Source organism: Phycisphaerales bacterium (genome assembly GCA_020852515.1).
Lineage (GTDB): Bacteria > Planctomycetota > Phycisphaerae > Phycisphaerales > UBA5793 > UBA5793.
The window spans coordinates 230687-280695 of the sequence record JADZAS010000011.1; the positions used below are offsets into that span (position 1 = coordinate 230687).

The 50009-nt window shown below is 66.0% G+C and carries 45 protein-coding genes (1 of these 45 cut by a window edge); 10 read left to right on the forward strand and 35 right to left on the reverse strand.

The window, feature by feature from the left end; genetic code table 11:
* From IT430_05780 to IT430_05825, 10 genes are all read right to left on the reverse strand, one after another.
* Positions 1–652: the 5' portion of a hypothetical protein gene (locus IT430_05780; protein ID MCC6907432.1), read on the reverse strand. The gene continues 185 nt to the left of window position 1, outside the view; only the first 652 of its 837 coding nucleotides appear in the window; it begins with the start codon at positions 650–652; the stop codon falls past the left edge of the window.
* Positions 649–2478 (reverse strand): protein BatD, encoded by a 1830-nt coding sequence (locus IT430_05785; protein ID MCC6907433.1) that lies wholly within the window; start codon positions 2476–2478, stop codon positions 649–651. Before IT430_05785 ends, IT430_05780 begins: the two co-directional genes overlap by 4 nt.
* Positions 2479–2485: 7 nt before the next feature.
* On the reverse strand, positions 2486–3958 hold the full coding sequence (locus IT430_05790) for a hypothetical protein (GenBank protein MCC6907434.1): 1473 nt from the start codon (positions 3956–3958) through the stop codon (positions 2486–2488).
* Positions 3933–4949 (reverse strand): VWA domain-containing protein, encoded by a 1017-nt coding sequence (locus tag IT430_05795; GenBank protein ID MCC6907435.1) that lies wholly within the window; start codon positions 4947–4949, stop codon positions 3933–3935. Before IT430_05795 ends, IT430_05790 begins: the two co-directional genes overlap by 26 nt.
* A complete protein-coding gene (locus tag IT430_05800; protein MCC6907436.1) occupies positions 4946–6016 on the reverse strand; it encodes a VWA domain-containing protein in 1071 nt (356 codons plus the stop codon). Before IT430_05800 ends, IT430_05795 begins: the two co-directional genes overlap by 4 nt.
* Entirely contained in the window at positions 6013–6948 is a 936-nt protein-coding gene (locus IT430_05805) for a hypothetical protein (GenBank protein ID MCC6907437.1), read from the reverse strand. Before IT430_05805 ends, IT430_05800 begins: the two co-directional genes overlap by 4 nt.
* 128 nt (positions 6949–7076) lie before the next feature.
* Positions 7077–7994, reverse strand: coding sequence for a DUF58 domain-containing protein (locus tag IT430_05810; GenBank protein MCC6907438.1), 918 nt, complete (start codon positions 7992–7994; stop codon positions 7077–7079).
* A gap of 212 nt (positions 7995–8206) precedes the next feature.
* Positions 8207–9196 (reverse strand): MoxR family ATPase, encoded by a 990-nt coding sequence (locus IT430_05815; GenBank protein MCC6907439.1) that lies wholly within the window; start codon positions 9194–9196, stop codon positions 8207–8209.
* A 183-nt stretch (positions 9197–9379) separates the two neighbouring features.
* Positions 9380–9961, reverse strand: a complete 582-nt coding sequence (locus IT430_05820) for a molybdenum cofactor guanylyltransferase (GenBank protein MCC6907440.1) — start codon at positions 9959–9961, stop codon at positions 9380–9382.
* A 194-nt stretch (positions 9962–10155) separates the two neighbouring features.
* Positions 10156–10509, reverse strand: coding sequence for a carboxymuconolactone decarboxylase family protein (locus IT430_05825; GenBank protein ID MCC6907441.1), 354 nt, complete (start codon positions 10507–10509; stop codon positions 10156–10158).
* Positions 10510–10658: 149 nt separating this feature from the next.
* Here IT430_05825 and nrfD point away from each other — a divergent pair, with 149 nt between their 5' ends.
* The 4 genes from nrfD to cadA all read left to right on the forward strand — a co-directional run bounded on the left by nrfD (position 10659) and on the right by cadA (position 18834).
* Complete coding sequence (nrfD, locus tag IT430_05830) at positions 10659–12161, forward strand: polysulfide reductase NrfD (protein ID MCC6907442.1); 1503 nt, start codon at positions 10659–10661, stop codon at positions 12159–12161.
* A 529-nt stretch (positions 12162–12690) separates the two neighbouring features.
* Positions 12691–15450, forward strand: coding sequence for a molybdopterin-dependent oxidoreductase (locus IT430_05835; GenBank protein MCC6907443.1), 2760 nt, complete (start codon positions 12691–12693; stop codon positions 15448–15450).
* Between the two features lie 270 nt (positions 15451–15720).
* Positions 15721–16509, forward strand: a complete 789-nt coding sequence (locus IT430_05840; GenBank protein ID MCC6907444.1) for a hypothetical protein — start codon at positions 15721–15723, stop codon at positions 16507–16509.
* Between the two features lie 63 nt (positions 16510–16572).
* Positions 16573–18834, forward strand: coding sequence for a cadmium-translocating P-type ATPase (cadA, locus tag IT430_05845; GenBank protein MCC6907445.1), 2262 nt, complete (start codon positions 16573–16575; stop codon positions 18832–18834).
* Positions 18835–19271: 437 nt separating this feature from the next.
* On the opposite strand, the gene murQ is transcribed toward cadA, so the two are convergent.
* The 5 genes from murQ to IT430_05870 all read right to left on the reverse strand — a co-directional run bounded on the left by murQ (position 19272) and on the right by IT430_05870 (position 26070).
* Positions 19272–20168, reverse strand: coding sequence for an N-acetylmuramic acid 6-phosphate etherase (gene murQ, locus IT430_05850; protein ID MCC6907446.1), 897 nt, complete (start codon positions 20166–20168; stop codon positions 19272–19274).
* 41 nt (positions 20169–20209) lie between these two features.
* Positions 20210–21337 (reverse strand): anhydro-N-acetylmuramic acid kinase, encoded by a 1128-nt coding sequence (locus IT430_05855; protein ID MCC6907447.1) that lies wholly within the window; start codon positions 21335–21337, stop codon positions 20210–20212.
* 26 nt (positions 21338–21363) lie between these two features.
* Positions 21364–23244, reverse strand: a complete 1881-nt coding sequence (locus IT430_05860) for a family 20 glycosylhydrolase (protein MCC6907448.1) — start codon at positions 23242–23244, stop codon at positions 21364–21366.
* Complete coding sequence (locus IT430_05865; GenBank protein ID MCC6907449.1) at positions 23241–24857, reverse strand: sodium/solute symporter; 1617 nt, start codon at positions 24855–24857, stop codon at positions 23241–23243. Before IT430_05865 ends, IT430_05860 begins: the two co-directional genes overlap by 4 nt.
* 151 nt (positions 24858–25008) lie before the next feature.
* On the reverse strand, positions 25009–26070 hold the full coding sequence (locus IT430_05870; protein ID MCC6907450.1) for a sigma-70 family RNA polymerase sigma factor: 1062 nt from the start codon (positions 26068–26070) through the stop codon (positions 25009–25011).
* A gap of 236 nt (positions 26071–26306) precedes the next feature.
* Between IT430_05870 and obgE the strand changes: the two genes are divergently transcribed.
* The gene (obgE, locus tag IT430_05875) at positions 26307–27332 is read left to right on the forward strand and encodes a GTPase ObgE (protein MCC6907451.1); all 1026 of its coding nucleotides are present in this window, start codon (positions 26307–26309) and stop codon (positions 27330–27332) included.
* 3 nt (positions 27333–27335) lie between these two features.
* On the opposite strand, the gene IT430_05880 is transcribed toward obgE, so the two are convergent.
* Positions 27336–28922: an FG-GAP repeat protein gene (locus IT430_05880; protein ID MCC6907452.1), complete on the reverse strand. Its 1587-nt coding sequence runs from the start codon at positions 28920–28922 to the stop codon at positions 27336–27338.
* A 223-nt stretch (positions 28923–29145) separates the two neighbouring features.
* On the opposite strand from IT430_05880, the gene IT430_05885 reads away from it, so the two are divergent.
* Entirely contained in the window at positions 29146–29397 is a 252-nt protein-coding gene (locus IT430_05885) for a BON domain-containing protein (protein ID MCC6907453.1), read from the forward strand.
* Between the two features lie 44 nt (positions 29398–29441).
* Here the strand turns inward: IT430_05885 and IT430_05890 are convergent, their stop codons facing one another.
* Both IT430_05890 and IT430_05895 read right to left on the reverse strand, forming a co-directional pair.
* Positions 29442–30152: a response regulator transcription factor gene (locus IT430_05890; GenBank protein ID MCC6907454.1), complete on the reverse strand. Its 711-nt coding sequence runs from the start codon at positions 30150–30152 to the stop codon at positions 29442–29444.
* Entirely contained in the window at positions 30149–32536 is a 2388-nt protein-coding gene (locus IT430_05895) for a PAS domain S-box protein (GenBank protein MCC6907455.1), read from the reverse strand. Before IT430_05895 ends, IT430_05890 begins: the two co-directional genes overlap by 4 nt.
* A 243-nt stretch (positions 32537–32779) precedes the next feature.
* Here IT430_05895 and IT430_05900 point away from each other — a divergent pair, with 243 nt between their 5' ends.
* On the forward strand, positions 32780–33469 hold the full coding sequence (locus IT430_05900) for a dienelactone hydrolase family protein (protein MCC6907456.1): 690 nt from the start codon (positions 32780–32782) through the stop codon (positions 33467–33469).
* Between the two features lie 15 nt (positions 33470–33484).
* Here IT430_05900 and IT430_05905 read toward each other — a convergent pair whose 3' ends face one another.
* The 3 genes from IT430_05905 to IT430_05915 form a co-directional block, all read right to left on the reverse strand.
* On the reverse strand, positions 33485–35173 hold the full coding sequence (locus IT430_05905) for a hypothetical protein (protein ID MCC6907457.1): 1689 nt from the start codon (positions 35171–35173) through the stop codon (positions 33485–33487).
* 75 nt (positions 35174–35248) lie between these two features.
* Positions 35249–35950 (reverse strand): FG-GAP repeat protein, encoded by a 702-nt coding sequence (locus IT430_05910; GenBank protein ID MCC6907458.1) that lies wholly within the window; start codon positions 35948–35950, stop codon positions 35249–35251.
* A gap of 158 nt (positions 35951–36108) precedes the next feature.
* Positions 36109–36801 carry a hypothetical protein gene (locus tag IT430_05915; protein MCC6907459.1) on the reverse strand — a complete coding sequence of 231 codons (693 nt, stop codon included), beginning with the start codon at positions 36799–36801 and terminating at the stop codon, positions 36109–36111.
* A gap of 194 nt (positions 36802–36995) precedes the next feature.
* On the opposite strand from IT430_05915, the gene IT430_05920 reads away from it, so the two are divergent.
* Entirely contained in the window at positions 36996–38036 is a 1041-nt protein-coding gene (locus IT430_05920) for a hypothetical protein (GenBank protein MCC6907460.1), read from the forward strand.
* 94 nt (positions 38037–38130) lie between these two features.
* On the opposite strand, the gene IT430_05925 is transcribed toward IT430_05920, so the two are convergent.
* The 5 genes from IT430_05925 to IT430_05945 form a co-directional block, all read right to left on the reverse strand.
* Positions 38131–38817 (reverse strand): DUF1801 domain-containing protein, encoded by a 687-nt coding sequence (locus IT430_05925; GenBank protein MCC6907461.1) that lies wholly within the window; start codon positions 38815–38817, stop codon positions 38131–38133.
* Between the two features lie 52 nt (positions 38818–38869).
* Complete coding sequence (locus tag IT430_05930; GenBank protein MCC6907462.1) at positions 38870–41497, reverse strand: sodium-translocating pyrophosphatase; 2628 nt, start codon at positions 41495–41497, stop codon at positions 38870–38872.
* 186 nt (positions 41498–41683) lie between these two features.
* Positions 41684–41869 (reverse strand): 30S ribosomal protein S21, encoded by a 186-nt coding sequence (rpsU, locus tag IT430_05935; protein MCC6907463.1) that lies wholly within the window; start codon positions 41867–41869, stop codon positions 41684–41686.
* Positions 41870–41982: 113 nt separating this feature from the next.
* Positions 41983–42471, reverse strand: a complete 489-nt coding sequence (locus tag IT430_05940; GenBank protein MCC6907464.1) for a hypothetical protein — start codon at positions 42469–42471, stop codon at positions 41983–41985.
* 66 nt (positions 42472–42537) lie between these two features.
* Complete coding sequence (locus IT430_05945; protein ID MCC6907465.1) at positions 42538–42963, reverse strand: hypothetical protein; 426 nt, start codon at positions 42961–42963, stop codon at positions 42538–42540.
* Positions 42964–43166: 203 nt separating this feature from the next.
* Here IT430_05945 and IT430_05950 point away from each other — a divergent pair, with 203 nt between their 5' ends.
* Together IT430_05950 and IT430_05955 are read left to right on the forward strand one after the other, a co-directional pair.
* Entirely contained in the window at positions 43167–43634 is a 468-nt protein-coding gene (locus IT430_05950; protein MCC6907466.1) for a hypothetical protein, read from the forward strand.
* Positions 43631–43891, forward strand: a complete 261-nt coding sequence (locus tag IT430_05955; GenBank protein ID MCC6907467.1) for a hypothetical protein — start codon at positions 43631–43633, stop codon at positions 43889–43891. The genes IT430_05950 and IT430_05955 overlap by 4 nt, the downstream gene beginning before the upstream one ends.
* A gap of 68 nt (positions 43892–43959) precedes the next feature.
* Here IT430_05955 and IT430_05960 read toward each other — a convergent pair whose 3' ends face one another.
* From IT430_05960 to IT430_06000, 9 genes are all read right to left on the reverse strand, one after another.
* The gene (locus IT430_05960) at positions 43960–45420 is read right to left on the reverse strand and encodes a hypothetical protein (GenBank protein MCC6907468.1); all 1461 of its coding nucleotides are present in this window, start codon (positions 45418–45420) and stop codon (positions 43960–43962) included.
* On the reverse strand, positions 45421–45885 hold the full coding sequence (locus tag IT430_05965) for a hypothetical protein (GenBank protein MCC6907469.1): 465 nt from the start codon (positions 45883–45885) through the stop codon (positions 45421–45423).
* A 30-nt stretch (positions 45886–45915) separates the two neighbouring features.
* Positions 45916–46491, reverse strand: coding sequence for a ParB-like nuclease domain-containing protein (locus IT430_05970; GenBank protein ID MCC6907470.1), 576 nt, complete (start codon positions 46489–46491; stop codon positions 45916–45918).
* Entirely contained in the window at positions 46488–47255 is a 768-nt protein-coding gene (locus IT430_05975; protein MCC6907471.1) for a hypothetical protein, read from the reverse strand. Before IT430_05975 ends, IT430_05970 begins: the two co-directional genes overlap by 4 nt.
* Positions 47252–47944 carry a hypothetical protein gene (locus IT430_05980; protein MCC6907472.1) on the reverse strand — a complete coding sequence of 231 codons (693 nt, stop codon included), beginning with the start codon at positions 47942–47944 and terminating at the stop codon, positions 47252–47254. The genes IT430_05975 and IT430_05980 overlap by 4 nt, the downstream gene beginning before the upstream one ends.
* Positions 47941–48279 carry a hypothetical protein gene (locus IT430_05985; protein MCC6907473.1) on the reverse strand — a complete coding sequence of 113 codons (339 nt, stop codon included), beginning with the start codon at positions 48277–48279 and terminating at the stop codon, positions 47941–47943. Before IT430_05985 ends, IT430_05980 begins: the two co-directional genes overlap by 4 nt.
* A 250-nt stretch (positions 48280–48529) precedes the next feature.
* Positions 48530–48805, reverse strand: a complete 276-nt coding sequence (locus IT430_05990; protein ID MCC6907474.1) for a hypothetical protein — start codon at positions 48803–48805, stop codon at positions 48530–48532.
* Positions 48806–48813: 8 nt separating this feature from the next.
* A complete protein-coding gene (locus IT430_05995) occupies positions 48814–49218 on the reverse strand; it encodes a hypothetical protein (protein ID MCC6907475.1) in 405 nt (134 codons plus the stop codon).
* Positions 49202–50009 (reverse strand): DNA adenine methylase (locus tag IT430_06000; protein MCC6907476.1); only part of this gene is annotated, 808 nt, incomplete at its 5' end. The genes IT430_05995 and IT430_06000, both read right to left, overlap by 17 nt.

Below are 50009 nucleotides of genomic sequence, written 5' to 3' on the forward strand. Positions count from 1 at the left end.
CCACGCCTTGCGGCTCGCGGTCGATGCCGAGATGCTCGACCGTGAGCGAGATGACCAAGGCCGCGGCGACCACGCCGGCGGCCCACGCGGGCCAGCGCGGCCAGGCGCGCCTGCTCCTGCTCAGCCTCGCCAGCGCCCAGAGCCACATCACGCCGGAGAAAATGACCAGCAGGAGCAACCTCGCGCGCGTAGACCACTGATCATGCCAGAAGAGCAGGTCTTCGCGCACGCGGCTGGCGGCCCTGGGCTCGATGTGCGTTCTGACGCGCCGGCGCGCCTGCTGGAGGTTTGACACGAGGTGGCGATCGCCGGCGATGTATTGCTCGGCCCGGCGGTAGGCGAGAATCGCCGAACCCACTTCGCCCGACAACAGGTGCGCGTTTCCGATGTTGTAGAGCAGCCGGCCGTTGTGTATGCCATGCTCGTCGATGATGCGCTGCCAGGTCGATGCCGCGCGCTCGAATGACGCCGTCGCATCGGGCGAGTCCTTGGCGCGCTCGTCGAGCCCCTTGTCGAACGCGGCCTGCGCCTCGGCAAAGAGCGCTGCGGCGTCGGCGGGCGCCTGGCCAGCCTGCTCTTGCTGCCGCGCCGCGGCGGGCAGCGTGAGCAGCAGCATTGCGAGCACCGTCATCAGGGTTCGATGGAAGGTCATGCCGCCACCTCCTCTCGCCGGGCGGTGGCGCGATCGATCTGGACGAGCAGCGACAGGGCTTCGGCTCGCCACTCGTCGCCATGATCGTGCGCTGCGCCGCTGTAGCGGGCTTCGTCGCACTGGTGCAGCAGTTCATCGAGGCGCCGGGCCAGCGAGGCGTCAATCGGCTCGAGCAGGGTGACGCAGTCCGAGGTCGTCAGACCCGCGGCGGGCCGGTCGAATCGATCCGCCATGTACTGCCGCAGCGCGGCGCCCACCTGGTCGGCGACCGACTCGCCCGGGCGCGGCGCTTCAAGAGAGCGTCTGGCGGCGCCAAGCGCGCGGCGACGGCGACGGATCGATTCGTCGCCCCGGCCCCGCTTGCGCCACATGAGCATCATCAGCGCGCTGAAGTACAGCGCCGGCGGAGCGCCCAGCGCCGCGATCCACACCGGTGATTCGAGGGCCTCCGCGAGAACGAAGCGCTGATCAATGAGCGACTCGGCGGCGCCGTAGTTGTACTCGATCCCGCCGGCCGCATCACGCAGGTCGCTGCCCATCGGCCCGTCCTCCTCGGCGCCGACCGCGTCACCGGCGGTCACAATCCGCGTCGGCCGCACCTGCAGGGGTATCGCGTTGGAGGAAGCAACGGCGTACTGCCCGGTTTCGATGTCGAAGTACGGCAATTCGATCGCCGGGATCTCGGTCACGGAATCGCGCAGCGGCCGGATGACTTCTTCGTAGATCAGTTGTCCGTTGCGCCGCTCGGGCTCGGAGTGCGAGGGCGTGATGCGGAACTGATCTCGAAAGCCGGGCTGCTGGGCCAGATCGATGCGAGGATCGCGCAGCACGGCGCCGTCCGCGCCGATCCGGATCGTCAGCGTGATCGGATCGCCGACGTTCACATCCGCAGCCGAAGCTGCCGCAGAGATGCGGTAGCGCCCAATGAGCCCGGAGAAGTTCGCCGGGCGACCTTCGGCGGGCAGCGGTTTGACGTTGAGTCGGATCGCGTTGGAGGGAACGGACACGCGCTCAACCTGGTCATCTTCAAAGAACGACCTTGACGGCCGCACGATGACTTCGCAACTGAGCGTGGCCGGACCGAGTTCGAATTCGCCTTCCGCAACCGGAACGATCAGCCGGCGCACGGTAAACGTGTCGTACTGGTTGCCGTCGAGCGTCGCCTGTCCCCGCTCGCCGCGCGCCCGGCTGCCGAGGAAGTCGATCGTCGCCTGGCGCCCGGCGAACTGGGCCGCGTCGGGCGAGTCGTAGGTTTCGAAGCGGCCGTCAAGCCCGGGCATGCGGATCGACACGTTCTGAATCGTCGCGCTCAGATAGAGCGTGGCGCGCAGTTCGATCGCTTCGCCGACGTATGGCGAGGTGTTGTCCACTTCGAGCCGCAGGCGCACGTCCGAGCGGCTCTGGGGTTCGCGCACGCTCACGGTGAGCGGGCTGGTGTGGTACTCCTGGCCGTCCACGGTGACGCTCAGCGCGGGGATGGTCTGGAGGCCGCTGCGCTGAAAGACGACCTGGTAGGTGAAGATGTAGCCTTCGAAGTGATTCTCCTGCCGGCGGCCGTTGATGATGACCGTGGATGAGTGCGAGATGTTCTGCCCGCCGCGCGGCTGCACGTCGATGCCGTCAAGGCGCGGCCAGACCGGCTCGGCCGGCGACGGCGAGCCGTTCACGCTCACCTGCAGCGTCACGGGCTGGCCGACGTAGACGCTGCGCTCGGCGATGGCCGCGCTGACCTCAACCTGCGCCAGACCAGCGCGCGGCGCCAGCGCCACAAGCAGCAGACCCACCAGAACTGCCCAGATGAAACTCACTCGAAATCTTCGACTCATGCTGTGGTCACCAATCCTTTTCCACCGGCTGCGATCGACGGATCCGCGCCCGCTCGGCCCGCTGACGGATCTCGCGTCTCTCCCGTTCGCGATCAAGCAGCCACTGCACGGCCTGCTCGCCGGGGTCCACCTGCTGTTCGGGCTGGCCGGCCTGTGGCTGCGCACCCGGCGCCTGCTGCTGCTCGCTCTGGGGCTGTTGGGCCTGCTGCCCCTCGGGCGGTTGTTGGCCGCCCTCCTGCTCACTCGGCTGTTGGTTCTGCTGCTGGGCCGGTGACGGCTGCCCCTCATCAGGCCGCAACTGCTCCGCCGCGTCGCGCAGGTGCTCGGCCGCCTGCTGCTGGTGCTGCTGCGCCTGCTCCAGTTCGTCCTCGCTGAGCGACTGCGAAGCCTGCTCCTGCTCCTGCCGCGCGGCGTCGAGCGACTGCTGCGCTTTTTCGAGCGACTCGCGCACGTCCGACTGGTCCACCGGCGCCATCTCGGGCGGCACCTGGTTCTGCGACTGCTCGCGGGCGTCATTGGACCGGTCCGGCTCTGACTGCCCGCCCTGCTCCGGCTGGCCGGCCTGCTGATCCTGCTGAGTTGATTGCTGCTGCGCCTGCTGCTGCCCGAGCATCTCATCTACCTGCTGCTGCAACTGCTTCGTCAGCTCATTGAGTTGCGACTGCATCTGCTCAAGTTGTTCGCGCGTCGGCGTCTGAGACTCCTGCTGCTGCGCGTCCTGCTGGGTCTGCGGCGTCTGCGACTCGCCCTGCTCCTGCTGCGACCGCTGCTGCTGCTGTTGCGACTGGGTCTGCTGCTGCTGACCCTGCTGCTGACCCTGCTGCTGGTCTTGCTGCTGCTGGTCTTGCTGTTGCTGCTGCTGTCGGGTCTGGTCGGCAGCCTGCTGCTGCTGGCGGGCGAGTTGCTCCGCCTGCTGGGCCGCATCCTGGCGCTGCTGCTGCATCTGCTTCATCTGCTCGAGCGCCTGCTCAATCTGACGTTGTGCCATGCGGGCAAACTCAAGGTTGCGAGCCGCATCCACATCATCGGGGCTGCGGCGCACCACGTCGCGGAACGTCGCCTCCGCCCGCTGCAGCGTGGACAGCGCCGCCTTGGGATCCTGCTGCACCTGCTGCTGCGCCTGCTCAAGCAGGAGCCGGCCGATGTTGTAGTGCGCGGCATCCGCCAGCGCGGGCGGACACTGCCGCGTCGCCTCGACCTGGCGGAACAGATCCATCGCTTCATCGATTTGACCGAGACTGGAAAGCGCGACGGCTTTATTGAAGGTTGCTTCGATGGGGGCGTCTTCACGGCGCATCGCTTCGTCGTAGAGCGTCGCCGCCTGCTTCAGATCGCCGGCGCGATACTGCTCGTTGCCCTGCTGCACGAGCTGCCGCGCATCGGCCTGCCCCAGCGCCGCTCCACCGGCCAGCAGCGCCAGGCCGGCCGCGCAAGCCGCGACGAACCGCCGCCATTCAGAGTGTCGTGCGTTTGCGGCCACTGATCAGCCCTTCCATGAAAACAAGACTTAGCGCCAGACCGAGAAAGATCTGGAACTTCTCTTCGTATCGGACCGTTTCGGTCGTCGCCATCTCCCTCTGCTGCGCCTGCCTGATCAATTGTTCATACACCTTGTCCAGTTCGATGGTTCCGGTCGAGACGTTGAGATACTGCCCGCCCTGGCTCGCCAGCGCCATCTCCCGCAGCGTCTTCGCATCCAGGCGCGACAGGACCGGCTTACCTTCATGCGTCACGAATGATGGCCGGCCGTATTCATCGGTGATGGGGATGCGCGTCCCGACGTTCTCATCGCCGATGCCGATGGCGATGATGCGGATGCCCGCCTCGCCCGCGGCCCGTGCGGCCTCGACGGGAAAGCTGTCCATGTCTTCGCCATCGGTGATCAGAATAATGTCCTTGTGGCTGGCCTCGTCGGTGTCGAAGACTTCGCGCGTAGCCAGGCGGATGGCGTCGCCGATGAGCGTGCCGCCGCGGTTGACGCTGTCGGGCCCGAGGTTCTCCAGCGCCATGCGCGCAAAGCCGTAGTCGTGCGTGAGGGGGCACTTGACAACGGCCGAGCCCGCAAAGGCCACGATGGCCACGCGATCGCCGCGCACGCCGGCCAGAGCGTCGCGCACCCACATCTTCGTGCGCTCGAGACGACTGGGCGCCAGGTCTTCGGCGAGCATACTGCGCGAGACGTCGATGACAAAGCACACATCGCGCCCCAGGCGCCGGACCTCCTGCGGCGTGGCGTTCCACTGCGGCCGCGCGAGGCCCAGCGCGATCGCCCCCAGCGCGCCCAGCAGCAGGATCGACTTGAACACCGGCCGCACGCGGCTGGCCGAGGCGGCCAGCTCGGGCAGCAGTTTCGCATCCGCCAGCCGGCGCAGCAGCACCGAGCGCCGGTAAAGCGAGTAACCCATCACCACCGCCACCGCCGGCAGCACCCACAGCGCCACGAGGAATCGATCGTCTCCCAGATGCATCACGGCACCCTCCGCAGCAGCGTGGAAGCCAGGAGCAGTTCGGCGAGCAGCAGCGCCCCGGCCGCGAGCGTCCACGGCACGAATTGCTCCTCGTACGACGTATATTCCTTCGAGTGAATCTCCGTCTTCTCGAGGCGGTCGATCTCGCGGTAGATGTCATCGAGCGTCTGCTCGTCTCCCGCGCTGCGGTACGCGCCGCCGGTCATTTCGGCGATGCGGTTGAGCAGTTGCTCGTTGAAGGCGCCGCCGCCGGCAAACACCTGCCGCTCGCCATCGGGCGTCTGGATGGTCATCATGCCCGAGCCGCCGCCGATTCCCACGGCGTAGATCTTGATGCCCCACTCGGCGCACAGCCGCGCCGCCTGTGGGGCTGCGATCTCCGTCACGTTTTCATCGCCGTCGGTGAGCAGCACGATGACCTTGCTCTTGATCTTGAAGTCGGGATCGGTTTCATCCTTCTCGCGCTCGGCGAGTTCGCTCTCGGCATCCTTGAGGCGGGCCGCGGCGAGCGCGAGGCCTTCGCCAATAGCCGTGCCGGCGTCTACCGACTGCGGATGCGCGAGTTGAATCGAGTTGATGAGATCGCCCAGGGTTTCATGGATGCGCACAAGCGGGGAGACCGTCTCGGCGAAGCGGCCGAACGTGACCAGTCCGATCAGGTCATCCGGGCGGCCCTCCAGACCGCGGTCATTGCCTTCGATGAACTCGCGGCAGAGTCGTTTGACGACGTCGATGCGCGTCGTGCCGCGGCGCGGGTCGAGTTGCTGGTTCATGCTCCACGAGCGATCGACCACGAACATGAGCGCGACGCCCTCGGCCGTAGTGCGCACTTCGCCGATGCCCTTCTGGGGCCGGGCCAGCGCCACGATCAGACACAGCAGCCCGATGGTGCGCATGATCGGCAGCGTCGGCAGCAGGCGCGTGCGCCACGACGGCCGCACGCCGGCCACCAGGGCGCGCGACGAGAATCGCAGCGACGGCCGGCGGCCGCGCCAGCAGCTCAGCCACGCCAGCAGCGGCGCCAGCGGCAGCAGGAGCAGCAGCCAGGGTGTCGCGAAGTGCGGCATCACGCCACCGCCTCCTCAGTCGAGAGCCTGCGGGCCGAGCCATCCGGCGCCAGTTCGATGATCGCATCTTCGCTCCGGGTGCGGTTGATGAAGGCGCGCACAGTTTCAAGCGTCGCATTCATCTGCGTTGGATCGGGCACGTGTTCGGCAAACTTGACCATGTCGCAGTGATTGAGAAACTCCTCCAGCAGCGCCAGGTCGCTGCGATCGATGGACGTGAACCGGGCCGCGCGCGCCGCTTCGAGGAACTCCTCGGTCGTCTGCTCCGGCGCCCGCACGCCGAAACGATCTTCGATGTAGCGGCGCAGGATCCCTGAGATGCGCTGGTAGAAGAGCTTGTACTGCCCGCGCTCGGTCAGGCCGTCTGCGATGAGCCGGCCCAACTCGGCCAGGGCGATCTCGTGCGCCTTGCGCCGCACCGGTTCGGGCACAGAGGGCCGCCGCGCTCGGGCGATCAGAAATGCCGCCAGCGCGGCCGCAAGAAGCGCGCCGCCGCCGATGCCCGCCCACGCCCACCACGGCCAAGGCACAGGGGCCGGCTCCACCACGCCGCGCAATGCTGCAGGCTGGGGCGACTGCTCACCCGGCGGCCACTCCGACACCACCTCAAGGGGCACGGAAATCGAGTGCAGCACCACGCGGTCATCAGACGTGCTCGCTTCGCCCTTGAGATCGCAGACGATTTCGAAAGGCGCGATCTCCGCCCGCCCGGGCAGGTACGGCTCGATGGTGAACTCGAATCGTTCCTTGCGCTGCGCCGCGCTCGTGCTGAGCGTGACGTGCCGGCTGTCGGCGATGCGCCAGTCCTGCGGCAGCGAGTCGTCGATGCTCACGGCCTTCAGGCTCGCCTCCGCCGGGGCCGTCACGTCAATCGTCAACTCCACCGAGCCGGAGGTCCGCACCTGGCGCGGCTCGAGGGTGATCTTCGCCTGCACCGGCCCTTCCTGTACGCGATGAGAGACCGGTTCGCCGGCACTGTCGGCCGGCGGTGCGTCGCCTCGCTGGGAGCACCCCGCGCCAGCAAGGCAGCAGGCAAGTATCACACTGTACATTCGCGCCGATCTCATCGCCGCCGCTCCCTTCTGCGGAACAGTTGCATGAGCGTCTGAATGAACGGTCGGCCGGTTTCGATTTCGACGTAATCGATGCCGTGCCTGCGGAACCGTTCGCTCAGCCGGCGGTCGGTGTCGCGCATGCGGCTCTCGTACTCCCGCCGCGCGCGGCGCGAGCCGGCGTCGAAGTAGAACCGCTCGCCGGTTTCGGCATCCTCCAGTTCGAGCAGGCCCGCCGCCGGCAGGCCGTGTTCGAGGCGGTCGGTCACGCGGACGGCAATGACGTCGTGGCGCCGGTTGAGCAGCCGCAGCGCCGTGTCGAAGTCGGCCACCATCCGCCCGCCGGGCTTGCCGTTGCTGTGGCCGTTGCGCTCGGCGTGGCGGTGCGTGTCGAGAAAGTCGGAGACGACGAAGACCACGGCCTTGCGCTTGAGCACGCGACCGAGGTATTCGAGGCACACGGCGATGTCGGTGCCGCGCCGGCGCGGGTTGAAGTCGAGCAGTTCGCGAATGAGGCGCTGCACGTGGCGCGAGCCCTTCTTGGGCGGGATGAAGTGCTCGACGTGGTCGGTGAAGATGAGCAGGCCGACCTTGTCGTTGTTGGCGATCGCCGTGTAGGCCAGCACCGCGCACAACTCGGCCGCGGTGCGGTTCTTGAATCGATCCACCGAGCCGAACTGGCCCGAGCCGCTCAGATCGACCGCGAAGATGATCGTCAGCTCGCGCTCTTCGACGAACTTCTTGACGAACGGCGTGCCGGTGCGGGCGGTGACGTTCCAGTCGATGGTGCGCACGTCATCGCCGGGCTGATATTCGCGCACCTCGGCGAACTCCATGCCGCGCCCCTTGAATGCGCTGGAGTACTCGCCTGCAAAGTCCTCGTTCACCGCCCTGCGGGTGAGGATCTGCAACTGCCGAACCTGTCGCATGAGTTCTTCTGTGAGCATTGCTCCTCACCGAATCACCAGATCGTTCGCTCAACATTCAACACGAAGACACGACGACACAAAGAAGAATCGCAGGGATCCATTTGTTTCTGACTCAGGTCTGTCATGCACAACCGATCAACCACTCCTCGACTCTGATGCGTTGGATTCTTTGCGCCTTCGTGTCGTTGTGCCTTCGTGTTCAATCGTTGGACTCACGGCACCGGCACGTGGTCGAAGATCTTCTTGACGATCGCATCGTTGTCCATCCCCTCGGCCTCGGCTTCGTAGCTGGCGATGACGCGGTGGCGCAGCACGTCCAGGCCGACGCTCTTGATGTCCTGAGGCGTCACGTAGCCGCGATGCTGCAGGAACGCGCGCGCCTTGCCCGCCAGCGTCAGAGCCAGCGTCGCGCGCGGCGAAGCGCCGAAGTCGATGAGCCGCGCGATGTCCAGGCCGTATTCCTTCGGCTGGCGCGTCGCGTGGACGATGTCCACGATGTAATCCTTGATCTTGTCGTCGATGAAGATCTGATCGACGACCCGCCGCGCTTCGCGAATCTCATCGAGCGTGATGACCGCCTCGATCGGCGCCCTTGCCTGGGTTGACGCCATGCGGTCGAGCACCTGCCGCTCTTCGGCCTTGCTCGGATAGGTCACCTTCAGCTTGAGCATGAAGCGATCCACCTGCGCTTCAGGCAGCGGATAGGTGCCTTCCTGTTCGATGGGGTTCTGCGTCGCGAGCACGAGGAACGGATCATCCAGCGGGTAGGTCGTGTCGCCGATGGTTACCTGCCGCTCCTGCATGGCTTCGAGCAAAGCGCTCTGCACCTTGGCCGGGGCGCGGTTGATTTCGTCGGCGAGTACGATGTTGGCGAAGATCGGCCCCTTGCGCGGCGTGAAGACGCCTTCGCGCGGGTTGTAGATCAGCGTGCCCACGAGGTCGGCCGGCAGCAGGTCAGGCGTAAACTGCAACCGCTGGAACTTCGCATGAATGGCCTGCGCGAGTGTCGAGACGGTGAGAGTCTTGGCCAGGCCCGGCACGCCTTCGAGCAGCACGTGCCCGTTGGTGAGCAGGCCGATGAGCAGGCCGTCGATCATGTAGCGCTGCCCGACGATCTGCTGCTCGACGGCCGAGACGATGCGGCTGACGAAGGCGCTCTTGTCCTCCACCGTGCGTGCGATTCCCTGAACGTCAACTGCCATCAGTGGCTCCTGTCCGCTGAGTTTCGAATGGCGATCCTATCGGCGGCCGCGGCCGCACGCGCGGCTGTGCGACCTGCCTGCGCGCAACGCTGCCGGCCCGCACAGGTATACAGATGCACGCGCTCCGCGTTTCCGGCATCTGTTGATCATCTCCTGCGATCGCCGCAGGATCGGATTGCCGTTCTACTCGCCCGCCGCGTCGGCCCGCTTCAGATGTTCGGGCGTGTTCACCTGCGCGACCTGCGGCCAGTCGCTTGGCAGCGCGACATCGGAGTGATCGACGCTCTCGATCAGAGAGCGAACCGCCAGACGCCCCTCGTCAAGGCATGACGCCACCGCCGGCAGCAATCCGGCGTGGTAGACGCCGGGAAACGGGTATCGGCGCGATCCGGGTTCTGTGAAGGTCGCCACCTTTGATTCGCTACGCCTGGCGGCCGCGAGCAGTTCGATCCACGCGGGGTGAATTGCCGTGAGATCGCACGAGAAGATGATGATCCAGTCCGAAATGTGGTGCGCGTCAAACAATGCCGCTTCGATTCCGGCGAGCGGCCCGAGACCGGGGCGCCGATCCGCAATCGTGCGCAAGCCGAGGTCGGCGTACTTGTCAGCCGCCTCGGCGACGACAGTGACTTCCCGCGCGACGGGCTGGATCTGGTTCGCCAGCCGCACGATCAGCGGCTTGCCTCCGAGCAGAGCCCGCGCCTTGTCGCTGCCAAAGCGCGAAGATCGCCCCCCGGCGAGGATGTAGACCGGCATCGGCAACATGCGCCATCAGTTTAGCGGCGATGCATGCGTCGCCGCGATACTCAGGGAGCCCATTGGATGCCGTGGTCTAAGCGAGGCTCTGCGAGCGCAGGCCACGCGCAGGCACCATTGTTCACCGAATGACCTTGAACATCTGTCGCACGCTCACGTGGCCTTCCGGCCGCAGAGCCGGCCTCCAGACCACGCCACCCACATCACACCCCGCGCGCAAACTGCTGCTGCGCCCACGACCACGCCGCCACCGTGCGCGGCAAGCCGCACGTATTCATCGCCAGCAGCGTGGCCTGCTCGATCTCCTTCTCGCTCGCCCCGGCCTGCATGGCCCGGCGGACGTGGCTGCGCAGCGCCGAGTCGAGCCCGGCTCCGATGCAGATGCCGATCTTGATCAGCGCCCGTGTCTTCTCATCCAGCGGTCCCGCTTTGTCCACCGTCCGGGCCACGCGCTCGTGCGACTCACCCAGGGCCGGATACTTCGTGATGAAATCCTTGTAGGTCTGCGGCACGGCAGATGACTGCTTCGACTTCGTGGATGATTTCTTCTTGGCCATGAGGTGCCCCGCTCTGAGTAGGGTCCGCCGTGCGGACTGGTGAACGTCCGGCGCGCGTCACATTCGGATCGCGTCGTCCCATTCTATCGGCAGTTGGACGCAGCGCGGCCGACCCTACCTTTTGCACCCCGCGCCGATACACTGGACCCATGCAGTATGGCTTTGTCATCAATCACGAGGACTGCATCGGCTGCCACGCCTGCACCGTCGCGTGCAAGGCGGAGAACGAGGTGCCGGTCGGCTCGTTTCGCACCTCGGTCAAGTACACCGAGCAGGGGCTGTTTCCCGACATCCGCCGCATGTTCCTCGTCCAGCGATGCAACCACTGCACCGACGCCCCCTGCGTGACCATCTGCCCCGTCAATGCTCTGGACAAGCGCAAGGATGGCATCGTCGATCTCGACCGCGACGCCTGCATCGGCTGCAGGGCGTGCATGCAGGCGTGCCCGTATGACGCGATCTATCTGAACGAAGACCTCGGGGCCGTCGAGAAGTGTCACTACTGCGCCCACCGAGTCGAGAAGAACCTCGAGCCGGCGTGCGTCAACGTCTGCCCGGTCGGCGCGATCGTGTCCGGCGACATGGATGATCCTGGATCGCGCATCTCGCTGATGATCCTGAATCGCGAGACGAAAGTCCGTCGGCCTGAACAGGGCACGGGGCCCAACGTCCGCTATATCGGGGCGTCGGATGTGGCGCTCAAGCCCGGCAGCGCCGAGCGGCCCGAGACCTACATCTGGAGCGATCGCCCGCCGCACAAGCTCGACCCCTGGCCCGGGTCGGTGCCGACCACGCCCAACGCGCGAACAGTGCTCGACGCGGGGCACAAGGTCGAGTGGGGCTGGCCGGTGGCGCTCTACCTCGTCACCAAGGGCATCGCGGCCGGCGCCGGCATCCTGGCGCCTTTCAGCCAGTTCCTCGGACTGGAGTTCGGCAGCTGGGCACAGCGCTACATGCCCGAAGTCGTGGCGCTTCTCTTCACCGCGATCACCTGTTTCCTGCTGGTCGAAGACCTCGCCAAGCCGTGGGCGTTCTACCGCATGGTGACGCGGCCGAACTGGACGAGCTGGCTCGTCAAGGGCGGCGTCATCCTCGGCCTGTACATGGTCACCACGCCGCTGGCGATCGTGCTGCGGCTCGTGGAGGTCGACGCCGCCGCCGACATCGTCCGCTGGATCAACGTCCCCATCGCCCTGGCCGTCGCGGGTTACACGGCGTTCCTCTTCGCCCAGTGCAAGGGGCGCGACCTGTGGGAAAGCAAGTGGCTCCTGCCGCACCTGCTTGCGCAGGCGGTCATGCTGGGGAGCGCGGCATTCATCGCATTCACACAGGACGCGTGGACGTGGCTGGGCAGAATCGAGCCGGTCGCAGCCATCGTGCTGCTTGCCTCGCTCGTGGCGCACACGCTCTTTTCGATCAACGAGCGATATGGCTCGCACGCAACAGATAATGCCCGCCAGGCGGCAGGGTTCCTCGGCGTCGTGCGCCTTGGTCCGCTCGGGTGCTTCAGAGGCGGGCTCATCATCGGTGTGGCGCTGGCGGCGCTCGTGGCGCTGCTGCTGCCCGGCGCTGTCATTATCCCGATTCTGCTCGGTCTCTACCTCTACGAATACGCCTTCATCCGCGCCGGCCAGTTGCCGCCGCTGTCATGAACTAGCCATGGAAAACAGCAGCATTTCGCAGTCATGATCGCATCGGATAATCCTTGGTTACTAAACACACGAAGATTCTCGTTTCGGAATTCGTGGGAGTACTTGGCTGGCCGCGGCCAGAGGCGTGTCGTCACGTCGGTCCCCCTGATATCGGAGTGATTGAGTGGTTTAAATGCACTCTCGACAACGGCGCACATCTCCACATCAACGTGTTGCCAGAGTCGTTGTTGGCCAGCGTGCGCTCGCCGCGACATCTGATTTGTACGAACTGGCAACAAGTAAACTGTGGGCGGAGCCGTCTTGCAGCCCGCACAGCAGCCTCTCGCCTCAAGCCTGTACTCGGAATCGAGGTTTACACCGATGCAAATGTGCGACGCCGGTTCCGCAGAGCGTACCCGCAGTATTGTGGGTGGACGAATGAACGGATGATGTCGGCCGACGAATCACCATACTGGCCCGTTGAAAAGCCTCGCGCATCCCGCTGAGTTGATCTGGAGTTGACCACGTGCGTTCACACGATCCTGAGAACATGACGACCACGCCGCTGGAGTCTTTCCCGCCCATGGACCAGTGGGACGACTGGGTGGAGTACGACCCCGCCGCGTGGCCGCGCAAGGTCGAAAAGCGCTACATGCTCGTGCCCACCACCTGCTTCAACTGCGAAGCCGCGTGCGGGCTTGTTGCGTACGTTGAAAAAGAAACACTCGCGATCAAGAAACTCGAAGGCAATCCGCACCACCCCGCCTCGCGCGGCAAGAACTGCGCCAAAGGCCCCGCCACCATCAACCAGGTGAACGATCCCGGCCGCATCCTGTATCCGCTTAAGCGCATCGGGCCGCGCGGCTCGGGCAAGTTCGAGCGCACGACGTGGGACGAGGCCCTCGACGCGATCGCCGCGCGCATCCGCGCAGCGCTCATCGACAACCGCCGCGATGAAGTGATGTACCACGTCGGCCGCCCCGGGCACGACGGCTACATGGACCGCGTCCTCCAGGCGTGGGGCGTCGACGGGCACAACTCCCACACCAACGTGTGCTCATCCGCCGCGCGCGTCGGCTACGCACTGTGGACCGGGGCCGACCGCCCATCGCCCGATCACGCCAACGCCAAGTTCATCCTCATGCTCTCGGCCCACCTCGAGACGGGCCACTACTTCAACCCGCACGCCCAGCGCATCATCGAAGGCAAGAACAACGGCGCGAAGATCTGCGTCATCGACGTGCGCCTCTCCAACACGGCGTCGATGGCCGACCACTGGCTCGCGCCCTGGCCGGGCACCGAGGCGTTTCTGCTGCTGGCCATCGCCAACGTCCTGCTCAACGAGAACCTCTTCAACAGGGAGTACGTGCAGCAGTGGGTGAACTGGCGCGACTACCTGCGCGCCAAGGCGCCGCAGGAGCCTGTCGAGTTCGATCGATTCATCGAGCATCTCAAGGCCCACTACGCCTATGCCTCGCCCGAAGCGGCCGAGAAGGAATGCGGCATTCCCGCCGAGCAGATCCGCACCATCGCCCGCGAGATCGGCGCCGCCGGCTCCGCCCTGGCTACGCACGTCTGGCGCAACGCCGCAGCCGGCAACCTCGGCGGCTGGCAGGTGGCGCGCTGCCTGCAGTTCATTGTCGTTCTGATGGGCGCCATCAACACGCCCGGCGGCACGCACCTCAACAGCAACAACAAGTTCGTGCCGGCGCCGTTCCTCAAACCCCCGCCGCAGAACGTGTGGAGCGAGCTGCTCTACCCGCGGGAGTACCCGCTCGCGTACCACGAACTCTCCTACCTGCTGCCGCACTTTCTGCAGGAAGGCCGCGGCAAGGTCGATGTCTACTTCACCCGCGTCTACAACCCGGTGTGGACGAATCCTGACGGCATGATGTGGGAAAAAGTCCTGCGCGATGAGAGCAAGATCGGCCTGCACGCGGCCCTCACACCGGTGTGGAGCGAAACCGCGCAGTACGCCGACTATATCCTGCCCATGGGCAACGGCGCCGAGCGCCACGACCTCATGAGCCAGGAGACTCACGCGGCCAAGTGGATCAGCTTCCGCCAGCCGGTGCTGCGCGTGGCGCGTGAGCGCGTCGGACAGAACGTCCAACTCACCTGGCAGGCCAACCCCGGCGAAGTCTGGGAAGAAGACGAATTCTGGATCGAACTGTCGTGGCGCATCGATCCCGACGGGGCGCTGGGCGTGAGGAAATATTTCGAGTCCCCCTATCGCGCCGGCCAGAAGATCACGATTGAAGAGTACTACCAGTGGATCTTCGAGAATTCGGTGCCCGGCCTGCCCGACGCCGCGAAGAGAGTCGGCATGACGCCGCTGGAGTACATGAAGCGCCACGGCGCGTTCCTGGTCGAGGCCGACACCTACACGGGTCATCTTGCCAAGCTGAAGGCGGAACAGATGCAGGCCGCCGAGACGCGCGACGACGGGGCCGTCATCAAAGACGGCAAGCCGATCGGCGTGCAAAACGGCGACCACGCCGTAACCGGCTTTGCCACTCCCTCGCGCAAACTCGAGATTTACAGCGACACGATGCAGCAGTGGAACTGGCCTGAGTACGACCTGCCCGCGTACATCGACAGCCACATCCACCGCAAGCACATGGATCGCTCCAAGGGGCAGTACGTTCTCATTCCCACCTTTCGCCTGCCCACGCTCATTCACACGCGCAGCGCCAACGCCAAGTGGCTCTACGAACTCTCCAACACCAACCCCGTGTGGATCCACCCCGAAGACGCGGAGCTGCTGGGCGTGCAGACGACCGATCTCATCCGCGTCGCCACGCGCATCGGCCACTTCGTCAACAAGGTCTGGGTCACCGAGGGCATGCGGCCCGGCGTCATCGCCTGCTCGCACCACCTCGGCCGCTGGCGCCTCTTTGACGACGTCGGCGGTGATCGCATGGCGGCGTGCAAGGTGGAGCGTGAGGAAGTCGCGCCGGGCCAGTTCCGCTTCCGCAAGATCGAGAAGATCCACGCCTACGCCAGCAGCGATCCCGACACCAAACGCATCTGGTGGTCCGACGGCGGCGTGCACCAGAACCTCACCTTCCCCGTGCAGCCCGATCCCATTTCCGGCATGCACTGCTGGCACCAGGCCGTCACCGTCTCGCGCGCGGCGCCCGACGACCAATACGGCGATGTCTTCGTCGATACCAATAAGTCGATGGAGGTCTACCGCGAGTGGCTCAGCAGGACGCGTCCAGGGCCCGGTCCGGGAGGCTTGCGCCGGCCGCTCTGGTTTGCCCGCGCCGTCAAGCCCAGCGCCGACGCGTATCGCATGAAGCAATGATGCCCAGCAAACGCCGCGGCGCACAGCGACGCCAGGCGCAGCGGCAAGTTGCACGGCGGCCGGTGCGGCGCACTCGCACCGGGCTGCAGCAGCAGGAACGCGCTGCCGCACCCTTGCGGGCGGTTTTTTGCGTTGGAGGTTGACTCACGGGCGGTGCGCCGTAGGGTGGTCAGTCCTGCTGCGCGCGTGGCATGCACCATCAATCAGGGCGCTGCGCGATCCAGCGGCGGACGTTTTTCCGCCAATCAAGTTCAGACAAGGAGCACGACGATGTCACCGACATCCGCATCGGCGCAGCATCTCAGCGATCAGGTGGCCCAGTTCCACCTTCGCTTTCCGATCGATTCCGACGACCTCGATCAGGATCAGGAGTGGTGCGAGTATCGCATCGACGGCGAGGAACAGTGGAGCCGCGTCCGCTTCCATGACTACCACGAGATCTACAAGGTGCCCGGTCTCTACGAGGCGCTCTTTTACCAGTGCCTCAAATGCTGCTCGCCCTATCGCGTCGTGCAACTGCTCAGCGACGTGCTCATGGATGACCCGCACACCATGGAAGACCTGCGCGTGCTCGATCTCGGCGCGGGCAACGGCATGGTCGGCCAGGAACTGCGCAACGCAGGCGTGCCGCGGCTGATCGGCGTGGACATCATCCCCGAAGCGCGCGAGGCGACCTATCGCGATCGGCCCGGCGTGTATGACGACTACGTCATCACCGACATGACCGCCCTCGACGACGGCGCCCGCGCCCATCTCCGCGCTGCCGACGCGAACTGCCTCACCACCGTGGCCGCCCTGGGCTACGGCGACATTCCCACGGAGGCGTTCATCGAGGCGTACAACCTCATCGACACGCCCGGCTGGCTCGCGTTCAACATCAAGCAGGACTTCCTCGACGACATGGAAGACGACACCGGCTTTGCCGGGTTGATACGCAAACTCATGCGCAAGCGCTTTATCGAAGTGCATGCCTACCGCCGCTACTGCCACCGCCTGAGCATTCACGGCGACCATCTCTTCTACGTCGCCATGGTGGCAAGGAAACTCAGGTCGATCTGAGACGGTTCCCTGAGTCGTACCGCCGGACCGGCGGCGGTGCGGGGCTCGCCGCTAAACTTGCGCATGGCATCACCATCTGCAACGGCCGAGTCCGACTCCGTCCGCCTTTCAGTTGAAGGCATGAACTGCGCCGGCTGCGTGGGCAGCGTTGAAAAGGCGCTCAAGACGGTGCCTGGCGTCAGCACGGCGCAGGTGAGCCTCGCGCACGCTTCAGCCGACGTCACGGGCTCCGGCCTCGACCCGGATGCGCTCGTCAGCGCCGTCGATCGGGCCGGCTACAAGGCCCGGGCGGTGCAGAAGCGGACTTCCATCGCCGAGCAGAAGGGCGAAATCGAACATCGCCAGGCGCACCACGCTCGGGCCTGGCGCAACCGCGCGCTGGCCGGGGTGATCGCGTCGATCCCGATGATCCCGATGCACCTGCCCGCGTCGTGGACGGGCCTGGCCCACGAGCACGGGGAGATCACCGCGTACACCTGGCTCGTGGTCGCGCTCTCGAGCTTCGTACAGGTGTACGTCGGCAGCGCGTTCTACAAGTCCGCGTGGCACGCGGCGATGCGGCGCGCCACCAACATGGACACGCTCATCGCCATCGGCGCCACGGCCGCATTCGGCTTCTCCGCCGTCGTGCTCGCGATGCACCTGCTGGGCCAGCAGCCGGACCAGCCGCTCTACTTCAGCGAATCGGCCGGCCTGCTCACGCTCATTGCGATCGGCCACTGGCTCGAGGCCCGCACTACCGCCGCAGCCGGCTCGGCGATCCGCGATCTGCTGTCGCTGCAACCCGATGAAGTCACTCGTCTGGCCAGCGAAGAAGACACGGCCGGGCAGATCGCGGCGTCCGCCGACATCCAGCCCGACGATCTCATGCTCATCCGCCCCGGCGAGCGCATCGCGGTGGACGGCGTGATCGTGAGCGGGCAGTCTTCCATCGACGAGTCCATCGTCACCGGCGAATCGATGCCCGTCCAGCGCGACGCCGGCCAGCGCGTCGTCGCCGGCTCGCTGAACCAGACCGGCCGCCTCGTCGTGCGCGCCGAGACGAGCGGCCTGGACACCACCGTCTCGCGCATCGCGGAAATGGTGCGCGAAGCCCAGTCGAGCAAGGCGGAGATCCAGCGCCTCGCCGATTACATCAGTTCCATCTTCGTGCCGGCGGTGCTGGGCGTTGCAGCGCTCACGTTCATCGGCTGGGCGATCTTCGGCGGCGAGAACAGCTGGACGCTGGCGCTGGTCAACGCGACGACCGTGCTGGTCATCTCCTGCCCGTGCGCCCTGGGCCTGGCCACGCCCACGGCGGTGATGGTCGGCAGCGGCGCCGCCAGCCGGCGCGGCGTACTCGTCAAGAGCGCTGCGACGCTCGAGCGGTCCGCCGCCGTCGATCTCATACTCTTTGACAAGACCGGCACGCTCACCGCCGGCCAGCCCGTGGTGGCGCAAGCCGCGGACGAACCGCTGCGGCTGGCCGCATCGCTGGCGGCCGCGTCGACGCACCCGCTCAGCCGGGCCATTACGGACGAAGCCCGATCGCGCGGCATCACGGCGCCGCGCGCTGAGCACGTCGAAGAAACGAGCGGCAAGGGCCTGACGGGAACGGTCGAAGGTCGGCCCGTCGAAGTCATCTCCACCGGCGCTGCACGTGCACAGGGGCTGGTGTTTGATGATGATGCGCAGGACCTGACGCGCAGCATCGTCGTCGTCGCCGGCCAGGTAATCGGCGCGATCGATTTCACCGACGCGATCCGCCCGCAGGCGCGCGAACTCATCGCCGCGCTGCAGTCGGCGGGAGTGGAAGCGATGCTGCTCACCGGCGACCGCCAGGCCGTGGCGCAGCGCATCGGTGCGCAGGCGGGCTTGAACCCTGAGATGATCCGCGCTGAACTCCGGCCGGAGGACAAGGTCGCCGCCGTGCGCGAGGCGGCGCAGCGCGGCCGCGTCGTGGCGATGGTCGGCGACGGCATCAACGACGCCGCGGCCTTGGCCGAGGCGAGCGCGCGCGGCGGCGTGGGCATCGCGATCGGCTCGGGCACGAACATCGCCATCGAAGCGGCCGACGTCGTCATACCCGGCGAACGGCTCGATCACCTGCTCGATCTCATGCACATCAGCCGCCTGTCGCTGCGGACGATCAAGCAGAACCTGTTCATGTCGTTCATCTACAACACGCTGGCGATTCCCGCCGCGGCATTCGGCGTGCTGGGCATGCAGGGACCATTGCTGGCCGCCGCGGCGATGGGGCTGAGCGACGTGAGCGTCATCGGCAACTCGCTGCGATTGAAGTGGCGGTTGAGCTGGGAGCTTGCGCGTCGTTCGCCCAACAGTTAGCGGGGGTGCCGTGGTCAAGCGAGGCTTTGGGAGCGCAGGCCACGCGTGCTGGCGGCGGACGAATCACTCTTCAACTCTGACGCACGCCGGCGTGGTCCGCCGGCAGAGCCGACCTCTGGACCACGGAACCCGAGTCGTCCCGGCAGCGCGGGTGCCGTGGTCAAGCGAGGCTTTGGGAGCGCAAGCCACGCGTGCGCGCGGGCGGCGGACGAATCACTCTTCAACTCTGACGCACGCCGGCGTGGCCCGCCGGTCGCAGAGCCGACCTCTGGACCACGGCACCCGAGTCGTCCCGGCAGCGGGGGTGCCGTGGTCAAGCGAGGCTTTGGGAGCGCAGGCCACGCGGGCGCGCGAACCGCAGGCGAGTCACATTGAACGCGCAACACCCATCAACGTGGCCCGCCCGTCGCAGAGCCGACCTCTGGACCACGGCATGCTCAATCCAGCGCGCGGTCCAGTCGGCCGCCACATTGCGCGAGCAACTGCTCCGCGGCGGCGCGGTTGACATTGCGACGCTGCATCACGACGGCCGTCTTCACCGCGCCGCCCGCGGCGTCGAGGAGGTCCAGTGACGCAGCGCGATCGAGCGATGTGAGCGTCATGACGATCCGCGCGGCCCGATCGCGCAATTTGTCGTTGGTCGCGCGCAGATCGACCATGAGATTCTCATAGACGCGCCCGCTGCGGATCATCAGCGTCGTCGAGATCGTGTTGAGCGCGAGCTTCGTCGCGGTGCCCGCCTTGAGGCGCGTCGAGCCGGTGAGCACCTCGGGTCCGGTTTCGAGCACGATTAGATGATCAGCCGATGCTGGCTTCTCCATTCTGCTGCAAGTGAGCAAACCGGTAACCGCGCGTCCACCGCTTGCGCCCTCGCTTCCGCAACCCTTCACAAATTCGAGCGCACCGAGCACGTACGGCGTCGTCCCGCCCGCCGCGATACCCAGCACCGCATCGTCGCGCGTCAGCTTCAGCGCCGCCAGCGCCGGCTCGGCCCCGCGCGGATCATCTTCAAGGCCCTCGCTGCTCTTGCGCAGCGCTGCATCGCCGCCCGCGATAATGCCGATGATCCGATCCGGCGGCACCTGGAAGGTCGGCGGCGCTTCCGAGGCATCCAGCACACCCAGCCGCCCTGACGTGCCGGCGCCGACATAGACGAGCCGTCCGCCGCGCACGAAGCCCGCTTCGACCGCCTCGATGAACGCGACCAGCGCCGGCCGGGCCCGCTCCGTCGCCTCGATGACCATGCGGTCCTCGCGCTGCATGACTTCCACGCATTGCGCAGTGGTCAATTGGTGTAGCTTGTTGGTGCGCTCGTTGCGATGCTCGGTGCGCACGTGGCTTCGATCCGGCGGATGGGCGCGTGAGCCGGAGCCGCTCATGGATAAACCCACGAGCCGGCGACGGGCGCGGGGCCGGGCAGTTTGGTCACCTGCGGCAGGGTGATGGGAATCCGTTCTTCGCATAGCGCGCCGAGCACGGCCATCGCCATCGCCTCGCGGTACGGCGCCGGCACGCCGAGATCGTCACTGCGATTCACCGGCGCGTTCGAGCGCTTCTGAAACTCGCCCAGCAGCGCCTTGTTCAGCACGCCGCCGCCGGCGAGAATGAGTCGATCGACGGCCCCGACGTGATCGAGCGCAACCGTCGCCACTGCGGCGCACGCGGAGCGCGCGATGACCGGTCCGCGATCGGTGGCGACCGAGGCGCCGGCAGCGCGCGATGAGGTCAGGCGATCGAGCCCAGGGCCGAGTTCATCTTCCGTGCCCAGCGAGCGGCCGAGTCGAACCTGCTCCTGAAGAAGTTGCACGAACTGCTGGAAGCAGGCGTCATCGACCTGGCCCGAGAGAGCGCGCGAGCCGCCCTCGTCGAAGGGCAGGTTGAACAGCCGGCGGGCGAGCCCGTCGAGCACGTGGTTGCACGCGCAGACATCACCGGCGGCGATCTCGTCGATTACCTTGTAGTGCTCGGCTCGCGCCGGCTTGGGCGGCAGTGTCGTGGAGTTGCAGAACCCGCCGAGGTTCACCACTGCCCGGCGCTCCTTGAGGTCGCGGAACATGATGTAGTCCGCCAGCGGCGTGATCGGCGCCCCCTGCCCACCCGCCGCCACGTCGGCCGCCCGAAAGTTGGACACGACCGGCACGCACAGTTGCCGCGCCACGATCGCCGGCTCGAACAGTTGCCACGTCAGCGGCGGCGCGTGGAACACGGTCTGCCCGTGCACCGCGATGAGGTCCGCGATGTCGCTGCCGATCACTTCGGCCAGGGCGGTGGCGTGCAGCGCGCTGAACTCGCGATTGAGTGATGCGATCTCGCCGGCGGTCATGGCATCCTGCTGCGCCAGGCGCCGCAGCCGATCGCCCAGCGATCCGAGCGAATGGCTCACGGTGCGCACGAGGCGGGCCCGCATGTCCAGCCCGCGCCCGCTGATCTCGACCAGCGCCGCGTCGAGCGCATCGAGACTCGTGCCCGTCATGCAGCCCGCAACCAGCCGTGATCCGCCCATGCCTTCTCCGCGCCCTTTCGGCCGTCTCAATCCAGCCGTTCGAGTTCCTCGGCAATCCGTTCATAGTATCGGCAACTGTCGGCCAGACCGCCCTCGCGGCTGCGAGCCAGCCACAAGCGGCGGTGTTCGTCGACGACGTCGCGGACCTGCCGCGCCAGATCGACGGCCGATGCGGCCGCACCCCGCCGCAGCAGGGCGCGGTCAATGGCCAGGCGGCACACCGCCAGAGTGTGTTCGAGTTCGGCGCGGATCTGTTCATCTTCGATGCGCGGCATCGATTCGCCCAGTTCGCGCCATCGCGCGCTTGCCGCCTGCCATGCTTCGACCGACCCGCCGAAGTGCGGCTCGACGGAAAGGCTTTCGTGCAGGTCGACGAACATCGCGCTCGCGTTGAGAATGCGAGGAGCATGCGAACCATCGCGGAGCGGCGCATCGAGATCGCCCAGTGCATCGATCCACGGCCCGAGTTGGCCCATCGCATCATCCATGAGGTGCACCGACGCCGCCCGCGCATCGAACGCTTCGGCGGCGTCGGCATTCCACGCAACGGCCGCCCCATCCGCCAGCGCGTTCAGCGCGATGGGCCACTGCTGACGGTGGCCGTGATCGCCCCACTCGGTGATGAGAAACCCCGTTGCTCCGTGGGTAAGTCCGGCGCGTGCGGCGGCGATGAGGTTGCCGCGCCGCTCGGCGGTGCGTCCCGTGATGCTCCGCCACGCGCTCGTGCCGGGGCACATCCAGATTGCGCGATCGCCGTGCTTCGACTCACGAATCGCGCGGCACCACCTGTCGAACGCCGCATCCGGTTCGTAGCCCCAGACCAGCGCAACCAGATCATCATCGAGGAGATCAAGCGCCGCCGGCTCGCGCAGCGCGATGTCTGCCCAGAACATCGGCTGCACGGGCGCATCCACATGCGGGGCGAGATGTCGCCTCGCGATCGCAGCAACCGCGTTCACATACTCTGCGTAGATGGCCGCCCGGCCGCGCTGTGTTACAGCGTCTCGACTTCGGCCCGTGCCCACGTCAAACGTCTCGTCGCAGCCGATGTTCACGCGCGGGCAGCGAACGCACGGCAGCAACTGACCCAGCAGATCGTCGACAAGCGCCAGCGACGCCGGGTCCGTCGGGCACAGGCTGAATGGACCCGAGCGCGGCACGCGCACTTGCCCGTTGTCAAACACCCATTCGCCGTGCGTCTCCGCGAGGTGGGCATAGCGCGGCAGCTCCAGCCAGCGCGTGAGATGACCGAAACAGTTCTGGTTCGCCGCGAGTTCGATGCCGCAGGCGGCGCAGAGGGCGCTGATCGACTGCAGTTGCGCCGCCGTGACCGGCGAGGCGTCGCGCCAGACCTCTTCGTGTCCGGCGTAAGCAAACGTGTGCTCCATGTAGAGTTGAAGGTGGTTGACCTTCAGCGCCGCGAGTTGCTGGACGAACTCGCGCAGCATCTCCATGGTGGGCACTCGATCGCGCGAAAGGTCGAGCATCACGCCGCGGATCCCGAACGAGGGCTCATCTTCGATGACCATCTCGCGGACCGTCCAGCCGAGGCGCGCGCAGCGCACGACCTGCCTGAGTGTGGCCAGGCCGTAGCGCGCTCCGCTCACACCCGGCGCCTCAATGCGCGCAAAGGATCGGCGTCCATTCCCAGGCCGGCCAATCTCCAGCCGATACGACTGGCCGCGAATGCTTCGCGGGTCGATACCGGCCTCCGTCACGCGCACGACCACATCCGCCTCGCGCGGCGAATCGACGAGGCTCCATCGCGCCGCGTCGCGCGCCTCCCGCACGTCGATCATCTCGCAGCCGGTCAGATGCAGCGCCAGCGCATCATCGCGCAGCGCCACCGGCCCGCCGGTGAGGCGCATGCGGCGAGGCGTCGGGATCAGCGGCAGAGGAGCGGTCATGTAGACGCTTTGCTGAGCGCAGCGTCCATGCCGGCTGTGCGCGGCGGGCCGATGAGACACACCGCCGTCGCCAGGGCCGTACAGTAGAGCAGCCGCCATGGATACGCCGGGCTGAGGTCGATGAGGTACTGTGGCTTGATGCTGTTGAACATGCCCGGCGTGAGGTAGATCGCCGTCGCCGTGCCCACGAACAGCGCCGCCAGCGCGCTGACGGCGTTGCCCTGCTTCGTGAAGATGGCGGTCAGAAAGACCGCCAGCAGTCCGGGGTAGGCGTAGGTCATGACTGACAGGGCGAAGTCGATGAGCGACTGGTCCGCCTTGTACTTCTGGTGCCAGACCATGCACAGGCCGGCAAACAGCGTCAGCACGACGCCCCAGCCAACCACCGCGAGGCGACCCACGAGCAGGTAGTGCCGCTCGCTCTGTTTTGGCGCGAGCCGCTTGTAGATGTCGTTCGTGAACGCCGAGGCCATGGCGTTGAGCGACGAGTTGATCGTCGAGAGACCGGCCGCGAACAGCCCGGCCATCATCAAGCCCGGCAGGCCCGCCGGCAGTTCGTTGAGTATGAAACTGAGGAAGACCTTGCGGCTGTCGGCCACGCCGCTTTGCGGGCCGGCTGATCCCATCACGTCAGGCCGCTGGTAGAACACGTAGAGCAGCAGCCCGATGACCATGAACAGAAACGTCACCGGCAGGCCAACGAGAATGGCGCCGACCACGCTGCGGCTGCCCTTGATCGCCGAGCGGCACGTCAGCGTGCGCTGCGCGAGGTCGTGGTCCGTGCCGTACGCCGCCACGTTGAAGAGCGTGAAGCCGATCAGAGCGGTCCAGAGCGTGTACGGCGCGGAGAGGTCGAACGAGAGATCGAGGATCGTGAGTTTCGACGCTTGCCCCGGCGCGGCGTGGCTGAGCACGTCGATCAGTTCGCCCGCGCCGACTGGGATGCGGCCCAGCAGCACCACCGCGGCAACGACGGCAGCGCCGACGAAGACCACTGTCTGGATGACGTCCGTCCAGATCACGCTCGCTACGCCGCCCACGAACGTGTAGCCGACGCCCGCGATCATAAAGAGCATGATCGCCAGCCACACCTGCTGCGCTTCCTTGGCGGGTGTGATGTCCGTCTGGTCAAACAGGATCAGCGCCGCCGGGATCGCGGCGATGTAGACGCGCGAGCCGCTCGCCAGCACCCGGCCGAGCATGTACATGATGCTCGAGGCCATGCGTGTCTCAGGGCCGAAGCGGCTTTCGAGCAGTTCATAGACGGTGCTGACGTTAAAGCGGTAGAAGACGGGGATGAAGAACGCGGCGACGAAGAGAGCCGCGAAGACTTGCCCGATGCTCGCTGAGAGATAGGTGAGGTTGCCGTCAAAGGCCTGCTGCGGCCCGCCGATGAACGTCGCCGCCGAGAGCGACGTCGCGAGCACGGAGATGGCGACGGCCCACGCGGGCAAATCGCGCCCGCCAAGGAAGTAATCGCTCGTGCTCGTCCGCTTGCGCAGCGAGACGAGCCAGCCGGTGACGACCAGCAGCATGGCGTAAGCCGCCAATACGATCCAGTCGAATGGCGCCAGCCGGCTCGCAGCGGCAAGTTGGAGTGGCGGTGTGAGCAAGGGGGCGTTCGCCTCTGCGTCGGGAGTGTGCTGAACGCGCTAAGGATCGGCATCCCCGGCAAAAACCGGCCAAAAACAAACAGCGCCCCAGACTTTCGTCCAAGGCGCTGCGAAGGAGAGAGAGACTTGTGAAAGCCCGATCGGGTCGAACTCAGTTCGTGATCGAGCGGTGATCTTCGACCGGCTCGCGGTAGAGGAATCGCGTTTCAAGTTCACGCCGGATCTTGGCCAGCGCCTTGACCTGAATCTGCCGCACGCGCTCCTTGCCCACTCCGACAATCTGCCCGACCTGGCCGAGCGTGAGGCTCTTGTCCTCGTCGCTCTTGTTGCCCAGACCGAAGCGATGGCGGATGATAGACATCTCTACGTCGGTCAGGCCGCAACGGTTCTCCTCAACAATGTTCGCGACCTCTTCCGCGCAATCCTGATCGAGACTCTCGCGACGCTCGTCGAACGGCTTGGCCGTTTCGAGTTCGGGTTCGAACTCGACCGGGAAGCGCTCGCGATGCCGGCTGGCCTTCACGCCGAGGCGGCTGAACGCCTTGAGGATCGACTGGCACGCGTAGGTCGAGAACTTGAAGCCGTAATCCGCATTAAACTTCTCGGCACTGCGCAGCAGCGCCATGTTGCCTTCACTGACAAGATCGGCGAACTCGAGGTCGCGAATCCGCGTCCGACGCGCCATGGCGATCACGAGACCGACGTTGCTCTCGGCGATCTGCGTGCGCAGGTCTTCGACTACGCGGTGCCACTTGAGCAGCTCGCGAATCTGTGCGGCCGTCGGTTCGATCGACGCCGGCTTGCCCTCTTCCTTCATGCCAAGGTCTTCCTGGATCTGGCGGATCCGGAACTTGGCGTAGTTGAACTGATGGAAGAGCACGCGCTCCTGCTTGCCGCTGAGTCGCTTGATCTGCCCGCTCGAAACCGACTGGTTGGGCGAGCGCGTCAGGCGATCCATGAGCGGCTGGTACCAGGAGATGTCCGGCTTGGCGATCGTCTTCTCGTAGATTCGCACATCAGCCTCGCGTTCGTGGAACGCCGGGCTGTCGATGAAATCGATGGGTCGCGAAAGCAGATCGGCAATCACGCGCGCCTCGTCGGGCCGGAGATCGGGCCGGGCCGTCGTGCGGCTGGGCCGGACCGGCGACTGCAGGCCGTCGTGGTACTGCATCTGCTCAAACGGTGAACGAGTTGGATGGGTGGTCTTTCGCATCAATGCCTCGTGTATATGTATGGAGAAAGACGCGCGCAGGTTCAAACGATTCTAAGAAACGATGGGATAGGACAAGAAATGGGCATTACCCTTACAGATCCCGGGGATTTACCCTGCCTCCCTCGGCGTTTTCCGAGCCCCCAACGGCAATTCCTGGCCCCCCTGATCAGAGGGTAATCCCACAACCCCAAGCCCGGCCGGCCCATTTCGCCTCAACCGCCACCTACCATCCCCGCGTGTTCATTGACGAAGCGGTCATCGAGGTGCGGTCGGGCAAGGGCGGGGACGGATGCGTGAGCTTCCGTCGCGAGAAGTACATTCCCAAGGGCGGCCCCGACGGCGGCAACGGCGGGGATGGCGGCAGCATCCTGATCGTCGGTGACCCCAACATCAACACCCTCCTCGACTACCGCAGCCGCTTCCACTGGCACGCCCGCAGCGGCCAGCCCGGCTCCAGCCGCGACTGCTCCGGCGAGGCGGCAGTGGACCTGCGCCTGCCCGTGCCGCCGGGCACGCTCATCTACAACGACCAAACGAACGAGCTCATCGCCGACGTGGACGCGCCCGGTAAGCAGATCGTGGTCGCCAGGGGTGGCCGCGGCGGATTCGGCAACATCCACTTCAAGTCGTCGACGAACCAGACGCCGCGCGAAGCCGAGCCCGGCGAGCCGGGCGAGACCGTCCGTGTGCGCCTCGAACTCAAACTCATGGCCGACGTCGGACTGCTGGGCATGCCCAATGCCGGCAAGTCGACGCTGCTGCGCGCGGTTTCCAAGGCGCGGCCGATGGTGGCCGACTTCCCCTTCACCACGCTCAAGCCTCAACTAGGCATCGCCGAACTCGACGCCGAGCGCCGGCTCGTGTTCGCGGATATCCCCGGCCTGATCGAAGGCGCCGCCGAGGGCGTCGGCCTCGGGCATGACTTCCTCAAGCACGTTGAGCGCACGGCGCTGCTGATTCATCTGCTCGATGTCGCGCCCCTCGACGGCAGCGACCCGGCCGCGAATTACCAGATCATCCGCCGCGAACTGGCCAACTACTCCAGCGACCTCGCCGAGAAGGACGAGATCATCGTCCTCAACAAGATCGACCTCGTTGCGCCGCAGGATCGCGATGCGTTGATTGACCGCCTCGCCGGCCAACTCGGCTTTCCCAGAGGCGAGCGGCCCATGGTGATCAGCGGCGCAACGCGAGAGGGCGTGCGCGAGCTGCTCGAGCGGTGCTGGCAGATGTCGGCGCGCGTCCCTGAGCGCTGGACCTGAGTCTCAATCAAGCACGACGCGATTGCTGGCGCTGCACGTGGAGCCGTCAATCGCCTGCACCGAGATGCCGCACGCCTGGGCCGGCAATGGGCGCGAGAACGCGACGCGACCCTGCGCATCGGCGCGGGTGACGAGCGGCGCGCCGGGCGCGTAGGGCGGCCGGATGTCGACGACGAGCCCCTGGCACGGACCCGGCGGCAGCGTGAACGAACCCGCGCGGAAGCCGGCGACCAGCGCGACGAGGCCGTGCGGCGTGGCGCCGCTTACGGTAAGCTGCATCGGCCCCGGGCACGATCCGGCAACGGTGATCATCGGGCCGGCGCTGGATCGCTCGTAGATGTACGCCGATCCCGAACCGTCGCCGCCGTCGTCATCATTTGGCGAGCCGACAAGTGCCCTGTCGCCGCTCACACCGACGCTCTGGCCGAACCAGTCGCCCGTGGAGCCGTCATCTGCGAGCAGCTTCTGCTGTTGCGACCAGATTCCGCCGTCGTTGATGAACGCGTACGCGGAACCCGAGTTGCTCCCGAGATCGCCATTCCAGTACGCGCCCACGAGTGCGGTGCGATCGTCGATGGCGACGGCGATGCCGAACTGGTCGATGGCGCTGCCGTCGTCGGCGAGGAGTTTGGCCTGCTCGCTCCACGCGCCGCCCGAGTAGGCGAAGACGTACGCAGCGCCGGCGTTGGAGCCGCGATCGTCATCGCTGGGCGCGCCGATGATGATGGATGTGCCGCTGGTCGCCACGCTCGTACCGAAATAATCGCCCTCCTCGGCGCCGCCGCTGAGCAGTTTGGCCAGTTGCGTGAACGACTGACCGCCGGCAAGGCCGAAGACGTACGCCGAGCCGGTGCCGTAGCCGAAGTCGCCGTCCTGCGGCGAGCCGATAACGATCCAGTCGCCGGTGTAGCCCACGCTCGTGCCGAAGAGGTCGTAGGCTTGACCGTCGTCGGCGATGAGGCGCTGGGTCATGAGCCACTGCCCGCCGCCATCGCGCTTGTAGACGTACACCGAGCCGGACTGGTAGTCGCGGCCGGTGTCCTGCGGGCAGCCGACGAGGATGGTGTCGCCGGCGACGGCGATGCTGTGGCCGAAGCGGTCGTCCTGCTCGCCGTCGGGCGCGATGAGTCGAGCCTCCTGCGTCCACTGGCCGTTGACGTCGCGCCGGAAGACGTACGCAGCGCCCGCGGCCCACTGCTGCCCCACCGCAAAGACCGACCCGACCGCGGCGACGTCGCCGTCTATCGCCACCGAGTAGCCGAACCAGTCGTATGGCTCGCCGTCGGCGGCGAAGAGTCGTGCGGTCTCGCTCCAGCTGCCGCCAGGCTCGCGTCGGAGGACGTACGCAGCGCCGGTGTTGTCGATTCGGCCGTTGGCCGTGATGGCGCCGACCACGACCGTGTCGCCGTCGAGCGCTACGGCCTGGCCGAACGCATCATCCGCGCCGGGGTTACCTGCCCGCAGCTTGGCCGACTGCGACCACGTCTGTCCCGGCGCCGGTGAGCCCAGGGCGAACACGGCCAGAACCAGCAGCGCCGCCGTCCACCCGAGCTGGGGGCTGCCACCCCGCGAATGCGCCTGCCTGTCCATGGTCAATCTCCCCCGTTTGCGCCACGTTTTTGCTCGTACTTGAACCACTCCCGCCATCCCGAGATTCCCTTCCGATACCCGAAAGTTGCCCCGAAACGTCGCGTTCGCAGTACTTTATCCGCGCTTCCGCGGCGAATGGGCAGACACTATGTGTGTGGGGAGCGGGCAGCGGCGATATGGATGCCGACCGCCGCGCCGCCAAGGCCCCGGGCAGCGAGTAAACATGACCGCAACACGAACCAGAAGCGACGAAGAAATCCTCGACGAACTGACGCGCGAGATGAAATGGGATCCGCGGATCGACCAGGCGCCGATCGAGGTCGTCATCGCCGACGGCGTCGTGACGTTGTCGGGCGTGGTGGACAGCGCCGCCCGCCGCCTGGCCGCCTTCGACACCGCCTCGCGCGTCAAGGGCGTGCGCGGCGTGATCGACAACGTCGAAATCCGCGTCCTGCCCCAGCTCCGACGGCCGTAGACCATCAGGCACATTCCGCGCGCGATCCGGCTCAGCGTCGTCTCTCACACCTCCGCGACACCTTCGCGGATGGCAAAGCGGACCAGTTCCGCCGTGGTGTGCAGGTCGAGTTTGGACATGATGCGCTCGCGGTGGCCGTCGACCGTCTTGGGGCTGCGCGACATGGATTTGGCGATCTCCAGTCGCGTCAGGCCGCGGCCGATGAGGCGCAGGACCTCCTGCTCGCGATTGCTCAGAATGTCGAGTTTGGATTTCGGCGCCGACGCGACGCGCGTGACCGTGCTCGGCCGCGCCTGGAGCATGCTCGGCGGCGCCATGCCCGCCCGACTGCCGTGCGCCGGTCGGCAGCGCTCGGCGACCTTGGGCCCGAAGACGAATTCGCCGCGCGCCACCCTGCGGATGCCCTGGATGATTTCGCTCGTGTCATCGCTCTTGCAGAAATAACCGGACACGCCGGCCTTGAAGGCGGCGCTGATGTAATGATCGCGCACGTAGGCGCTGAGCACGACCACGCGCGTCTCGGGGAAGCGAGTGCGAATGTCGGCGGCCGCTTCGAAAGGATCAGGCCCGGGCATCTCGATGTCGAGCAGTACGATCTGCGGCCGCAGGCGCTCGACTTCGTTGATGAGCCGCTCGGCGCTGGGCAGCCGGCCGACGCAGACCAGCCCGGGCTCGAGCGCGAACTTGGCCTTCAGGCCGTCCACGAGAAACGCGTGATCATCGACGCAGAGGATGTGAATGGTTCGAGGTGTCACGTGAGTGCTCCTTCGTAGGCGTCGATGGCGTCGCGCAACACGCTGCGCACCTGCTCAAAATCGTCCGCCTGTGTGATGTGAAAGACGTCCAGTTGTTCCCATGCCTCGGGCGCCGGGCCGCAGACGACAATCTGCCGTGGAGATGAACCGCTCAGCAGCCGGCTCGCTTCGGCGAGGGTGCTGTCGTTTGGCTCGATGACCCACAGCACCGCGTCGCCCGGCTCGCCCGGCTGCACTTCAAATCCGTCCGCTTCGAGCATGGTCCAGACAAGCGTCGCCAGCCGAGGCTCGCTCAGTGCCACACGCGCTGTGCGCGGCCGGACGCCGTCGCCGACGACGGGTCGCGCAAGGGGCACATCCAGACCGATGACCGTGCCGCGCCCGGGTTGCGATTCGAGGAAGACCTTGCCGCCTGCCGATTGGGCGACGCCGCGCACGAGCGACAATCCCATCCCCGTGCCCAGCCCGCGCGACTTGGTCGTGAAGAACGGATCGAACGCCCGGCGCTGCACTTCGGGCGTCATGCCCCGGCCGTTGTCGCGCACTCGAATCTGCACGTCCGAGCCTTCCGGGCCGAGCCGCGCCGAGAACGTCACGATGCCCCCGGGTGAGATCGCCTCGCCCGCGTTCACGAGCAGATTGAGCACCGCCTGGGTGAGCCGGTGCGGCGCCACGGCCAACGGCGGCAGATCGGGCTCGATCTCGCTCTCAAATCGCGCGTGGCGCGGCAGCGCCTTGTGGAAGAGCACGCCGACCTGGTCCCACCAATGCGCGAGGTCCGTCGTGGCCTGCGATGCCTCGCCGTCTTCCGGATCGAGCGCGAGCAGGTGGAGTCCGTCGCTCAACTGCTGCAGGTAGTCGCACAGCCGCCGGACGATGGCGAGTTCTTCGCGCGCTTCGCCGGGCAGGTCGAGCGACTCGGCCGCATCGAGCCGGCAGCGCATCGGCAACAGCACGTTGTTCATGTCGTGGCCGAGGCCGGCGGCGAGCGTGCCGATTGAGGCAAGCCGGTCCGCCTGACGCAACTGCTCGTGCGACTGGAGCAATTCTTCAGTGCGCTCCTTGATGAGGCCCTCGAGGTTCGCGCGGTGCTGATTGAGTTCCTGTTCCACGCGGCGCTGGTCGGTGATGTCCACGCCTATGCCGGCCACGCCGAACGGGCATCGCTTGCCGTCGCAGATCATCGAATTGTTCCACGCCACCAGCCGGCGCCGGCCGCTGCGCGTCATGATCGCGTTCTCGAAGTGCGGCGGAATCGATCCGGTGGCGATCGCATCGCGGAAAATCGCAAACGTGCGCTCCCGATCCTCTTCCGGGATGACGGTTTCAAACCAGTTGCGTCCGATGATTTCTTCACGCTGCCACTTGGTGAGACTCAGGAAGTAGTCGTTGCAATAGGTGACGGCGCCGTCGGTGTCGAGAATCACGCTGATCAACTGGATCCGGCCGAGCATGTCGCGAAAGCGGCGCTCGGATTCAGCCAGGGCGTCCTGCATTCTCTTGCGCTGAATCGCGGGCCCAAGCGGCGCCATCGCCGCCGAGACGAGTTTCAGGCGGCGCTCGTCCTCGCTGCTGCGTTCGCGCATGTAGAACACCACGACGGCGACGACTTCGCTTTCCGCGAGAATGGGAAGCCCGACGCCGCTGCGCAAGCCTGCCTCATGCGCGACTGCCGCGCGGCCGAATCGGCGGGTCTCGGAAAGGTCGTCGAGCCACTCGTATCGACCAGTCTGCCAGACTCGGCCCGGCAGCCCGTCGCCCCGGCCGAAGCGCATGCCGCTACTGGCTTTGACAAAACGGTCGAGATTCTGGCCATCGCGGTGGGCAACGGAGGCCTCGATGACGAGTTGTCCGTCGGCGTCCGGCACCCACGCTTCGCCGCAGTCCCACCCCGTCACTTCGCAGACGCGCTGCAGCGTCATGAGCAGCGCGGAGTTCAGATCCGTCGCTTCGCCCAGCGCCAGGCTCAGTTCCTGGATCAGCCGAAGTTCCGCCTCCGCCCGGTGCCGCTCGGAAACATCGTGAATGATGCCGGTGAAGAGCGGAAACTCCTCGCCGGGCACATCGACGCGCGACACCGAAATCTCAATGGGGAACACGGACCCGTCGCGCCGCGCCGCCTCGAAAGCGCGCGTCCTGCCGAGAATGCCGGTCACCCCGGTTTGCCGGTACCGGGCCAGATAGCCGTCGTGGGCGCTGCGATGCGGCTCGGGCATCAGCACACTCACATTGCGCCCGACCAGTTCATCGGGCTTGTACCCGAACACGCGCTCGATCGACTTGCTGACCGACACAATCGCGCCGCGCGAATCGATCGTGATGATCGGATCGAGCGTGGAGTCCAGCACCGCTTCCAGGCGGGCCAGCAGTTCGCGTTCAGTCATGGATCGGCTGGAATTCGGGCTCGGAGTGTGCGGCGCCTGGGTGGGCATGGTGCTCGTGGCCTGCCTTGCGTGGAGGAACAACAATCGCCTATGAACAAAACACGTGCCGCTCTCGTCGCCGGACTGCTCCTGACGCCCCCAATCACGGCTGTGCTCGGGAAAACCGCCCCGGGAATTCCGCCGGGTGCGGATAATGCGACGCAAGCCCTCGTCGACTCTCCCAGACATGGCGAATGGGCGGGGGTGAAGATTCCCGATTCTGAGACAACGCTCAAAACCTGGGTCGCCTACCCCGAGCGGTCCGACCACGCGCCGGTGGTCATCGTCATCCACGAGATCTTCGGCATGACCGACTGGGTGCGGGCCGTGGCCGACGGACTCGCGGCCGAGGGCTTCATCGCCGTCGCTCCCGATCTGCTCTCCGGAATGGGACCGGACGGCGGCGGCACCGAGTCGTTCCAAGGCGATGCGGTGCGCGAAGCCATCCGCAAGATCACCGATGATGAACTGACCACGCGACTCAACGCGGTCCGCGACTACGCCCTCTCGCTGCCCTCCGCGGCGGATACGTCGGCGTGCATCGGCTTCTGCTGGGGCGGGACGAGCACCTTCACCTACGCCACGCGCCAGCCGGCGCTGGATGCGGCGATCGTCTACTACGGCACAGCGCCCGGTCAGGAGGCGATGGCCAGCATCGAGTGCCCCGTGCTCGGCCTCTACGGCGGCGATGACAACCGCGTCACCTCAACCGTCGAGCCGACCGCCAAGGCAATGCGTGAACTCGATAAGACGTACACCCATCACGTCTATGAAGGCGCCGGCCACGGCTTCCTCCGCCAGCAAACCGGCCGCGATGGCGCCAACGCCAAAGCCGCCGAAAGCGCTTGGAAGGAAACGCTGACGTTCCTTGGCGAGCGCCTGGAGAAGAAATAGCGCGGCGATTTGGGCCTACTCGATCCGCACGACGTTGCTCGTCGCGCAGCGGGCGATGTCCACGAGCTGGAGGTAGCCGCCGCAGACGCTGCGCGGGACGGTGCGCTTGATGCGGCCGGCGCCGAACTGGCCGGCTGAGCCGGTGTGGGCGACCTGCAGGCCGAGTTGGCCGAGTTCCAGCGCCGTGCCTGAACACGGGTTGCCGTTGGGGATGACAAAGTTGCCGGTGCGCTTGGCGTAGAGGATGGCGATGCGGGCCCGCTGGTCGGGCGTGGCCTGAAACCAGCGGACTTCAATCTCCCCACCGGGCCCGCTGAAGCAGTCGGGAACCTTCTGCAAGGTAAGCACCGGCGGCGGACAGTTGCCGGGCTCGCCGGGGTTGAGGTCGAAGGAGTAGACAGCGCCGACGGCGTCGGTCTGCAACCCACCTTCGCATTGCGTGGTGTGCGCACCGATCACGGCCATGTCGTCCGAAGCACCACCTCCGGACGCGATCCTGAAGCCGAACACGTCGAGTGCATCTTGTTCGCGGCCGTACAGCGCCTGCGTCGCGAGCCACTCGCCACTCATATCATCGCGCTCATAGACATAGACGCAACCCGAAGACGTTCCGAAATCTCTATTCTCTGCCGCTGCCGCAAGAAGTCGGAGAGTGCCATCAGGATCGAGAGAGACATCATGTCCGAGCAACATATCGTTGGGATTGGACACGGGTGGCACCAAATGCGCTTCCTGCCGCCATGAGCCGTTCGCGTCGCGCAGATAGAGGTAGACTGCACCGGGGCCAAGCGAAGCTCCAAAGGCACCTTCGTTTCGTCGGCCCACAGCCACGCGATGAGTGAATCCAGGTGGTTGAATAGCCATTTCCACCGATACACTTACTCCGAATTCATCCTGAACATACGGATCGGGTGCCTCGAAATGGGCTTCAAGAGTCCATTCATTCGCTCCGGAGTCAAATCCGTAAAAGTAGACCGACCCAGGCTGCGTATTCGGTAGATTGATGTGCCCTGGTGCACCGATCGCCAACACGGTCTTACCGTTACTCTCCGCAGAGGAAATCGCATACCCGAATGCGTCTTCCGGCTCTCCATCAGGGGCTTGGAGGTGCGATCGTTGGATCCATACACCTATTTCGTCTCTTTCAAAGACGTACGTGGAGCCGATAATCCCATCCCCATCAGATCCCGGAGCTCCGACGAAAAGAAACGTTCGTTCACCGGCGCTCACCCAAGCGACTTCGTTCCCGAACCAGCCGTCGGGAATTAGTGCATCTGGGATAACCGCGCCCAGCTGAACCCACTCGTTTGATCCATTCAGGCCGAACAAGTACACCTTGCCCGCGAACGGACGGACGAGACTGTGGTACGGACTTCCGCCGGCGAGCAGCCATTCATTGCCCTTTGGATTAAAGTGGAAGGCCGTTGCATTGCCAAATGCGTCGAGCGGCTGCAAATCAGCGGGTCGAATATCCGTCTCGGATTCCCATTGGCGCGTGACCGGATTGAGCAGGTATGTTGAGATTCGACCGCCCGACGCGTCGTAACGGCCTGCCGCCATTCGACTTTCGAGCAAGGTGACGGAGCGTCCAAAGCCATTGCCGACATTGCATGGACTGATAACTCGCTGCAGTTGCTCGGGCGGGCAATGCAATTGCCGCGCAGTTGCGATGCGTCCGACGCAAACGATGGCGAGCGTCGCCAACCCGTTGGCGAGAGGTCCCGTTATAATACGCGTAGAGGATGCTCGCATGCCCCAGCCCAGTCTCTAGATCGTGCATCAATAGCAAACAAGATAGACGCAACCCCAATCGTCAGCAGGAATGCCGGACCCATAATATGATGTATCCCAACCGGGTGCACCAAACATCACTTCATCATCACTCTCGGCATCACCATCGACATCACCGAGGAACATAACGGAGCGGCCCAAATAGGGCGATTCGTTATCGTACGTTCCTGCGAGACACTTTATGCGATAGTACGCGGCATAGTCGCCGGCGGTCCATGACACCTGATCGCCACTGGGTCCCGCAGCGACCGTTCCGGTGCACCGAAACAGGTACACAAAGCCGCGATCATTTCTCAGCTGTGGAGGGTTGTAGGAGCATGTGTCCGCTCGCGGCGCACCAATGAGAATGTCTGCGCGAGCGTCCTGGCCCTCACCGGTTCCCTTGTTTGTGTTCCCATTGCACGCAAGCGCATATCCGAACAGCACGAAGTTGTCGTTGTCCGGCCCGTCAATGATGATGTTCGCGTCTGCCGCAGACCAGTGCTTGTTCTCGCTCGTGGGCCACCCGACCGATGAATAGGGCGGCGTGAGGAACACGTAGACGCGCCCGACGTAGGAGTGCGTCACGCCCGCAAATAAGCTGCTCGCAATGACGATGTCCGTCGTGCCGTCGCCGTTGATGTCCCCGCCTGAGGCCGGCGACTGGCCAAACTTGACTTCAGCCGCCTCGCCGCCGGCAAAAAGATACACCGTGCCCTGTCGACACGCCGCAGCGTTACCCTCAGACTGCCGACAACACCAATTCACGCCACAGCATGCCCTGAATCAGGGGCCGTGTCAAGAGAAATCCTGCTGTTTATCGGAAACTGGTGCAGTTCCGCCGCCCGGGTGAGGCGGGGCGGGGCGGCTCACCGGCCGCATTCCGGGCAGAGGGAATTTTCGGGCAGGCCGGTGCGCGGGTAGGCGCAGTGGGTGCAGCAGTTGCGCCGCCGGCGGCTGCAGCGGCGCAGGGCGCTGAATCCCCAAAGCGAGCCGAGCCAGCACGCCGTCCACAAGCCGAGGTTCACCGCAAAGCCCGGCCAGACCGGCGTGAGGGGAAGCGCCCGCGGGTTGAAATCCGCATCGCGCGGCAACTGGTAGCCGCCTTCCACGCCATAGATGATGTCAGCGTTGCGAATCTGCCTCACCCAGTGGATCGAGCACGTCAGGGCCGGCATCGGCCATCCGGTTTCGCGGTACCACGCCTGCATGTGCAGATCGTCAATCGACGCCGGCCTGAGGTGGCGCGGCAGCGCATTCACGTCCGCCTTGTTGGCTTCAAAGTCGGCGATGGGGATCATCAGCGCATGGCCGGAGATCTGGAGGAAGGAGTAAGTCACGACGTGGTGCCAGGCGTTGCGGCCGCGCGTGATCGTCCAGATCTTGTAGCCGTCTGACGTGCGGGTGTAGCCCACGAATGTACTCGCCGGCGGGCCGTAGTCGTCGCGGCCTCTGCGGGGCCAGAACATCGCCGCCCAGGAGATGCCGACCGTCGTCGCCAGGCCGAGAAGCACGGCGGCGGCCAGGCAGCGGCGGTTGAGGCCAAAAGCGCGCGGCATCATGGAACCATACGCACTCAGCCTGCTCTTCTTAGGGGCGTCGGCGGCATTATCGGTCGGCTTCACAGTCCCCCCTGGGGGCCAATCCGCTCGAATCTCCGCGGTATGCACCGATTCGCCTTGACGCGTCGGCAGGGCCGAGTTACCGTGCGAGACACATCACCGCGCCGCCCGCGGCGCAGAGGAGGAACAGAGAAATGAAGAAGCCATGTTTGGTTTGCACCGCCGCAGTATTCGTCTTCGCCTCGACGGCACTGGGCCAGCGCATGATCGCCTGCGACAGCTCGAGGGCTCTGTACGAAGTGGACATCACGACCGGCGTCAAGACGTCCATCGGCACGATCAGCAGCAATGCGAGCACGACTTCCGAACTCGCGTGGGATGATGTTCACGGCATCATGTATCTCTCGTCCACCGGCAACGACTCACTCTACACGCTCGATCTGAGCACCGGCGAGGCGACGCTCGTTGGGGAGTACGGCGACACGGCCATTGTCATGCACGGCCTCGAGTATGACCCGAGCACCGACACGCTCTACGGCGTGTCGTCTCACAACAACGGCCTGTACACCATTAGCCGCACCACCGGCGCCGCCACGCTGATCGGCACGTCGGGGCTGACGAGCTTCTCGAACATCGGCTACGACTCCGACGCGGACGTCATGTACCTGTCCAACAGCGGCGCCGACTCGTTCTACACCGTCGATCGCGGCAGCGGCGCCGCGACGCTCATCGGACCGCTGGTCAATTCGACAAACCCGAATTCGCTGGCGTACAACCGCGACAACGGCGTGCTCTACATGGCCGACAATTCGACCGACAGCTTCTACTACATGGATGTGAACACGGGCCAGGCCGTGCTCATCGGGCCGATGGGCAGCGGCAACATCCTCGGTCTGGCGTACATCCCCGCCGAGCCGAGCGGACCGACGCTCCGCGTCACCGGCGCGTGCCCCGGAGTCGTCACCGTCGCCTGGTTCGACGCGACGCCGAATTCGCAGATGGGCATCGTCTTCGCCAGCACCACCGGCAACCTGATCATTCCCAATGGACCGTGCCAGGGCACCCAACTGGGCCTGAGCGCACAGAACATTCAACTGGTGAACACCGTCAACACCGGCGGCGGCTCGGGCCAGGTGAGCGGCAACGCCGGCGCGGGCGCATGCGGGGGCTACCTGCAACTGGTGATCGTCGATGGCAGCCCGTGCGCGACGAGCAACGGCGCACAGTTGCCCTGACGTCGCTTCGTGGCGCCTCTGTATAGTGCTGAAATTACGGCGGCCCCGCTCACCTGAGCGGGGCCGCTTCGTTTTTCAGTGCGGAGCGCGGGACTTACTTTTTCTTTTTCGCGGGCGCGCGCCTGGCGGCCTTCTTTGCCGCCGCTTTCCTGACCGTTTTCTTTGATGCGGGTTTGCGCGATGGCGCCTTCTTGCCCGGCGCGCTCTTCGATGCCGACTTTTTCGAGCTGGTCTTCTTCGACGCGGACTTCTTTGACGCGGACGTCTTTGACGCGGTCTTCTTTGATGCCGGCTTCCCGCCGCCCTTGCTGGCACTGCCGGAACGACCGCCCGGCTTCACGACCGATTCGTAGTGCTCGAGGAAGCGCGTGATCGTCGCGCGTCGGACGGCCTCGCCGATGAGATCGAGCGGCACATCTTCGAGCCGCTTGAAGCGCACGCAGCCTTTGCCCATGTCCAGCCGCTTGCCCGTCGCCTTCCACTGCTGCGCGAACCACTCCGCCTCGCCGGGCAGGCAGTAGATGCAGAACATGTAGATGGCCACGTGGTTCTTCTGCGAGGCCACACTGGCAAACGGCACCGGCTGCTTCGGATCGCAGTGATACCCGGCCGGGTAGACGCTGCGGGGCACGAACCACGCCGGCATGCCGTACTGCATGCCCTCGGCATATTGCTTGTCGATGTTCCGGTTGATGACATCGCGCACGGCCTGAATCGCCTCGCGACGATCAGGCGGCAGCGATTGCAGGTACGCTTCGATCGTCGTGGCCTGGCTGCGCATGGCCAAGTCTACCTCGGCGAATTGGACAGGAACAGCCTCCGCCTGGCGCCTCTCAGTGCAGGCCGATCATCTCCCCGACGATCGGGCCGAACTTGACGACCAGGCCGGCGAACACGACCGAGACGATCGAGATGAGCTTGATGAGGATGTTGAGCGAAGGGCCGGAGGTGTCTTTGAACGGATCGCCGACGGTGTCGCCGACGACGGTCGCCTTGTGCGGCAGGCTGCCCTTGCCGCCGTGATGCCCGGCTTCGATGTACTTCTTGGCGTTGTCCCACGCGCCGCCGGCATTGGCCATGAAGATGGCCACGGCAAAGCCGGAGGACAGGCCGCCCATGAGCAGCCCGACCACGCCAGCCACGCCCAGAATCAGCCCGACCACGACGGGCACGATGATGGCCAGCAGCGCCGGCACGATCATTTCCTTCTGGGCCCCGGCCGTCGAGATCGCCACGCACTGGGCGTACTGCGGATACTGGATGCCCTCGTGCATGACCTTCTTGGGCCACTTGTTCGGGTCGGCCATGTCGGCCTCGCTCATGCCCGAAGCGCGGAACGCCTCGCGCATCTTGCCGAACTGCCGGCGGCACTCGTTCATCATCGCGTACGCCGCGCGGCCGACCGCGCTCATCGTCAGCGCGCAGAACACGAACGTGAGCAGCACACCCATGAACAGGCCGCCAATGGTGCGCGGATTCATGAGCGTGACGTCGTAATACATCATCATGTCGCGGATGGAACCCTGATCGGCGCGCGTCATGCGGAACTGGATGTTCTGCTGGCCCTCGGGCGTGGCGTAGGTTGCCCGCCACGACTTGTTCTGCACATCCCAGTCCGAGAGCGTCACGGCAATCGGCGCATCGCCAGCCGCCTCCTGCGCCTCGTCGATGCGCATCTTCTGTTCATCGCTGACGATCGCCAGGCCGCCGACCACGTCATTGGCGCTGTCGGTCTTGGCGAAGAGGCCGCCGTCGGTCGTCAAGATGGCCCACTTGTTGTGTCCTTCGTAATAGGCGGTCGGCTCAGCCGTCGCATTGATCGTCTGCGTGCCCACCCACGCCGCCGCCTGCGAGGTCTGCTGCTGCTGCACGACCTGGACGTACGCCGCCAGCAGCGCCATGGCCGTCAGCGCCGCCGAGCCGATGGCAAAGCCCTTGCCCGTGGCCGCCGTGGTGTTGCCCAGGCTGTCGAGCATGTCGGTGCGCTCGCGCACGTGCTTGGGCTGGCCGGTCATTTCGGCGTTGCCGCCTGCGTTGTCGGCGATCGGGCCATACGCGTCGGTCGCCAGGGTGATGCCCAGCGTGCTCAGCATGCCCACGGCCGCGATGCCCACCCCAAACAGGCCCACGAGGAAGTTCGAGCGCCCGCCCGCGAGGCCGAACGCCGCGAGAATGGCGATGACGATCACCACCAGCGGGATCCACGTGCTCATCATGCCTTCGGCGATGCCGGCGATGATCACCGTGGCAGGGCCGGTCTGCGCTTGCTGGGCGATGTGCTGCGTGGGCTTGTGCTCGTAACTCGTGTAATACTCCGTACCCCACGCGATGATCAGACCCGCGACGAGGCCGGAAATGATCGAACCCCACAGCCCCATCCAGCTGACCTCGGCAACGTCCTTGAGCAGCAGCCAAAGCACGCCGCCCGAAGCGACGACGATCAGCCCCGACGCCACCCACACACCGGTGTGCAGGCTCTTGAGCAGTTGGTTGAACGAGGCGCCTTCCTTGGCCTTGACGGTGAACACGCCGAGGATCGAGCAGATAATGCCCAATCCCGCCAGGCACATCGGCACGACCGTCAGTTTCACAGCCGTTGCGCTGTCAAGCGCCAGAGCCGCCGCGGAAGCAGCGCCCAGCGCCATGCTCGACAGGATCGAGCCGTAGTACGACTCGTAGAGGTCGGCGCCCATGCCGGCCACGTCGCCGACGTTATCACCGACGTTGTCGGCGATCGTCGCTGGGTTGCGGGCGTCGTCTTCGGGGATGCCGGCTTCGACTTTGCCGACGAGGTCGGCTCCGACGTCGGCGGCCTTGGTGTAGATGCCGCCGCCCACGCGGGCAAAGAGCGCCTGTGTCGAAGCGCCCATGCCGAAAGAGAGCATAATGACGGTGAGTTCAGTCAGGGGAATGTCGCCAAAGATCGCCAGACCCTTGAACAGGAAGAACCAGATGGAAACGTCGAGCAGCGCAAAGCCCACGACCACCAGGCCCATGACGGCCCCGGCGCGGAAGGCCACCTTCAGGCCGTCGTTGAGCGACTGCTTGGCGGCGTGGGCGGTGCGGGCGCTCGCGTAGGTCGCGGTCTTCATGCCGAACCAGCCGCACAGGCCCGAGAGCAGCCCGGCGACGGGTACGCCGATCATCGACATCGTCGGCTGCAGGTCCAGGCCGAACGAGATGACGCCCAGCACGATGACCAGCAGCAGGAAGACAACCGACACGACTTTGTACTGCCGGACGAGATAGGCCATCGCCCCCTGGCGGACGGCCTCGGCGATCTCGATCATGCCGGCGTCGCCTTCGGACTGCCCCTTGACCCACTTGAAGAACGTGAAGGCCATGAAGAGGGCCGCGAGCGCTCCGATGGGCGCGACCCACCAGATGGCGGGAATGTCGCTCATCTGGGCCAGAAATGGAGTGACAGCAAGGCCTGACGGTGCGTGGTGCAGCATATCCATGATCCGATCCTCACGAGCCCGATCCACCCTTACCGGATCGGGTCAGATAAGAAAACTCGGCCAATGAACTGAAGCGGCGCGCCGCCCGAAGCGGGTTGCGCCGGATGTGATCGCTGTGGAAGCAGAGCGTGAGAGCAGCCTGAATCAGCATGCGCTCCGGGACGAAGCGACGACCGAAGAGCGGCCTTACGGCGTGATCGGACGGCGCGGCTGGGTGCGCCGCGCTTCGCGATTGCGACGCTCCGAGGGCTTCTCGTAGTACTGCCGACGCTTGATGTCCTTGGTCAGCCCTTCCTTCTCGCAGAGTTTTTTGAACCTGCGGAGCATCTGCTCGACTGACTCGCCGCTGCGTGCCTTGATACGAATGGCCATGCCTGGTCACAATCCTCTCTGAATCAACGGTTTCAACAGGCCCCTATTGAAGCCTGCCCTCCGCTCGATCTCCAGTCAGGCAGCCACACTATCTCTGAGATTTCAGGTCAGACTCAGGCGGCGTCATCCAGCGCCTCAGGGCCCTCCTCCTCGGCCTCCGGGCCAAGCCGGGGCTGCGGCCAGAGCGGCGCATCGGCCGGCTCCGTCCAGTCCTCAGCCTGCGGGACGCTGATCTGCGACCCCTGCACCTTGCGGTATCCGAGGCGGCGGATGATCTCCAGAACGTCCGACCAGGACGGGAAGGTCTTGTCGTTCACGCGCTTGAAGACGTCGATGGCCATGAGGAACAGGAACTGCTCCCCGGTCATCTCCCCCTCTTCCGCTGCCCGGGTAAAGTCGGTTCGCCGCCGGCCCGGCCCGCGCCTCCGCTCCAGCCCGGTCGAGCCGGCTCCGGGGGCGAGGCGGCGGTCGGGGACCACTCGGCGATCCGCCACGCCGGCGCCAAAGTCGGTCTGCGACCGCCCGTTGACGGCCTCATCCGCCGCGTTGACGGGGTGTGGTTTGGATTTCGAGTTCTCGGACGCGCGCCTGGAGCCACCCATGGGCCACCTCCGTGCAACGCCGTCGCGCGACGGTCGGCACGAGCCGCAGGGTCAGGCGACGGTCAGTCAGTCTTCTTCCTCTTCATCGTCGAAGTAATCGTCTTCCTCTTCGTCGTCGTCCAGAAATTCCTCATCTTCCTCTTCCTCTTCGTCCCAGAAATCGTCCTCGTCCTCTTCTTCGTCTTCCTCTTCCTCTTCTTCCTCGTCGAGGTCGTCGGCCTCCTCCTCGGTCTCGGCTTCCTCGTCTTCATCCTCCTCGAATTCTTCGTCTTCCTCGTCGAAGTCGAGATCTTCTTCCTCTTCCTCGAGTTCGACCTCTTCGTCTTCCTCATCGTCATCGAAGGCGAGCGGGCGCAGTTCGCGGCGCTCCCCTGCGAGCGCCTCAAGAAGGGTCAGGGCGCTCGTGCCGTTCACGTTCTTGAGGAGAAATTCCTCTGCACACGCCACGTCATACACCGCGCAGGTGAGGATGTCTTTCTTCAACTGTGTCATGGAGTCAGCGACCTCGAAGGGTGCGGCCGCAGCGTGCGCGGCGACCGCAAAACGGTTCTTACCCTCTGCCCAACCGGCCCAACCCCGGGCCGAGGCGCGGGTACACTACAGGGCACCCATTGCTTGTCAAACGGGGCGGGCGACTTTTCGTCGCCTCCCTCGGGGCGAGCCCAAACGCACTCCCGGACCATGGAGATTCGTCCTTGTCCAGTTGGGATACCGAAGACGACGCCCGGTTCAATTTCCTCGCGCCGGTCCTCGCCTGGCTGGTGCCCGGCCTGGGCCATTGGGTGCTCGGACACCGCCGCCGCGCTCGCCTGATCTTTACCGGCATCGCGGCCATGTACTTCTCCGGATTGCTCATCGGCGGACTGGACATTGTCGATCGGCGCGGCGACCCGCTCTGGTACGCCGGACAGTTCCTGGCCGGACCCATCACTCCCGCCATCGACCTGTGGCGCTCGCGCCACTTCACGCCTGACAGTCCTTCGGCCAAAGTCAACCACGCCTATCCCGTCCCTTCCTTCGCCCACGCCAACGAGATCCCTACTCTCTTCACCACTGTCGCCGGCATGCTCAACCTGCTCGCGATTCTTGATGTCCTCGTCCTGCCGCGGCAACGCGCGAGCGACGAATCAGGTTCCAATCCCCGGGGGGGGGGCCGGGAATGATCCCCGCGCTGTGCTCCAACCTCGCACTCGCCTACCGGCCGCTGCTTGATCCGATCGACGTGAACGGGTGGTGGTGGTGGCTCGTCATTCCGCTGGTGTTTCTTATCTCCATGGTGTACAAGGCGATCCGGGTGCCGACGATGCGCCGCTATTGGCGCCAGGTGGTCAAGATGACCGTGCAGGTGATGTTCGTGATGGCGCTCATGTGCGTCGGCCTGTACGTCGTCGTGATCTGGGCCGCGCCCCGCTATTTCTGATACATCTGAATAGCGCATCCGCGATGGTTCGTTTTGAGCAAAGTGCCTATCGGCCGCGCTACATGCGCTCAGTATGACACCACGTTCGCCTTGCCGCGCTGCCGATCCAGATTCGTCACGAGATAGCGCAGCGCATCGCACGCGTGGTCCGACCCGTCCTTGACCGGCTCAAGGCTGCGCGGCTGCTGGGGCGGGTAGTGATAGGTCTGGAGCGACTCGATGAGGCGCTCGCAGCGCGGATCGACGCGCAGACGCACCCGGCCGTCAGCGCTGCGCAGCAGGGCGCCGACCGCCCGGACGCCGGCCTGCACCTCGCTCCGCCGCGCGCGGATCGTGAATCCCGCCCGCATCAGCAGCGCCGCCGAACTCGTGCCTGAGTGCTCGTGGCGCTGGAAGCCCGCCGGATCGATGCCGATCCACTCCAGCGTTCGCCCTGCGCTGCGGCTGCGAATGACGCCGAGGTGCTGCTCGATCGTCAGCTCCGACGCCACGTGTTCATCCACGACGTGCACGCTCCCATCGCCGGCCAGGTGCGCCCAGAGCACGACCGTGGGCGAGCGGAAGCCGAAGTCCATTCCCGCGATCCAGGTTCCGCTGTTCGCGTCGCCCGGCTCGAGCGGCCGCACGTGCGTTGCCGCGTCAAACATCGGATACACGCAGTCGCTGCGGCTGGGCTGGCGGCAGAGCATCTCCGCCGCCCACTCCGGCCCGCCGGTGCGGCGCTTCTGCATGAGCGCATCGTCGACCGGAAGAAAGCCGCGCGCCGTTCGCGCCAGGGCGCCGCAGTCCTCCCAGAGTTTGCAGTCTTCGCACGGCCGCGCCGGGTCGCAGCGTTCGATCACCTCCAGCAGCCCCCAGCGGAAGATGCGTCGGACCGCGCCCTGCTGCACGAGTTCGTGCATGAGCCCGAAAGGTCGGTGCATCGTGCTCAGCGCTTCGATGCACCCGCGCACGAACGTATCGCCGCACCACGCCGAGCGCGTTACAAACTGCGCCGCCTGCCAGACCTCGGGCGTGAACAACTCGACCTCGTCGCAGCGGAGCTTCTGAACGCGCAGCCCTCGCACCGACTGCTCGCTCTGCGCCTGCACCTCGACGCGTGAACCGTTGGTGAGTTGGATGTGCCGGCCCGTCGCCTTGCCTTCGAGCAGATCGCCGAAGGTGTCACCTTCGATCATCTCGCGCAGGTACATGTGCATGCGCGACGACTGTTCGAGTGAGCCGCCGAGGATCCGCACCTGGATGCCGGGCTTAAAGAGCAGATCGAGCAGCGTGGCGATCGCGCCAAAGCGCGTCTTGCCCCCGCCGCGGTTGGCCCAGACGACGCAGTCGCGCACGTCTCCGGTCTCAAAGAAGGCGTGGCAGAGATAGTCAAATGGCGCGCAGTGCCCCTCGAGGCGCGCCAGCCGAGGCACGTCAAAGCCCAGCACCGCCCGGCAGTAGCCGTGCAACTCGTCGGGCGTGTGCGGCCGCACGAGGCGCAGCGCACGCCGCACCTGAATCGAAGTCGGAGATTCGAGGCCGGCCACTCAGTCGGCTCCGGCGGGCTGGTTCGCTTCGGCGCTGCCTTCGCGACCCGCCTCCTTGCCCAGTTCGCACAGCAGGCGCCGCACCGCCGCTTCATCGACGACGCCCGGCGCCGCTTGGGCATGCAGCCCGGCTCCGTCGCCGCCCGTCAGCGGAATGAGGCACACCTTGAGCAGATCGACGCACGCTTTGCGCGCCAGTTCGCCCGCCGCCTCGTCCTTGGCCAGTTCGAACAGCCGCGCTGCGGCGAGCGTGCGATAGCGGCTCACCAGCAATTGAGCCCGCACGTCGTTGAGCCGGCACAGGCCATCCAGCGCCGCGATGGTGTCGGCGTTGTTCGCCCAGCCGGCCAGTCGCGTGAGCGTCATCTTCTCCTTGCGCGCCAGTTCATCGAGGTCCTGCTGCGCTTCGTAGAGCGCTTTCATGAGCCGCTCGGTGCGCGTGGAAGGGACGGTGTTCTTGGTCATACGGTGTTCCCAGGCAATGAGTGTTCTGTCTCACGAATCAAGTTCCAGGCACGCGACCAGCCGCTGCGTGCGCGTGCCTTCGAACGCGGCAAGGCGCTCATCGAGGCGCGCCGCTTGCGGGCCGGTCAGGAAGAACGTCACGGCCGCCGGCAGCTCGCCGGCGCGGATCGACGCCGCCGGGGCCGGCGGGGTCGCGCGCACCTGCCTCAGCCGCTCGAGGCGCTGTGCATCTTCAGGCAGCCATTCGGGCAGGCGCTGTTCGCCCAGCCGCTGGCGCAGCGCTTCAAGCAGATGAGCCCGCTTGAGCACGTCGTCGCGGCCCTGCAGGCGGTTGAGCGTCGCCAGCAGGAGCATCGCCTCGTCATCATCCACGTCCCACACCTCGCAGCGCGCCGAAGCGCGTCCCAGGCGGCGCAGAGCCTCGGCGCGGTGGTGCCCGTCGAGAATCTCATACGCGTCAGCCTTGCCGGGCATCGGCCGGACGATCAGGTGCGGGTACCGGTCCGTCCGCTCGATGTGCGCGACGAGCTTGCGCAGCATCGCTTCGGGCATGACGTTGGCGTTGTCCGTGCGCGGCCGCAACTGCTCCAGCAGTACCTCGATCATGCCGACCTCCGATCGGGATCGTGGTGCAGGTAATACACGCATCGCGCCAGCAGCCGCACCCGCGCCAGTTCGAGCACTTCATCGAGCCCCGCGGCATGGGACGGCCGCCGCTGCATGAACGCCGCGCTGCGATGCCAGCGGCGGAACTCGCTTTCGATCCACGCGCGCCGGGCCGGGCTCAGCGCACTGAGCCGCTCGTTGAATGCGGCGCTGCTGGCGAGCAAAGCGTGCGGCCAGTCCAGTTCCGCCATCGCATCAAGCAGCCGCGCATCGGCCGGTCGCGGCGGGCCGTCGTAGCGCGTCATGCCCGCGCGCTCGAAGAACGGATTCACCCGCCCCATTGCCGCCAGCGCTTCGACGCAGGGCGTGTCGGCGCAGCGCAGCGCGTGGCGCACCAGGCGCACCGCCAGGCCAAGACCACGATAGCGAGGCTCGATGACGACGCGCGCGATCGTTCGTATCTCACGATTGAGCAGCGCCGCCGCTTCGCCGCTCTTGAGCCCGCGATAGCGCCCGTTCGTGGCCGCATCGCGCAGCGCGCAACACAGTTGCGGCCGATTCATGACAAGCACCCCCACGAGCACCGTTTCATTCGAGCGGCCGGCGTAGCGGCCGACGGCGCTGAGCCGATCGTGGCGCATCGCGTAGATCGCGGTCGGCGCATACGGCGCGCCGGACTTGTAATGATGTTCGGCCAGGGCGCGGTAATCGCGCCCGTCGCCCTCTTCGATGCGCAGCATCTCGTCGGTGGGGAGCGTGCTCATGCCTCGCGCTCCCCGGCCGGCTGGCCGCGCCGGAGAATCTCGATGCCGCCGCCCAGCGGCTTGCAGATCACCACGTCGGGGTCGATGGCCTCGATCAGATCGTCATGAGCCGTCGCCGCGACAAAGCACACGCCCGGAGTCCGGCCGATCCAGCGGCGGACGTTGCGGGCGACGACCGAGGCCGTGAGTCGGTCGAGCGTCGAGCCGAACTCGTCCGCGAGGATGACGATCTCGGCGAGTTCATCCGCGTGCGTCGCGCGCTCGATGAGCCGGGCCAGGCCGAAGCGGTAGCGCTGCCCGTCGCTCAACTCGCTCGGCCGGCGGAGCAGAACGAAGGCGTCGGCCAGCCCGGCCAGAGAGAGAATGAGCGTCGCTTCCTCGATGCTTGCGCCGATCTGCTCGACGATGGGCCGGTCGTCCTCGGCCTGCAGCACGTCTTCGAAGCGCAGGCAGTTCCGCACCTCGTCGTCGATGGCGCGGAGGATGCTCGACTTGCCACCGCCGCTGGGCCCGGTGATGAAGATGACCTCCCCGCCGCGCAGGTTCAGGTCGGTGCGCGGAACGACCTCGCACTGCCGCTGTCCGTCGAGACCAAGCCCGAACATCGCGGCGACCTCCAGCACGCGGTCGCCCGGCTCCGCCGCCGTGGGCGCGCTCGCTGCGATCGTGACGCGGCGCGACCAGCTCATCGCGCCCTCCGGCGGGGCTGAGGTTCGAGTTGCATCGCTTCAAACTGGGCGCGGATGGCGTCAGTCTCGCGCCGGACGATGTGCATGGTCAGGTGGCTCCGCCGGGCCGTCTCGCGAAGCGGCCGGCGCTGGAGCAGATGCATCTCCGCGACCGTGCGTCGGCTGTGGGTCCACCGCCCGCGGTGCGCGAGAATGAAGCCGAACATCGGGCTGCGCAGGTGCGCCACGAGTTGACGCATGCGCCGGCGGACGGTGCAGGGGTGCACGCCGATGAGCGTGGCGAGTTGCGCTGCCGACATGCCGCGGTCGTAGAAACCCTGACGTAACGGGAACACCACAACGGCGTCTACCCGCAAGAAGGCGCATCAACGCGCAACTAGGCGCAAACGCAAAGACTTACGGCGCAATCGGGCGGCCGAACCAAAGTGGCGTCTTTGGCCGCGATCCGGCGACGGCGGGAACGCCAGAACGGCGCGAAGCCGCGATCTCGACGCCGTCAACGCGGGTGCTGTGCGCCACGAAGCGCACAGCGCACAGAAGCGCACGCGCCCCTCGACGCCTGTTTGACCGCCGGTTGAAGGGGTGTCAATCGGTGCCCTCATCGGCCCACTCGGGCACCTTGAGACCGCGTGCGCGACGGTAGGCTCGCTGCACCTGGTTGCCGATGATTTCGATCGACAGCTGGTCGAACGCGTCGGCCGACCACTGGTACCGGAACGCGCGATGGTCCGCCGTCCAGCACTCAAGCACGATGTGCTCGCCGGCCTCTTCATGCACGAACTCATCGAACGCGACCAGGTCACAGCGGCAATCATCGGCCAGCAACGACGTGAGGCATTCGAGTTTTGCGGCGCGATCCATTGCACGCATCAGATCCTGTACGTCGGTTGCGGTTTGAAGAGCAGCGTCTGGCCCGTGGCCGCGTCGACGGCCGGCGAGCGCTCTGTGCGGTGGACCTCCACCAGGGCAGTGAGGCCGGCACGGCGCCGGTCATCGAGCCATGCGCGGATGCTCGCCGGATCTCCAGTCAATGCGTAGCCCTGGCTGTTGGCGACGAGTACATCCTGGGCGCCGTGCTCGCGCATCATCTCTCGTGCGCGCGTCACAGCCTCGCGTATGCGCCGCCGCCTGGTCTCATGCGACATGCCTGCCGGCAGACCGATCATGCTCGCCAGGTCGGCCGCACTTACAAACGTGCCGTCGCCGTGGCGGCCCTCCAGGTACAACACCACAGCGACAGCACGCCTGTCGATCGTCTCAGGCGTCGGCCGCACGCCGCTTTCGCTTTGAACCTGCTCGCCGCTCATCGAGTCGCCGTCCCGTCTTCGGGTCGAAGTTCATCAGCAGCAGTTCGGTCGATCGCGGCCGCGTCTGCGCGCCGCCGCGTACGAGCGGACAGGCGCTCTTGAACGCGGCAATCTTCGCCCGGCGCCACTTGCCGCGCGGGTACAGCTCGTCGATGAGCTTGTGCTCGTAGTACGACACGATGGCGCGGCCCTCGATCGCATCCAGGCAGCCGGCCAGGCGTGCATGGTCGGTCTGGCTGAAGCCGCTCGCCGCGTAGTACTCCTCGCAGTCGACGTACGGCGGATCGCAATAGAACACGGTGCCGACATCGTCGTAGCGAGGGATGATGTTGGAAAAGTCCAGGTGCTCGATGTGCACGCCGCGCCATCTCTCCGAGATCGCGTCGATGCGCCCGGGCAGGTTCACCCAGCCCGACGCCTTGCCATTCCCCTTGCGCGCGTAGCCGTACGGGTTGCCGACGAGTGATGAGAACGAGGTCTTGAGCAGGTACACCCATCGGGCGGATCGCTCGATGTCGGTGACCGGCCCAGGACAGCCCGCGTCCCACCAGGCGAGAATGCGATCGTGCTCTTCTCGGCTGTAGGGCATGCCGCGCACGCGTTCGATGAGCGTCTCGCGGTGATCGCGCAACACGAGCCAGAACGTGACGACGATCGACTGGATGTCGTTGAAGACCTCGTTGGGCTCGGGTTCCTTCTGGCTCATCACATGGCCCATGCCCCCGAAGACCTCGACGTAGCACGCGCGGTCGGTGGGC

Excerpts from the sequence above, each read along its gene's own strand:
- IT430_05820 (MCC6907440.1), bottom strand. The coding sequence starts at position 9,961 with ATGTTGCCGATGCCGGTCTACATCCTCGCCGGGGGGCGATCTTCGCGC.
- IT430_05920 (MCC6907460.1), top strand. The coding sequence starts at position 36,996 with ATGAAGAAGCCATGTTTGGTTTGCACCGCCGCAGTATTCGTCTTCGCC.
- IT430_05825 (MCC6907441.1), bottom strand. The coding sequence starts at position 10,509 with ATGGCCAAGAAGAAATCATCCACGAAGTCGAAGCAGTCATCTGCCGTG.
- IT430_05880 (MCC6907452.1), bottom strand. The coding sequence starts at position 28,922 with ATGGACAGGCAGGCGCATTCGCGGGGTGGCAGCCCCCAGCTCGGGTGG.
- IT430_05990 (MCC6907474.1), bottom strand. The coding sequence starts at position 48,805 with ATGGATCGCGCCGCAAAACTCGAATGCCTCACGTCGTTGCTGGCCGAT.
- IT430_05955 (MCC6907467.1), top strand. The coding sequence starts at position 43,631 with ATGATCCCCGCGCTGTGCTCCAACCTCGCACTCGCCTACCGGCCGCTG.
- IT430_05940 (MCC6907464.1), bottom strand. The coding sequence starts at position 42,471 with ATGGGTGGCTCCAGGCGCGCGTCCGAGAACTCGAAATCCAAACCACAC.
- IT430_05945 (MCC6907465.1), bottom strand. The coding sequence starts at position 42,963 with ATGACACAGTTGAAGAAAGACATCCTCACCTGCGCGGTGTATGACGTG.
- IT430_05885 (MCC6907453.1), top strand. The coding sequence starts at position 29,146 with ATGACCGCAACACGAACCAGAAGCGACGAAGAAATCCTCGACGAACTG.
- rpsU (MCC6907463.1), bottom strand. The coding sequence starts at position 41,869 with ATGGCCATTCGTATCAAGGCACGCAGCGGCGAGTCAGTCGAGCAGATG.
- nrfD (MCC6907442.1), top strand. The coding sequence starts at position 10,659 with ATGCAGTATGGCTTTGTCATCAATCACGAGGACTGCATCGGCTGCCAC.
- IT430_05930 (MCC6907462.1), bottom strand. The coding sequence starts at position 41,497 with ATGGATATGCTGCACCACGCACCGTCAGGCCTTGCTGTCACTCCATTT.
- IT430_05915 (MCC6907459.1), bottom strand. The coding sequence starts at position 36,801 with ATGATGCCGCGCGCTTTTGGCCTCAACCGCCGCTGCCTGGCCGCCGCC.
- IT430_05980 (MCC6907472.1), bottom strand. The coding sequence starts at position 47,944 with ATGAGCTGGTCGCGCCGCGTCACGATCGCAGCGAGCGCGCCCACGGCG.
- IT430_05855 (MCC6907447.1), bottom strand. The coding sequence starts at position 21,337 with ATGGGCGGATCACGGCTGGTTGCGGGCTGCATGACGGGCACGAGTCTC.
- cadA (MCC6907445.1), top strand. The coding sequence starts at position 16,573 with ATGGCATCACCATCTGCAACGGCCGAGTCCGACTCCGTCCGCCTTTCA.
- IT430_05840 (MCC6907444.1), top strand. The coding sequence starts at position 15,721 with ATGTCACCGACATCCGCATCGGCGCAGCATCTCAGCGATCAGGTGGCC.
- IT430_05815 (MCC6907439.1), bottom strand. The coding sequence starts at position 9,196 with ATGGCAGTTGACGTTCAGGGAATCGCACGCACGGTGGAGGACAAGAGC.
- IT430_05975 (MCC6907471.1), bottom strand. The coding sequence starts at position 47,255 with ATGAGCACGCTCCCCACCGACGAGATGCTGCGCATCGAAGAGGGCGAC.
- IT430_05970 (MCC6907470.1), bottom strand. The coding sequence starts at position 46,491 with ATGATCGAGGTACTGCTGGAGCAGTTGCGGCCGCGCACGGACAACGCC.
- IT430_05965 (MCC6907469.1), bottom strand. The coding sequence starts at position 45,885 with ATGACCAAGAACACCGTCCCTTCCACGCGCACCGAGCGGCTCATGAAA.
- IT430_05860 (MCC6907448.1), bottom strand. The coding sequence starts at position 23,244 with ATGACCGCTCCTCTGCCGCTGATCCCGACGCCTCGCCGCATGCGCCTC.
- IT430_05835 (MCC6907443.1), top strand. The coding sequence starts at position 12,691 with ATGACGACCACGCCGCTGGAGTCTTTCCCGCCCATGGACCAGTGGGAC.
- IT430_05895 (MCC6907455.1), bottom strand. The coding sequence starts at position 32,536 with ATGACTGAACGCGAACTGCTGGCCCGCCTGGAAGCGGTGCTGGACTCC.
- IT430_05785 (MCC6907433.1), bottom strand. The coding sequence starts at position 2,478 with ATGAGTCGAAGATTTCGAGTGAGTTTCATCTGGGCAGTTCTGGTGGGT.
- IT430_05810 (MCC6907438.1), bottom strand. The coding sequence starts at position 7,994 with ATGCGACAGGTTCGGCAGTTGCAGATCCTCACCCGCAGGGCGGTGAAC.
- IT430_05925 (MCC6907461.1), bottom strand. The coding sequence starts at position 38,817 with ATGCGCAGCCAGGCCACGACGATCGAAGCGTACCTGCAATCGCTGCCG.
- IT430_05870 (MCC6907450.1), bottom strand. The coding sequence starts at position 26,070 with ATGCGAAAGACCACCCATCCAACTCGTTCACCGTTTGAGCAGATGCAG.